Origin of the sequence: Pseudoalteromonas sp. NZS37 (assembly GCF_015864265.1) — a bacterium.
Lineage (GTDB): Bacteria > Pseudomonadota > Gammaproteobacteria > Enterobacterales > Alteromonadaceae > Pseudoalteromonas > Pseudoalteromonas arctica.
The window spans coordinates 519,045-576,715 of the sequence record NZ_JADYXL010000002.1 but is presented as its reverse complement, the minus strand read 5'-3'; the positions used below and the strand labels follow the sequence as shown (position 1 = coordinate 576,715).

The following is a 57,671-nucleotide window of genomic DNA, read 5'->3' as shown; positions in this document are numbered from 1 at the left end:
TTTACACTGACTGACGATCAGATAGGGTTACCAATTACAGTTCAAGGGCTTTATACCGATGATGGCGGTATCAATGAATCGCATATTACAGATCCAACCGCAGATGTTGCCGCAATCGAATTCCCTGCAAGTTTAACTATTACGGGCGACGCTCTAGTTGGTTCGCAACTAACAGCCAATGTAGCTGACGAAAATGGCTTTGATGGCGATACAGTAACTTATAAATGGTTTGCTGATGACATAGAGATTGCAGATGAAGCACTTTCAACGCTTACGTTAACAGACGCACAGTTTGGTACAGTTATAACAGTTAGTGCATCTTTTGAAGATAGCCGTGGGTTTAACGAGTCTGTGACTTCAACGGGTACAGAGGTTGTAGCACGAACAAACTCAGAAGGCGAAGTTACAATTAGTGGCACGCCAACCGTTGGTAATATATTAACAGCAGAAGTTGCTGATACCGACGGGGCAACAGGAGATATTACTTACCAATGGCTTGCTGACGCACAAGAGATAGATGGCGCAACACAAAGCACCTTTACAGTTGATGCATCACTTTTAGGTCAAAAGATAAGTGTTCAAGTTGCTTACACAGATGATAATGGATTTATCGAGGATAATACATCAGAGGAAACAATTGCTGTTTCTGCTGTTGCGGTTGACGAAGCCGGTAGCGTCGCCATTATGGGCGTAGCGCCTTATTTGACAAGTGGCGAGTTAACCGCTGAGATAACTGATAACAACGGTGTTGAAGAGGCAAACGTTACTTATACTTGGTCTGCTGATGGCGTTGAAGTAGCCGACAGTAATAGTAAAACATTTACACCTTCTGCTTACGCTGGCTCAATAATGTCGGTAAAAGCTACGTATACAGATAACGATGGTTTTGCGAGTGAGGTTACAAACTCACTTGATACATTAGTTTACACACAATTAGTTAGTAACCCTGAAGCACTCCTTGGTGCTTTAAGCGGCGGTTTAGCTGATGGTGATGTTATTGGCTTAAACACCGGTGTTTATGCTGATATGGACGCAGTTTTATTAACCAGTGCAGTAACGCTTCGCGCTGTAGAAGGTCAAACTCCTGTACTTAGCGGTGAAGTATGTGTGCATGTAGCTGCTGGAGTAGATGGCGCTGGATTAACAGGGCTTACCTTTAAGAATATAGATACTAAAGCGGGTGCATTTTGTGAAACCGAAGAAGGTGCTGTTATTTACTCAGAAGGGGATAACTTTACTTTTTCGCAAAACACGATGGATGGAGAAGAAGCTACACTCAATAACTCTGAATACCATTGGCTGATGATAAAAGGTCAAAGCGCGTTGGTTGAGCGAAATACATTCTCTAATCGAAATGTAGCAGAAAAAGGGTCTGTGATAAAAATATCATCATCAAGCTCTGATCACGTTATTCAATATAATTTATTTAGTGACAGTGATAATCCAAACTTTGGTCAATCAAGTTTATATTTAATCAATGCAGGTAGCACAACGGGTAGCGGTGCAGCTGATAACGCAAACTTTACTATTCAGTATAACCGCGTAGAAAACTTTGTAACAGGTCGTCGTTTAATGCGTGTACAAACTTCTGGTGCAACCATCAAAGGCAATACAATCGTAAATCCTAATGGTGGTATTTCACTAGAAGATGGTGGCTTCAACAGTGTTACAGATAACGTTATTATTCGAACTACCGATATTGCAAGCTCTGATGATCGCCCAGCGGGTATATTAATTACACCACTTGGTCACACCGTAAGTAACAACTACATTGCAGGTATTCGTTCTGGTAATAAAGAAGCGGGCGGTATTGTATTTACAGCTAACCCATTTTCGCAAGATGATGGTGGTGTACCAAAGTCAGGTAATCAGGCAGTGCTTGATAGTGCCGGCGACTTTACACTAAATGTAACAAACAATACGGTTTTGAACTCGCAGCAACCTATTGTATTTAGTACAGAAATAGGCTCTAAAGCACCAACAAGTGATTGTGATGAGTTAACCGCAGCGAATGCGCCGGTGCTATACGGCCTAACCAAAAATGCGTTTGTTATCAACTTTAATGGAAATTTAATTGCAAACGGTTTAGGCGATCAAACAGACGAAGATACAATAAACAGCAGTGCTACAACTCAAGGCCTATTTTATCCAAATACACTTGATAGTGACCATGCTTTTGAATATGACTGTGACTTAATTAATCATGATAGCTCGCTGCTAAGTAACAACTTTGGTTATATGGATAGTCGAGTATCAGGCGATGCAAGCGGTGACTGGGTTGAAATTAGAAAACTAAATGGTAATGGCGCATTCGATACTGATGGTGCAATTGACCAAGACCCAGCAACTAATGGCAAAGAAGTACTTGAGTACGTTACAGCAACAAGTACGTTATTAGAAACTGACCCTGCAGGCCTTCAGGCAGAGGCGGGTGCTAAAGGTCTTCATTATATTCAGTCATCTGAAGTCGGTGTTGGATCTACATGGAAAATACAAAACGATTAAATAACCAATTAATCAGTTAACTTTTAAAAGCCCCAAATTTGGGGCTTTTTTATTATTCATTAATAATCACCACACTTTTCTCAACCTACATTACCCATTTATAAACTAGTTTAGAGCGGTTTATATTCTAGTAAAAAACCTGCCTGACCTACTGGTAATGCCGCTAAGTTAAAATTGGTATACCTTATGGTAATATTAAAACGTCAAATTGGTTGATCATCGTGCTGCGTTTAAGTATATTAACGTCAAAGGTCACATAAAATATACATAAGCATAACAAGCTAACACACTAAAATCACACAACAACAACCAGCGGAGAATTCAAATGTCGTTGAAGTCACGAGATAACAATAATTCTACAACAGGGCAGTTTGCAATGCGCCCAGTTGCAAAATGGGTAAGAACAGCGGTCATCGCAGGTATGGCAAGTTCTTGCGTATTTACAGCAAGCGCACAGGAAGATCAGGGAAAAGCGACAGAAGTTGAAGAAGACGTTGAAATAATTAGTGTTACAGGTACACGTAGAACGATTCAAGACCAAATAGCAATTAAACGTGAAGCAACAACGGTAGTTGATGGCCTGTCATCTGAAGATATTGGTGATTTACCAGCACTGTCTATCGGTGAAGCACTGGAATCAATTACAGGTGCTGCATCTCACCGTGAAAACGGTGGTGCAACAGAAATCACTATTCGTGGTCTTGGTCCATTTTTAAGTGCAACGCATATCAATGGTCGTGAAGCGACTAATGGTAGTGGTGACCGCTCAGTTAACTTTTCGCAGTTTCCGTCTGAACTTGTAAAAAAAGTAGCAATTTATAAAACGCAAGATGCGTCAATGATTGAAGGTGGTGTTGCAGGTGTTATTGCACTTGAAACTATAACTCCACTTGATTTTGGCAAGCAACGTGTATCAGCTGAAGTTAAATTAAACTACAACCCTGATGAAGGTAATGTAGATAACTCACTTCAAAGTGACGCGGGTTACCGTGGCACGTTTAGTTATGTAGACCAGTTTGAATTTGATAACGGCCAAGCTGTTGGTGTGTCTTTTGGTGTACAGCGCCAAGATATCAGCCAACCAGAAGCTGAATACAGAAGCTCTAGCCCATCTGGTTCTTCATTGTGGGCCTGTTTAAACGATCCAAATAATACTAATGAAGGTTTTTATCGTAGCAGCGCAGGCGACTGTGAAGACCAAGTTAGTGGCAGTAGCAACCAAGGTTACGATACAGAAATTGATCCTGAAACAGGTAAAGCAGTAAGTGATGGTACTCCTTACGCTTGGACTGGCAGTAGCCGTAGTTACCGCCAAAACGAGACATCAGATGAACGTGATGCAATGTTTTTTGCACTGCAATACCAACCGTCAGCTGATTGGGATGTTAACTTTGATGCACAGATTTCAGATAGAACACAACAAGAAGCACGCCACGATTTAATCTTTTTACAAAAACGTGCAACACCAGGCGTAACCGGTCCAACACTTGTTACTAATGATGTAGGCGGTATTTTGCACTGGGAAGGTGAAGAGCGCATTGAATCAGCGGGTGAGCAATTTTCTCGTGAAGAAAACTACCAAGGTTACGGCATAAATATAGAACATACAGTTACCGATAGATTAACTGTTGACTTAGATTTAGCGTATTCAAAAACTGAACGTGAAGAACTTCAAATATCTAACCGTGGTAGAACATCAGGTCGTAATTTCTTTTCTTGGGATATGGGCGATGAGATCCCTCATTTCACACTGACAGACTTTGACGTAACAGATATTTCAAACTTTACAGATAGCCTAAGAACACGACTTGATCGTGAAAATGTTCGTGAAAACGAAGTTATCTCAGCGCGACTAGATTTTGACTATACCTTAGATGGCAATGTTTTCACCAGTATTCAAGGTGGTATTAGAACATCTGAAATGACCTTCCTACAGTATGGTGGTAGCCAAGGTAACGGTTCAAGAAACGAATTTACACTAGACTCTGGTACTGAAGCGCTTAACGTATTACAAGGTTGTCAAATCGATTTCCCTGAATCAGGCTTTTTATCAAGTGTATCTGATGGCGATATCGTAACAAATGTTGATAGTGACGGTAACGTTGTAGATAGCGGTACAGGTTCATCATGGGCTACATACGACAACGTATGTTTCTCACAAGCTGTAGCGGGTTCTAACGCTGATGGTGTGTTTGCTTACCCAGAAGTTGAATATGAAAATGCAGGTACAATCGATGTAACAGAAAAAACAACATCAGTGTACTTAATGGCTAACTACGATACTGAAATGTTTGGTAAATTCATTCGCGGTAACTTTGGTCTTCGTATTGTAGACACAGAAGTAACTTCGATTGGTTTTAGAAATAGCTTTGACGTAGTAACAAGCGACACCGGTGTACTTTCTCTGGTTGAATCTGATAATGGTTCATTGGATAAAATAAAAAGCGGTGGTGACTACACGAAGTATTTACCAAGTTTTAACCTAGTTATTGACTACAGTGAAGATATTTTATTCCGTGCAGGTATATACCGTGGTATGTCACGCGCAGATCCATCTGATTTAGGTTACAGCCGTACATTCCAAGAAGATACAGAAGGTACAGCAACTTCAATCAGCGATTTATTAGTGGGTGTAAATGGCTCTGGTAACCCGGACACTCAACCGCTTATGTCGTGGAACTACGATGCTGCGTTTGAATGGTACCCTAACGAAGATTCAATCTTAGCGTTAAGCTTATACTACAAACAGTTCAACGGTGGTTTTCAACAACAAACAGTAATTGAAGATTTTACTGTTGCCGGTGAAACTGTTTCATTACCAATTACTAACTCTGTTACATCAGATGAAGACAGTGAAATATTAGGTCTTGAAGCTTCATTTTCTTACCGCTGGGATAACGGCATCGGTATGAAATTTGGTTACAACTATGCAGACACTGATTTTGAGTTCCAAGATAGCTTATACGGCGATACGTTTGAGACTGACGTAGATGGTAATACTACACAGTTAACTGACGGTATTATTGAGTCGGCTTCAGTACCTGGTTTCTCAAAGCATGTATTTAGCAGTCAGCTGTACTACCAAATTGGTGGATTTGATACTGCTGTTATTTACAAATATCGTAGTGAGTATTTCCAACCATATACTACAAATGGTACTCGACTTCGTTATGTTGATGGCGTAGGTGTGTGGGAAATGCGCGCATCATACAAAATTGATGAGCACTTTAGAGTTAAAGCAGAAGCAATTAACTTGTTCAGTGCACCTAAATCACAAGACTTCTTTGTTGAAGGTAACTTAGGTGAAGTGAATGACTACGGCCCACGTTTATTCTTAGGTTTGAGCTACAAGCTATAATAATAGTTAAACATTAGATCACATTAAAAAGGCGGTTTTACCGCCTTTTTTGATCCTCAAATTATTCAATTTTATATTTTCGATAACATCAACAAACAGTACTTAAAAAAACTCACTCCTGAATTACGCTACTTAACTAAAAAACAATTAAATTGGTTAACCAATAATGCTGTTTATTAAGCACGCCCAACATCATCGGTTTCTCCTGCCTAAATTATTTCATTTTTAAAACGATAACTATTCTAACCTTTGTTATTGACAGCCCTATTTCTAATAGAATTTAAAAACCATAAATAACATCAACTTAAAATGTAAGTTTTGCTTTTAACTTGAAATTTAGTTAGTTTTTTCTATTTTGGTAATAACATATTGCATAATATTTGATCTAAATTCATTACCAAAAGGTTGACCTTTGTAGGTGTGGGTGTAAATATAAGGTTAATATTTTGTAATAAGAAAGGGCTTTTAATAAAAACAATAAAGTAGCTGGTTAAACATAGCATTTCACACACACAGGAAAAAAACTATGAGTCACAAGTTATCTAAAATTACACTGGCAGTTATATCGGCAACCGCACTTGGTATATCTTTGTCTACACAGGCGCAAGAAGCTCCAAAAAAAGCTGCAGACGATCTTGAGGTTATCGAGGTTTCAGGTATTCGACAATCGCTTACAAATGCACTTGCACAAAAGCGTTCAGCAGATAGCCTTGTTGAAATTATCGAGGCTGTAGATATTGGTAAGCTACCAGATCAAAACCTCGCAGAAGTACTTGAAAACGTAACAGGGATTCAAATTACTCGTGAAGCAGGGGTAGGTACGGGTGTTCAAATTCGTGGTACCAATGCTAATCGTACAGAAGTGAACGGCGTATCAACAGTTGGCTCAGGGTCTGGACGAAGTGGCATTAGTTTTGAGGATGTATCAGCTGCAATCATCTCTGGTGTAGAAGTAATTAAGTCACCAGAAGCAAAAACAATCGAAGGCTCTGTGGGCGCAACAATAAACCTTAAAACAATTCGCCCGTTACAGTTAAATGAAACTCTAGGCTCAATTAGAGTCCAAGGTGAAGATAGTAGCTTATCAACAGATGGCGTGACTCCTAGGGTATCGGGTGCTTGGGGTGATAACTGGGAGCTTGATTCGGGCGGTAAGTTTGGTGTTGTATTTAGTGGTAGTTACAGTGAGCAAGACGTAACCGCATTTCGTCCTCGCGCAGATAGAGATAATTCGGTAGCCGCTGATAGTGGTGCTGCAAGTGCACAATCGTTTGATTTTCTACCAGTACAATTTTTAATTCAAGATTACGATAATTACGAATACGAGACAAAAAACTTCGCAGGTACATTTGAATATGCACCAAACGATAATATGAAATTCTTTTTTGATGCAGTTGTTAACGATCAAGAGCGCCGCCAAGAAAGCTCAAGAGTACAAGCATCTGGCCTAAGTGATCTTAGAAATGTATCAATACCGAGTGAATTTGAAACAGTTAATTTTGGTTCACTGGACGGACAAAACCTAGGCAGCATACAAGCGGCCGTAAGAGGCGTAATTCCGGTTGAAGACGGTGGTGGCGATCCTAACTTGCGTTTTTCTAGCGATACTAATTCACGCATCACAAAGAGCAAAATATTTAGAATAGGGGGCGAATGGCAAGGCGATAGATTATTTGCAAGTGTTGAAGCCTCAACCTCTCGTTCTGATTCAACTACACCAAGCTTTAATACAACGCTTAATTTTATAAATCCAAATGTTGCTACTAATTCGTCAAATGAAAACGGGACTCCTTTTGAGTATGATCTTACAGGTGATGCACTTACGTTTGGGATTGCAACGGGAGAGGCAAACGCGCCAACAATGGCTCAATTACTCGACCCTGCAAATGTTGTTCTACGTGACGTAAACCAAGGGCAAGATGAGTCAGAAAATACAGAAGATGCGTTTCGTACAGATTTTACATATTACTTAGATGATGTAATAACGTCAGTCGATTTTGGTTACCGCTACAGTAAAACGAGTAGTGTGTCGGATCAAGTTCGCTCTAACGTTGGTTTAAGAAATATGGCTGATAGCCCAACGGGTGATTTATTTGCACAATTATTAACAGCGGGCCCAGATAACTTTAACGATGGTGATGGGCGAGCACTCTATATTCGTGATTTCTTACTTATAAACCCAGAGCTTGCATCCTCTGATCCACAAGCCGTATTAGCAGCGCTTAACCAAGCGATTGAAGCTAATAATGCAATAACGGGTTCTGATCGTGGACCAATAAGTTCACCAACGTCTCAAGTAAATGCATTTTTTGATATTGAAGAAGAAACACATGCCTTATATGCACAAGCAAATTTTGAGTACGGCATGTTTCGCGGTAACTTTGGCCTACGTTATTTAGAGACTGAAGTTACATCGCTAGGTAACTCTGTTACTCAAGATGGAAGTGGCAACGAACTGGTTACTCAGCTAACGTCAAAAGGTGATTACGATTTCTTTTTACCTCGATTCAATTTAGCCGCGAATGTAAGTGAAGATGTGATTGTTCGTTTAGGTTGGTCAAAAGATATTAGACGCCCAGATTTTGATGACCTATCTACATCTGTTACGTTTGGCACAAGCCCTAATAGTGCCGTTTCAATTGGTAATTCAGGCTTAGCACCAGAAGAAGTAACCTCTTTCGATATATCCACAGATTGGTATTTTGCACCCGCTGCTTTGTTAAGTGTGGGGTACTTTCATAAAACACGTAGCGATTTGCACGTTACACAACAAGTTGACCCATTTGAAGACCCAAGCACAGGCTTTCGCGATACAAATGGTCCAGAGTGTGAAGGCGGCGGCATATTTAACCCAATTGCTGACATAAACGTATTTGGCCCAGATGCTGGTGTAGGGTTATGTGTACCAACACAAACTACTATTAATGACTCTGGTGAAACAACACAGCAAGGTATTGAGCTTGCAGCTCAATACGACTTATCAAGTTTTGAAAAAGAGCTAGGTTGGGCATCAGGTTTTGGTGTGGTTGCTAACTATACCTATCAAGAATTTTCTGGTGGTGAATCATTTGACACCGCAACGAGTCGTGCAAATGCTGTTTTTGCATTAACAACCGGTAACCCGGATGCAGACATAAGTGCTAAGCAATCACTCATTGATCTGTCAGAAAACGCATATAATATTACATTTTACTATGAGAAATACGGTCTATCTGCTCGAGCGCGTTACACGTGGCGCGAAGGGTACCGTTCAACTGACTTTGGTAGCACCTCGAGCTTTCCATGGGGTTTCCCTGTTATACAAGAAGACAGAGGGCAGCTTAATGCCAGCATAAGTTATGATGTGAACGATCAGCTAAATATCGGTATTGAAGCCGTTAACTTAACTGAATCAGAAGTTAGCCAGTCTTGTGTTAACGAAGGTGCTTTACTTTGTTTCCAAGGTATTACAGACCGCCGTATTACATTTGGCGCAAGCTATAGATTTTAAAAGTTATAGTTAAATCGAGTCTATGAGTGTGTGTATTTAAAGACGCTAAAAGCAAGCCACCTGGCTTGCTTTTTTTCACCTAAAATTAGTTAATATTTTTAAGAATGATTTATTCCACTTTGTATTTTACTTTTAAATACTGTTAAAGCGGCAATGTCTTGCGACACTGCCACCAGTAATCATTATTGAGATAGTATTAAACCAATACCTTTATTTTTTAACCTTACCCTTAAGAACATAAATTTCACCATCGAAACTGCCTTGTATCGTTAGCCCTTGGCTTGCCAACTCTTGTAAATATTCGATATGGTCATTAGTGATATGCTGGCCTGGGACTAAAAGCGGAATGCCCGGTGGATATGGAGTAACTAAACCTGCACAAATGCGGTTGTTGCTTTTACTGATAGGCACAGATTCGCGGTCGCCATAAAAAGCATCGCTTGGAATACACGCCAAGTCTATGGCAGGTAAATTTTCAGGTAAGCGGGCTCTACGCGTCGATTTCGATAGTTTTACCTTACCGCTGTCTAGCTTTTTCAACGCATTGTACAAACGAATTATTTTTGAGCGCGTGCCGCCAAGCGTAAGTAAAACCAAAATGGTGCTGTGTGTGTATTTTTCTATCTCTAGCCCAATTTCATCCAGTAGATATTTATGAATATCTTTTAATGAGTAAGGTAGCTCACTAATATCAATAAGGATTTTTAATGGGTCGTGGCCCATGTTATCACCACTAAAATGCGGGAATATTTCCATAAAGTCTTGCTTAGCTAATACTTTAATTTGCTTAAGCGAGGCCATCTGTTGTTTAAACTCTTCAACATGATTTAGTAGCGCATTGAGCAGCTTATAGCCTTCCATCTCTAATTGCTTTTGGCACACGTCAAGCGATGCAATAAGCTGATATTTAGGCGATGTACTAGCGTAGATGCTATAAATCTCTCGAAAAAAATCAGCATCAAAATCGGGGTCGTTAATATGAATATAAGATGCTTGAGAAAACGCCGACACCACTTTATGTGCCGAATGTGTAATGTAGTCAGCCCCTGCATGTATCGCAGAATAATGACGAAAGCTAGGATGAAACAAAGAGTATGCAAACCAGGCTTCATCTATAAACACTTTAATACCATATTGATGAGCATAATCTACGACTTGTTTCAGGTCGCTAAGTAGGCCATCGTAAGTACAACCGGTAAGCACTAGTAATTTAGCATCAATATTGTTTTCAATTGCTAATTTGATGTCGGCCAACGACGGTGGCGCGAAAATGCCATATTTTGGATTTAAAATACTCGCCAAATAAATGGGGTAACTGGCTGATTGCAAGATGCCATAGTGTACTGATTTATGGCAATTACGGTCGACAATTACTTTATCTCCCTTGCGCAGGAGTGTCTGCAAAATGATTTTATTTGAGGTAGATGAACCATTTGTAACAAAGTAGGTGTGCTTAACTTCAAACGTCGCCGCAGCTGATTCTTGAGCGCGACCAATGGTATTGGTGCTGTCTGACAATGAACCTAGCGAGTCTACCGAAACCGACAGGTCGCCAACAAATACATTGCGGCCGTAAAACTGATAAAAATCTTTGATGTAAGGTGAGTTTCTAAAGCTGGAGCCACCGCTATGACCCGGTGTGTGCCAAGAGTCGTTTGCTTCACCGACGTAACGACGATATGCCGTCCAAAATGGAGTTTCCGAGCGATCGTCAAAATCGTTGATCATATAACCTAAAATCGCTTCAGGGTCAGAAATTACTTCATCTTTAAAAAAGAAGGATTCAATTTCTTCTGATTCGTTTACGATTTCCAGCCCTTTGGTGTCGTCGCCAATAACATAAACAGGCAGCTCAAGACGAATTGCCTTTAACTCTTCAATAAAGCGGCTATACATCCGCTCACCCACTTTGTTGTGCATATCCCAGCTTAGAACTACGGCTTGAATATCACCATCTTCCTCTACATGTTCCAACGCGCGTTTAAGCTCAAGGCATTCAATAATATCGATATGAATATCATCTCGCTCAAAGTTAGGAATGGTCTTTGACAGATTAGTTGAAAGCCCTTGTAAAGTGGCTGGGTCTTGCTCAATTATCAAGATACGAAGTAGAGGTAGCATAGAGGGTTTCACAATAAAATTTTATAATGCTCACTAGCATAACCAAAGGAGTGAGACTTGTGAAATTAATACTTTGATAATATTCTAATAATTGTACAATTTCACTAACATGCCCTCACGTATAAAAATGTTTTATCTAGATGGATTGATAGGTGCGGTTTTATGTCGCACTTTTGGGGTTTTGGGGTTTGTGCTTTATTGCGCGAGGTAAACTCGCGACTACAGGGTTGGCGTTGTATTTGTAGGCGTGGCTTTCTACCGCGCTTTTTGGATTTTGGGGCTTGTGCTTTATTGCGCGAGGTAAACTCGCGACTACAGGGTTGGCGTTGTATTTGTAGGCGTGGCTTTCTACCGCGCTTTTGGGATTTTGGGCTTGTGCTTTATTGCGCGAGGTAAACTCGCGACTACAGGGTTGGCGTTGTATTTGTAGGCGCGGCTTTATGCCGCGCTTTTGTGGTTTATGCTTTATTGCGCGAGGTAAACTCGCATCTACAGGGGGGTATTATATTTGTAGGCGTGGCTTTCTGCCGCGCTTTTGGGATTTTGAGGCTTGTGCTTCATTGCGCGAGGTAAACTCGCGACTACTTACCGCGCTTTTGGGGCTATTCCGTTTTTTCTTTAAACTCACACAGGTCTTCAATAATACAGCTGCCACATTTAGGTTTACGTGCTACGCAGGTGTAGCGCCCGTGTAGTATTAACCAATGGTGCACGTCTACTTTAAATTCAGCAGGCACTACTTTTTCAAGCTTTTGTTCAACAGCAACTACGTCTTTACCCATGGCAAGCTTAGTACGATTAGATACACGAAATATATGTGTATCTACGGCTATTACAGGCCAGCCAAAGGCTGTGTTGAGTACAACATTAGCGGTTTTACGGCCAACGCCTGGAAGGGCTTCTAGGGCTTCACGATTTTCTGGCACGATGCTGTTGTGTTCATCGACCAAAATTTGGCACATTTTGTACACGTTGGCAGCTTTAGAATTAAATAAGCCAATGGTTTTTATATAATCACGCAGTGTGTCGTGCCCAATATCTAAAATGGCTTGGGGTGTATTAGCAACAGGGAACAACTTTCGAGTGGCTTTATTCACACCTACATCGGTTGCTTGCGCTGAAAGAGTTACTGCTACTAGCAACTCAAACGGGCTTGAATATTCAAGCTCTGTAACTGGGTGCGGATTATCTTCGCGCAGGCGCGACAGTATTTGGTGACGTTTTTCTTTATTCATGCAACTTAAAACGTATTAGTGCTAATTGTTGCTCTAATACGTTTTCCCCTTAAGTTAAGCTGGTAACACGTGCTCGAGGGCCTTTTTCAGCCTCTGGCGGTGCAACTTGTTTTGATTTTATTTGTGCGTCAATTACGTTTTTTGCAGCAATAAGTAGCCCAAGTCCTAAAAAGGCACCCGGTGGTAAAATTGCGAGTAAAAATTGGTTATCAAAGTTAAATACTTCTATGCGCAAGCTCTGTGCCCATGGGCCAAGTAATAAGTCGGCACCGTCAAACAGCGTACCTTGGCCGATTAGTTCGCGCATAGTACCTAATACTAACAGTACAGCCATAAAGCCTAAGCCCATCATTAAGCCGTCAAATGCTGATAAATGAACTGGGTTTTTAGAGGCATATGCTTCGGCGCGGCCAATAATGGCGCAGTTAGTTACAATCAACGGGATAAAAATCCCTAATGATTGATATAAACCAAAGGTATAAGCGTTCATAAGTAATTGAACTATTGTTACAAAGCCCGCGATGATCATTACAAATACAGGTATACGAATATCTTTTGGCACCCAGTTACGCACAATTGATACGGTAACATTAGAGCCTATTAGTACGAGTAAAGTTGCTAAGCCTAAACCTAAGGCATTTGTTACAGTTGAGGTAACGGCAAGCAGTGGACATAAACCTAAAAGCTGTACAAGGGCAGGGTTATTTACCCACACACCTTCTTTGTATAATGTTTTTAACTCACTCATTTAGCTACCTCCATACATTCGGCATTAGGTGCTGCAAAAATATCATCAAAATTAGTTTGTGCGAACAATACGGCATTTTTAACAGAGCCCACAACAGCACGTGGCGTTATGGTCGCGCCTGTAAATTGATCAAACTGGCCGCCATCTTTTTTCACAGCCCAGCGAGCGTCTTCTTCGCCTTCAACCGTTAAGCTTTTAAATGTTGTGATCCAAAGTGATTTTTTAACTTCTACTTTGTCGCCTAAACCAGGGGTTTCTTCGTGTTTAGTCGTACGCACGCCAGCAATAGTGCCGTCGCTCAATACAGCTGTTAATAAGTTAATATCACCACTGTAGCCGTTTGGCGTAACATGCCTAATAACAACAGCGACTGGTTTATTGTTTTTACGAGCACGGTAAATTACTTGGTTTGCGTGTGGGCCTAGTTTTTCGTCAGTAATAATTACGCAATCTTGTGATAATTGATTGTCGTACGATTTTGGGTCGAGCACTTCTTGTAGCTGCGCAGTAAGTTGCAGTTGTTCTTGCTCTGCAATTTTATCGGCAGTAAGCGCGTTGATAGAGGCAACTAAGCCCGTTGTTGCTAAAGCAAACGCAGTTAAAATAGCACCATTTTTAGCCATTGACGAAATGATCATTTTACTGCTCCATGGCCATAAGTACGTGGCTGTGTGTAGTAGTCTATTAGCGGCACTGCAATATTAATCAATAATACGCTAAATGCGATGGCATCAGGAAAACCACCAAAGGTACGAATTAAATAAATTAGTAAGCCAATTAGCGCGCCATAAATTAAGCGCCCTTTGTTAGTTGTTGCTGCAGATACCGGATCGGTTGCTATAAAAAAGGCCCCCATCATAGTGGCACCACTTAATAAGTGAAATAGGGTGCCCGGCTCTGTACCTGGTGATGCGATATAACCAATAGCACTACATACAGCTAAACTTGCGATAAAACTTACAGGAATATGCCAGTTAATTATTTTTGCTTTTAATAAGTATAAACCACCCACTAAAAAGCCTAAGTTAACCCACACCCAACCAAGGCCAGCCCATTCGTTAAATAATGGTTTTTGCATGCTTTCGGTAACGGTTAAACCGTGTGCTATGTCTGTTTTAACAGTATCCAGCGGTGTTGCCATTGTTAGGCCATCAACCCCTGCACGTACTTGATCTAGGCTAAACCCAGAGGCCGTAAAATCGGTGAATATTAGCCTTAGCTGATCAGCAAAGCCTATTGGCGTATTTATTAAATCGGTAACAGGCAACCATGCGGTCATTTGTACCGGAAACGAAACTAAAAGCAGTACATAAGCCGCCATTGCTGGATTGAATAAGTTAAACCCAAGGCCGCCATAAAGCTGTTTAACTATAACAATAGAAAATAAACAGCCAATAACGATTATCCACCAAGGCGCAAGTGGTGGAATACTCAGTGCCAATAACACGGCAGTAAGCCACGCACTGCCATCACTTAATGCAGGCCAAACAGGGCGCTTTCGTATTAGCATTATTGCAGCTTCAAATACGCTTACAGCAACAAGCGCTAGTACCAGTTGAATAAGTACACCTGTTCCAAAAAAGAAAACTTGAGCAATTAGCCCAGGAATACACGCAGCAATAACGCTAAGCATTAATCGCGTTAACGATTTATGGCTGTGATTATGCGGCGAACTGGCCATGGTTAATTTCATGACTGATTATTTCCTTCTTTTTGTAACTTTTTAGCTTTTGCTCTCGCAATTGCAGCAGCCACGGCGGCTTTTTTCTTATCGTCGGCTGATTTAGGTTTATCTGCGTTAATAAGAACTGATGAGTCATCGGTGTTACTTTCTGCACTCTTAGGTGCTGCGCTATCAACTTGTGGCTCTTGGGGCTGAGTTTGTTCGGTATCTTCTAGTGCTTTAGCCGCTTTTTTAGCTTTAGCACGAGCTATGGCCGCCGCTACCGCTGCTTTTTTATCATCAACGGGTGCCGCGCTTTGTGGCTCTTCACTCACGGTTTGCTCGGTTTCTTCTAATGCTTTAGCTGCTTTTTTAGCTTTAGCGCGGGCAATAGCCGCCGCTACCGCTGCCTTTTTGTCATCAACAGGGGCATCGATTTGTGGCTCTTCACTCACGGTTTGCTCAGCTTCTTCTAATGCTTTAGCCGCTTTTTTAGCTTTTGCACGCGCAACAGCCGCCGCTACGGCTGCTTTTTTATCATCGATTGGAGTATCGCTTTGTGGCTCTTCACTCACGGTTTGCTCAGCGCCATCTAATGCTTTAGCCGCTTTTTTAGCTTTAGCACGAGCAATGGCCGCCGCTAGCGCTGCTTTTTTATCATCGATTGGAGTATCGCTTTGTGGCTCTTCACTCACGGTTTGCTCAGCGCCATCTAATGCTTTAGCCGCTTTTTTAGCTTTAGCACGAGCAATGGCCGCCGCTACCGCTGCTTTTTTGTAATCAACAGGGGCATCAGTTTGTGGCTCTTCACTCACTGCTTGTTCAGTATCCTCAAGTGCTTTAGCCGCTTTTTTAGCTTTAGCACGCGCAACAGCCGCCTCTACTGCTGACTTTTTATCATCAACAGGGGCATCGCTTTGTGATTCGTCACTTGCTGCTTGTTCAGCCACTTCACTTGCTTGTGCTGCTTTTTTAGCTTTAGCGCGAGCAATGGCTGCAGAGACTGCTGATTTTTTATCATCAACGGGCGCAGTCTCGGCCGATTCATCTGTTTGCGATTTTTGCTCTTTATATTTACGCGCTTGTTCTTTACGTAGTGCGCGCTCTTTTGCTACTTCGCTATTGTCAGGTTCTAATTCAGCAGATTGATCGCCTAGCTTTTTAGCTTTAGCGCGTGCAATAGCGGCTGCAACAGCTGATTTTTCATCGCCGTTATCTGATTTATTTTTAACGCGGGCTAGTGCCTCTGCTACTTTTTGCTTTTCGTCAGAAGATTTAGCGGCAGGTTTACGTTTATGGCGGTTTTGACGTTCTTCTTGCTCGCGATCTAAACGCTCTTTTCGTGCATCAAAACGCTCTTTTGCTCTGTCGGCTTTAATTTTGTCAGCTTGTTGTTCTTTAATTTCAACTTTGGCTATACGGTAGTACTGCACAAGAGGGATTTCGCTTGGGCATACATAGGCACAAGCACCACATTCAATACAGTCAAATAAATTGTGTTCTTGTAGTTTGTCGTACTCTTTTGATTTAGCAAACCATTGTAATTGCTGTGGCAATAAAGAGGCCGGGCAGGCATCAGCACAGGCGCTACAACGTATACAGGCTTTTTCAGGGCCGGGCTCCGCTAGCTCTTTATGATCAGGCGCTAAAATACAGTTAGTTGTTTTAACTATGCCAATACGCACTGTGGGTAGCGTAAAGCCCATCATTGGGCCGCCCATTACAACACTTTGCTGCGGTACAGGTGAGAAACCTTGGCAATCAAGTAAATGCTTTATTTCAGTGCCAAGTAGTGCCCATACATTCCCAGGCTTATGAATAGTGTTACCTGTTACCGTAACTATACGTTCAATGAGTGGTTTACCTTCATAAACGGCTTGTTGTACGGCAAACAAAGTCCCGGTGTTATGCACTAAAATACCAATATCGGCAGGAATACCAATGCTAGGAACTTCACGGTTAGTAAGTAATTTAATTAATTGCTTTTCACCGCCAGATGGATAAATAGTTGGCACCGTTTGAATAATAATTTTTGAGTTATGCTCAGCTGCTTGCTTCATTGCTGCAATAGCTTCAGGCTTGTTATCTTCTATACCCACAATGCACAGTGTTGGGTTTAAAAGTTGCTGCATTATTTCAATGCCTTGGATAACTTCTTTAGCGTGTTCGCGCATTAAAACGTCATCGGCAGTAATATAAGGTTCGCACTCAACAGCATTTACAATCAAAAATTCGATAGGTTGCTTGGTATCTGCTTTTACATAAGTAGGAAAACCAGCACCACCCATACCGCTAATACCGGCTTGGTGAATAATATTTATCAGCTCATCATGACTAAGCTCAGCAGGATTTTTATTTTTATTTAGAGCTACCCATTCGTCTTTGCCGTCTGGTTCAATAATAACACTTAGTTCAGGTAGGGCCGATGGATGTGCTGATGGCATAGGTGCAATATCAGTAACCACACCAGAGCTCGGTGCATGCACAGGTACCGACCAGTTAGCAGCAGGGGCTGTAAGTGGTTGGCCTTTTAAGACGTGTTGGCCTTTTTCTACCAGTAACTTACCGTTTGCGCCTATGTGTTGCTTAAGCGCAACAATGAGTTTGTCGGGCAAAGGTAGGCGAGTGATACTCGCACTATTAGAGAGTGATTTTTGTTGTGGTGGGTGTATGCCGCCAGGAAATGCCCACACGGTGCCTTTTTTTATTTGTTCAAGTAACTTGTCCACTCAAACCTCTAATCTATTTGTGTAACAGGAATAGCATCTAGCTGCCATTTCCAGTTTTGTTTAGTTTCGGCTACAGGTAGCATATCAATGCAATCTACAGGGCAAGGCTCAACACATAAATCACAGCCAGTACATTCATCAATTAACACAGTGTGCATTTGACGAGTAGCGCCTAAAATAGCGTCAACCGGGCAGGCTTGAATACATTTGGTACAGCCAATACATTCATCTTCGCGAATATAAGCCACTGTTTTTATAGGTTCTGCTTGCTCGCCACCGGCAAGTGGTTTTTCATCAACACCCATTAAGCCGGCAAGCTTTTTCATGGTTGATTCGCCGCCCGGTGGGCATTTATTTATTTCATCGCCATTGGCTATGGCTTCGGCGTAAGGGCGACAACCCGGGTAGCCACATTGTCCGCATTGAGTTTGCGGCAAAATAGTATCAATTTGCTCAACAATAGGATTACCTTCAACGCGAAAGCGAATTGCTGCAAACCCTAAAATAAGTCCAAAAATGAGTGCTAGCGAACCAATCGCTATCAAGGCATAAAACAAGGTCATATTAAAACTTCACTAATCCAGTAAAACCCATAAACGCCATCGACATTAAGCCTGCAGTGATCATTGCAATAGAGGCGCCTTTAAAAGGCGTAGGAACGTCAGCAGCTGCTAAACGTTCTCGTAGTGCTGCAAATAATACAAGCACTAAAGAAAAACCAACCGCAGCACCAAAACCATACACTGCAGATTGTAAAAACGAATGATCTTCTTTGATATTTAATAAAGCCACACCTAATACCGCACAGTTAGTGGTGATCAGCGGTAAAAATATGCCTAATAAACGATATAGAGTAGGGCTTGTTTTACGCACAACCATTTCGGTAAATTGCACTACAACGGCAATCACTAAAATAAAGCTCATGGTGCGTAAAAAGGCGATATCCAGAGGGATTAAAATATATTGATTAACTAAATAGCTAGTTACAGAGGCAAGAGTAAGCACAAACGTGGTTGCCAAAGACATACCAATCGCCGTATCAAGCTTACCTGATACGCCCATAAACGGACATAAGCCTAAAAATTGTACTAATACAAAGTTATTAACCAGAACGGTTCCAATCAATAACAAGACATATTCTGTCATGTGTGCCTCACGCTATAATAAACGTGGGTATTATCCTTTTTTCTTTATCGATTAACAACACATGAGAAGCAAATAAACGACTCAATCAGTAATGATATTAAAGTGACTTAAGATTTCAGGGGTAATTAGAATAGGATCGATATTATATGGCTTTAAAATATCTTTAAATTGATCGTGTTCTTGGTATAAATCTAATAGTGCTTTATTAAATAGGGCAATTTGTTCAGGAGATAATTGAATTTTATTAAAACCAATAAAATAGGGGGATTCGCTTTGTAAAAAGGCCAAATTAACATGATGTAAGTTAAATTGTTTTAGCCTAGCGCGTGCTTGTAAAGTATTGGCAAAGTACCCATCTATACGATTGTTTTCTATCATTTTTACACCCGTACCATTGGCATCGGTGAGTAAAACAATATCAAATTCCCTCAATCCGTCTTTAATCATTTGTTGCTGTATTTTGATTAGTTGAAAAGATGCATTTGAAGGGCCAAAAACAGCAATTTGCATTTTTTGTAGATCATTGAGGCTTTTGATGGTTTTTTTTGCACCCTCAGGTTGAAAAAATCCATATTGCATTTTCATAAGCGGGATCGAAAAATAAAGCCATTCGTTGCGGTCAAGATTCCAGCCCATAGGAAAGTTTCCTTGAGCTTGCAGGTTTTTTAGCATGAGCTTAGAGCGACGATTTGGTACGCTGACAAACTCACATTTATAATTGAGGCGTTTACACGCTAAGGTAAGTATATCAACAAAGGGGCCAGCGGCATTATCGTGTTCATCAACAAATGAAAATGGAGGATAGTTGTGAGTGCTAAAAACTAATTCTTTTTGCGGGGCGTTTGCGTACAAACTCAAAGGCATAATAAAAAGTATAATAAAGGTAATTACTCTTTTCATGATGCCTCCAATAGACTATATGTCTTTAGGTTTTTCTATGTAATAACCTTGAACGCCATCTAAACACAACGTTTCTATAATGTGCTTTTCTTCTTGGCTCTCAACGCCCTCAGCAAATACACTAACACCAATGCGGTGAGCTAAATCGACCATTAAGCGCATAAAGTACTGATTGTTTTTATCGTCTTCGAGGCCGCGAGTATAACTTGCGTCCATTTTAATAAAGTCAGGTTTTAAATCGCGGAAAAACTTAAATGAAGTTAAGCCAACACCAAAACGTTCAACTGTAACGCGTGCGCCAACACGGTGAACCATGTCGATAAAGCGCTTACTAGCCTTGATGTTTTGCTGTAAACCAAACTCACTTACTTCAAATACTAGTTTAGATGCAATATGCGTATCTTTCAATAATCGGCGCTCTAGCCAAATTACAAACTGATCGTTGTGTGCACTAGAAGCTGTCACGTTTAAACCAAAAAACTTTTCAGATAAATTACGGCTTTTAACCTTTTCAAGAGAAGAGTCTATTATCAGGCGATCAATTTCTATTGCCATATCAAGCTTTTCGGCCATCGCTAAAAAAGAAGCGGTAGGCAGTACTTGATTGTCTTCTGTTTTAAATCGAACTTGTACTTCAGCGTAGGCTTTTATGCTTTTACCAAGCGGCATAATGTTTTGCATTACCAAATGCACACGCTTAGATTCAATAACTTCTTTAATAACCTTACGCCAGTTTTGATTACCAAACCCCGCACTTACGTTATTAACTAAATCGGTTTCGCGTTGTACGTGCCATGCGTTTACTTGTTTTGATTGCGCCATACTCATCGCGTTATCAACAACAGAAAGCAATTCGCCTAACGGCTTACCTTTTTCGTAACCTACAATACCCGTATTAGCTACCGAGCTTAACTCTTGGTTTTGTTGGTACTGCGTGAAGCGCGATTGCAGGTTTTCACCAAAGCGCTCAGCTTCTTTTAAAGGAATGTGGGGTAGTACGACAGCAAAGTCAGAGCTGTTTAATCTAAATACTTGGCTGCCAGTGTAAGTGCCGCTTATGTGCTTAATAATATCGGCAACGCCTTTAACGTACTCATCACCTTTTTGATAACCACGGCTTTGGTTTATAGCTTGTAGTTCGCTACAACGAACCATAGCTAAAGAACCAAATGTACTTTGCTCAGTGTTTTCAATATTTTTTTCGTAGTACTCAACAAACATATTACGATTACCAAGCGAGGTAATTACATCTTTGTACGCTTCATGCTTAATAGTCATAGCAGCGCTTTGTATGTCTTCGTTTTTGTTTTTTAAGAAATGTGATAATCGATTAAAGCTAGGTACTAAATCTTTTCCCATTTTTTTCAATCGAGTGCCATCTAGTGCTGTTTCTAAATCATTATCAACTTGGTTTTGATTGATATAAATATCGATAATGTCAGCAACTGTTGTACTTATGTTTTTATTTAAATGGTAAAAAATAGATTTCATTAGAATTATTGGAATAATAACTAAAATGGCAGAAATCAAAATAACAATAAAAAGGGAGGTTTGTAGCTGCGACGCTAAATGCTCAATGTTAAGTACAAATTCAACTTTTATATCTGAGGCGTCATTTACAGCAAATTGAGGGCGCACTGAGTTAAAGTTAGAGAGTACAAAATCAGCAAACATTGGTAATTGGGTAGGGGGGTTAATACTAAATATTTCAGCCCCTTGGTAATCTCTTAGAGTGAAGCTTGAAAACGTTTTACCATCTGCAATTGATTGTTTTAAATTTTGAGCAGAAATATCGTCTAAAGAAAGGTCATTAATATACTTAGTAACAGTAGTTTGCGCACTTTTTTGTGCATCACTTACCGCAGTATCAAAGCTTATAGATATGAAGTAGCTTCCTGCTGCAACACACAATAACCAAGAGATAATTTGTATAAAAATAAGTTTTTTAAATCCAGCCATGTTTTCAGTCTTTTAATAATTCAAAAGGGAAGGAATCAAGTCCTTGATTAATAAACTAAGTACAGCGCATTAAGGAATAAACTAATGCTTTAGTTATATAAGGAAGAGTAGTGGAATTAGCTTGAGATGTCTATGAAATTCTTAGAATTGGCTCCCCCTCCCCGACTCGAACGGGGGACCTGCGGATTAACAGTCCGTCGCTCTAACCAACTGAGCTAAGGGGGAACTAAAGTAGTGATATTATTATGATGATTTGGCTCCCCCTCCCCGACTCGAACGGGGGACCTGCGGATTAACAGTCCGTCGCTCTAACCAACTGAGCTAAGGGGGAACTACATCATAAACATAAACTTGGCTCCCCCTCCCCGACTCGAACGGGGGACCTGCGGATTAACAGTCCGTCGCTCTAACCAACTGAGCTAAGGGGGAATCGTTTATGGTTGAAAAACTTGGCTCCCCCTCCCCGACTCGAACGGGGGACCTGCGGATTAACAGTCCGTCGCTCTAACCAACTGAGCTAAGGGGGAAGCGTCTTGCCTTTCAACGGGGCGAAATATTAATGACCGCGCCGCAAAGTGTCAACATATAAAAGTCATAAATTGAAAAAAGAGGTTTATTCGTTGTTTTTGTGTTCGATCTGCGTGTTTTATAGCTCTATTAAAGTTACTTTTTTAAAAATTTAAGAATAACAATGTGACTTTTATTATTGCTGAGTCTTCAAATTGGTTAAATTAAACACGGTATTAAAGTGGTTTGTTATTAAAAAACAACTCAAAAACATAAAAACTCATTTTTTACTTAGCGATATTTTTCGTATTTAATTCGTTTTTTGTTTTAATTTTCTAAAAATATACCTATGTGTATATTCGCAGAAATATTTTTTGATCTAAATTGTGATCTAATCACTATGTATAAAATGAGTATTTGTTTTATCCGTTCAAAAATAGAGCAATCAATAACTTAACTTTGTATTAAACGTTTTTTTATACCTAACGTACAACTATGTTAAGAAGAAAAATTGGTGAGCTACAGTTTTTAGCGTGAGTTTATAAAAATGCCACAATTAACAAATGGTCAATTGGTTGGATATCACCGAAAATGGAGGCTCTCTCAAAGCCTTTATAAATGCGGGTTTGAATGAGTTATCCACGGTTTCTGTGGATAACTCTGTTTATGAAACTTTAAGAACATCATCGGCACCAATGGTTTAGGGTGCTACAACGATTTCAAGCTTTTAAATCACTATTTTTAATTCAATATAAAACAATGGGTTATGATTTGATGCTGAATGTATGCAACTCGATGAGGGAATTTTTTCGTAACGATAAACCAAGCAGTACCTTTGTGTAAAAAAGCATCATATATCACTGGGTGTTTGTAATAAAAGTTATAAAAATGTGTTTTAATTGGTTTTTGGTGTGTTTAGGCTCTATTTTAACAAAAAGATGCAAAAACTAAGCTTTACTATTTTTTCGAATCTTTACTTCTTTAATTACTTCAATTGTAGTGATAAATCCGTGGCTTGAACTGCCTTGATGCTTTAAAATGATTCGTTCAGTAAAAGAGGCCTATTTATTTCATGCGCGCAATTTCAAAATCCCAGACTCGCCCAGATTTACTAAACGATCCCATCTTGCCCACATTAAAGACGATGACCATCCCGATGATATTCGGCATGATCACGCTAATGATGTTCAATATTGTCGATACATTTTTTATAAGCTTACTAGGCACTGAGCCGCTTGCAGCGGTGAGCTTTACATTTCCGGTTACCTTTACCGTTATTAGCTTAGCAATAGGGCTGGGGATCGGTACATCGGCGGTAATAGCAAAAGCGCTCGGTAGTAATAAAATAGATGAAGCGCGTTTTGACGCCAGTATTTCTTTAATGGTTGGTGTGGTTCTGGTTATTGTGTTGTCATCTGTTGGGTATTTACTGATTGACCCCATATTTACTTTGCTAGGAGCGGGCGCACAAGTATTGCCGTTAATACACGAATACATGAATATATGGTTTATTGGTAGTGTATTTTTAATAACCCCAATGATTGGTAACTCGGTACTGCGCGCCAGTGGCGATACAAAAACGCCAAGTATAGTAATGGGTGGAGCAGGGCTCATAAACGCCGTACTCGACCCTATATTGATATTTGGTTTTGGGCCAGTACCAGCGTTAGGTATTCAAGGCGCGGCCATAGCAAGCGTTATTGCATGGTCTGTTGCTGTGGTTATTATTTTATATATATTAGCGGTTAAAAAACGCTTGTTGAGCCTAAAAGCAGGCAAGCAAACAGTGACGGGCGCTATTCGTAAAATATTAAAAATTGGTTTGCCTGCTGCCGGCGCAAACATGCTTACACCAGTTGCAATGGCGGTAATGACCGCTATGGTTGCGCATCACGGGCCAGAGGCCGTAGCTGCATTTGGAGTGGGAAGTCGAATAGAATCTATTGCAAGTATATTAGTGCTTGCACTATCGATGACATTACCGCCATTTGTTAGCCAAAATTTTGGCGCTGGCAAATTATGCCGCGTTAAAGAAGCGTATACCGGCACACTAAAATTTGTAATGGTATGGCAATTTGCCATTTACGTATTACTCATTGCATTTTCAGGTGTTATAAGCCAATTATTTGGTAAAGAACAAGCCGTAATAGATGTAATTAAACTCTTTATTTATACCATCCCGCTAAGTTATGGCTTACAAGGGGTGATCATATTATCAAATTCATCGTTTAATGCTTTACACAAACCAATGTACGCATTGGTATTAAGTGTCATTCGGTTATTCATATTTTATGTACCATTTGCTTATGTAGGCAACGAAATAGCCGGATTATTAGGGCTATTTATTGGCGCTGCTTTAGGTAACTTATTTACAGCAATAGTGGCATACAAATGGTTTATGAAAAAACTAGAAGCGCTGAGCGGCGAATCGTTACAGGAGTGCAATAATTGAGCGACCATTTTCAGTTAAAATCACATTTTAAACCAGCAGGCGATCAGCCCACAGCGATTAAGCAGCTATGCGAAGGATTAGAAGCAGGCCTTGCACACCAAACTTTATTAGGTGCCACCGGTACAGGTAAAACCTTTACCATGGCTAATATTATTAACGATTTAAACCGTCCGACAATAATAATGGCGCACAATAAAACGCTTGCCGCGCAGCTATACGGGGAAATGAAAGAGTTTTTCCCTAAAAATGCGGTTGAGTATTTTGTATCGTATTACGATTACTACCAGCCAGAAGCCTATGTTGTATCTAGCGACACATTTATTGAAAAAGATGCCTCGATAAACGAGCATATAGAACAAATGCGTTTAAGTGCGACCAAAGCACTGCTTGAGCGTCGCGACACCATTATTGTGGCGTCGGTATCGGCTATTTATGGTTTGGGCGACCCTAAATCATACATGAAAATGATGCTACTTTTAAAAGTGGGCGAAAAAGTAGACCAACGCGACATGCTACGTCGCCTAGCTGAAATACAATACACCCGCAACGATATAGATTTTAGCCGTGGTACATATCGTGTACGTGGTGAAGTGGTTGATATATTTCCTGCAGAATCTAGCACCTTCGCAATTCGCGTAGAAATGTTTGATGACGAAATAGAGCGCTTGAGTATTTTTGACCCGCTTACTGGCGCCGTCGAAAAACATATAATACGTACCACTATCTATCCAAAAACACACTATGTTACCCCGCGTGAAAAAATACTCGGTGCTATCGATAAAATACAAGAAGAACTAAAAGATCGAAGAGCCCAGTTACTCAGTGCTAATAAATTAGTAGAAGAGCAACGCGTAACGCAGCGTACGCAATACGATATAGAAATGATGCGAGAGCTAGGTTATTGCTCTGGTATAGAAAACTACAGCCGCTATTTATCGGGCCGTACGCCGGGCGATCCGCCACCCACATTACTTGATTACCTCCCAGACGATGCATTGATGATTATTGATGAATCGCACGTAACCGTATCGCAAATTGGCGCAATGTATAAAGGCGACAGAAGCCGTAAAGAAAACTTAGTTGAGTATGGCTTCAGAATGCCTTCAGCAATGGACAACAGGCCGCTGCGATTTGAAGAATTTGAAGCTATTTCACCACAAACAATTTATGTATCGGCAACGCCAGGCGACTTTGAGTTAGACCGTTGTGTGGGTGCAATCGCAGAGCAAGTAATTCGCCCAACTGGGCTGCTCGATCCACTTATTGAAGTGCGCCCAGTGGGCGATCAGGTTGATGACTTACTTTCAGAAATTTATAAAAGTGTAGAGAAGGGTGAACGCGTACTTGTAACCACTTTGACCAAACGTATGTCTGAGGATTTAACCGATTACTTAAGTGAGCACGACGTAAAAGTGCGTTACTTACATTCAGACATAGACACGGTTGAACGGGTTGAAATTATTCGTGATTTACGTGCGGGTGTGTTTGATGTGTTAGTGGGCATTAACTTACTTCGAGAAGGCCTGGATATGCCAGAAGTGGCGCTAGTAGCCATACTTGATGCCGATAAAGAAGGCTTTTTACGCTCAGCGCGTTCAATCATTCAAACCATTGGTCGTGCAGCACGTCACTTAGATGGTCGCGCTATTTTGTACGGTGATAAAATTACAAAATCGATGGCTAAGGCCATGGACGAAACAGCGCGCCGACGCGAAATTCAACATGCTTATAATATTGAACACGGTATTGAACCGCATTCACTAGCCAAAAAGATTCTTGATGCGATGGATGTAGGCGAAGAAGCCGGCCCTAAAGATAACCTTAGACTTGTTCGTAAAGACTCTAAAAAGGTACTTAGTGCGAAAGAAATTACAGTGCAAATTAAGCAGCTTGAAACCAAAATGCATGCATACGCAAGCGACCTAGAATTTGAAAAAGCGGGCTCTGTTCGCGATGAAATACATGAACTACAACAACAGTTGATTAATTAAAAATGACAGCAAACTTTACTCATCTTATTACTGCGCTTGAAGATGCGCCAATTTTAAAAAATGAACTGTGCCGTGTTTTTCATGGCCGTGGCCATAGTGTTGAGGCGTTAAGTCATATTAATTTAGACTTTTATCCGCCAAGTTTGTTTTTGGTTTCGTACGACGAAATTGACGAACAAACACTAAGCGAGCTTACCGATGTTGTGTGGCAGTGGGTACAAAAAAGCCAGCCAGAGCTTATTAGCTCACTTGTGTATCAGCAACGCGCTGGCGTACAAAGCCAAAACACTGTGGTTTATGGGCAATTACCTAACCCGCATGTTGTAACTGAAAACGGCATTCGTTTTTTGGTTGATTTACAGAGCCGTCAAAATACCGGAATATTTCCCGATATGCGCAGCGGCCGTGAGTTTGTAATGGCTAATAGTAAGCATGGCAAAGTGCTTAATTTGTTTTCGTATACGTGTGGGTTTTCGCTTGCAGCAATGCAAGGCGGAGCAGATCATGTAATGAACATGGATATGAGCAAAGGCGTACTTAAAGTCGGCAAGCAAAACCATCAACTAAATGGTTTTGAGCGCGGCGTAAGTTTTTTACCTCACGATATTTTAAAGTCGTTTGGAAAACTAAAAAAAGCAGCCCCGTTTGACTTAATAATAGTTGATCCGCCAAGCTTTCAAAAAGGCAGCTTTATATTAACTAAAGACTATCAAAAAGTGCTGCGCAGGTTGCCAGAGCTACTTTGCGATACCACACAATTGTTATTGTGCGCTAATAGCCCAGAGCTTAGCGAAGAGGCGTTTAAAGCGTTAATAAACGAGCACACCCAAGGCGCAATTGAATTTGTTGAGCGCCTAGCCCCTACCGAGCGTTTTATTGAAGTAGACAGCGACAGAAGCTTAAAAGCACTTATCTACAAAACGTCACAATCTGCTGATTAAATGAAGCTCAGCAAACGCCTAACTGCCATTGATACATTAATCTCGCAGCATCACGATATTATTTGGGATTGCTGCTGCGACCATGGTTATTTAGGCATGGCGCTATTAAAACGCGCAGCTGCAAACCAGGTTATTTTTGTAGATATAGTCGCCACTTTAATGAACGACCTAGAAACGCAATTATCATCTATTAATAAATTACAAAAAACCTGTAATAAAAATCCGCAGTGGCAGGTCTTATGTCAGGATGTAGGCAAAATTGAAATTGCTCAAAGTAAAGGTCAAGTAGTTGTAATAGCAGGTGTTGGCGGTGAGCTGTTGTTAAGTTTAATACAACAAATTACTGCTAATAACGCAGTGGAGCATTTAAATAATGTTCTGTTTATTTTATGCCCAGTGCATCACACTTATAAGTTGCGAGTCGGTTTAAAGCAATTAGGTTTAGGGCTTGTAAGTGAGCAAATAGTTTACGACAACAAACGTTTTTATGAAGTGATTGAAGTAGGCTTTAGTAGCAATAATGAGATTAGTCACACCGGTAATGAAATGTGGGACTTTGCTAGTGCAGAACACGCTATGTACCAACGCCAACTCATAAATCATTATAATAAAATGCTCAATAAAGATAAGCCATACTATCAAAAAGTTATAACAGACTATCAAGAACTCACCGATAGTTAAAAAAGCCCGAAAGTAGGGCGTACATGTGATCTAATTACGACATTGACGACGTAATGTGTTCATAGTTTATATCGCACAACGCGAGTTTATTTGGTTTATTTATGTCAGATAACAAGAGTCACATTAATCATTTGCTTAGCAATGAGCAAAAATGGCAACACAGTTACGAGCAACCTATTTCTTATGCACCCCTTGTGCAATTGGCTAATAGTAGCTGGGTGGTGCCACAACATTTTTTACGTTACAAGCACACGCTTGAAAGCGTAAACGAAGTGCTTGAGAGTATTGAGTTTTCGGCTCATTTTAGAGTGCTTGCTGCACAAAAAGGTGAAGAAATTTACCTGCAGGTAGCAGTGCTGAGCCCAGATAACTATCAAAAAAGCGCATCTGCAAATGAAGGCAAAGCCAAAAAGCTATTATTTGGCAGACGCTGGATAGTAGAGGAAAACCTACCTACTTCAGAACTTATTCAAACTGCATTTTTAGCGTTAAAAGTAGCGCGTGAACATGAAGTAAGAGAGCTTTTTCAGTTAATGCAAAGCGGCGCAACAAGTACGCCATTTAATAACCATCACGACTTACCGGTAATGGCTCAAAACCCTGAGCTTGTTAAAAGCGAAACGGTTACAAGTAACGTTGATGAAGTGCTTAAACGCATTGTATTTGCAGGAAAAAGTATTGAGCTTAAAAGTCAGCAGCAAATAGCCGAGCAACATTTATATACTGTTGAGCTGTTGTGTGAAGATTGCCAACTTAGCGAGTTTAATAAAAAAACAATCGCGTTTTTAACCGCAGATCCATCCGCTAATAGCTTTTTACACGCTTTAATTACAGCATTAGTAGCCACAAGCAATGATTACGTAAACGAGCAATTTAAGTACAAAGGTTTTGCCCGCTTTAGTAAGCACGTTGTGGTTGAGCAAATAGGTAACTTAAGTATCGCTATGCGCTCGCCAAGTACCGTAGGGCTTTGCTCTATGGGTAAGCAACACGCTAATCAGTTAAATTTTGAGATAGACAGCGGGCGAGCACCACAGGGCTGCGGGCAAGCTATTGGTGGGTTTTTAGCTGCTCATGGCATTGAGCAGCCAGAAAATGCACATTTATATCCAAATTACTTATAACAATTTAAAGCTTATTAATTTCATCTTTAACGCTAAAGCTTGAATCGGTAACAATAGCCTCAAGTGTTTGTACACGCTCTTTTAATGCAAGCACTTGTGCGTTTGTTTCAGCTAATTGTTTATGGGCATCGCTGTTGTTGTTTTGCATTTTATGCTTAAACTCAAGATGCTTTTTATACATATCGTAAACCACTCCTGAGCCAACCGAAATTAGCACAATAAGTACAATCATCGTAGTTCCAGACATAATCTCATTCCTTATCATTTTATTATTCGTTTATGGTTAAAGTATAACCTTTAAGCGCTTATGATAAAGCTGACAATTGTAACTTAATTTGTATACTTTACTTAAGCTCAGCTTTGAGTGTGTTCATCATTTATACACTTTAGATATTGTTTAATGGATGCATAGCCACCATATAATAAACATACTTTAGCCGATACAGTGAGTTGCCATGTTAAATAATAAAATACCTCCCGTTATTGTTGTGCTGTTTTTTGCAGGCATAATGGCACTTATTGCGCATTACAGTGTTATTGATTTCACCGCATTTATTACCTACTTAGCAGCAAGTTTGGTCATTATAGGGTGTGTTTTTTGTATTGCAGGGGTGGTTAGTTTTAAAATAGCAAACACCACTGTAAACCCTAATAAACCTGAGCAAGCGTCAAAACTTATTACTAGCGGTATTTATCGGATTTCGCGTAACCCAATGTACGTAGGTTTTGCATTTATTTTAGCAGGGTGGGGTATTTGGTTAAGTTCCTTGTGGGCACTTTTATGTATTATAGGGTTTATTGCGTATTTAACGTTTTTTCAAATAATACCCGAGGAGCGTGCGCTCACTAAATTATTTGGCGAAGAGTTTACCGCCTATAAAGCGCGCGTAAAACGCTGGTTGTAATCTTTACGTTAAAATTAAACAAACAAAAAAGGCTATCGATGATAGCCTTTTTTCTTTACAGCAATTGTATTACTAATTAATTGGTGCTTATTCGTATTCTAACGGGTCTGTAATGTTATTTAGTGCAAATGCTTCAAGGCGTTCTTGGCACGCGCCACATTTACCACAGGCCTTTTCACGGCCATTATAACAAGTCCACGTTTGGCTGTAATCTAAACCCATTTCAATACCGTCGGTTAAAATACCAATTTTAGTATTGTTTAAGTATGGGCTAAAAATTTCTACAGCGTCGTAGTTAGCAATACGACACACATCATCCATTTTTTGCACAAATTCAGGACGGCAGTCAGGGTAAATAGCATGATCCCCAGAGTGAGCGCCGTAATAAACTTGGCCAGCTTTAAGTGATACCGCGTAACCAACAGCAAGCGAGAGCAAAATCATATTACGATTAGGTACAATCGTACTTTTCATGCTTTCTTCTTCGTAATGGCCTTCAGGCACATCAATATCATCAGTAAGTGATGAGCCACCAATAAGTTGGTTAATCGCCGAAATATCAACAATTTTGTGTGGAACGTTTAATTTTTCACACACACTTGCCGCCACTTTAAGCTCTTTTACATGACGCTGACCATAGTCAAATGATAGGGCATATACATCATGGCCTTGTTGCAGGGCTTTATTTAATACGGTAAATGAGTCCATACCGCCGGAATAAATAACAACTACTTTTTGCGTCATATCTGTTTTGCTCTTAGTTTTAATAGAGGTTTATATCAGGGCGCGATATACTACACGGCCGCAGCTTAAATAACAATTTTTGCACAGCGCTTTTTGGTTTTTTAATAGTAGCAATTTGGCTGCTAGGTAGTAAGTGAGATCTCTTTTGTACAAAATTAATGAAGTGTTTGAAACCATTCAAGGTGAAGCTAGCTTTACTGGCACACCCTCAATATTTTTACGTCTGCAAGGTTGCCCTGTAGGCTGCTCTTGGTGCGACACCAAGCAAACGTGGGATGTTGATAATGTATATAAAGTATCGCTGGACGAAACCGTAGAAAAAAAAGCCGACTCAGATCATTGGGCTAACGCCAGTGCAGAGCAAATTTTAGCGTTGTTTCAATCACGTAGTTATACCGCAAAGCACGTAGTAATTACAGGCGGCGAGCCATGTATGTTCGACTTAAATCCGGTATGTAACTTATTACACGAACACGGTTTTAGTACACAAATAGAAACCAGCGGCACGTTTGAAATACTCGCCCCAGAGCAAACATGGGTAACGGTATCGCCAAAAATTAATATGCGCGGTGGTTATGAAGTACTTACCAGCACCATGAAGCGTGCAAACGAGATAAAACACCCCGTTGCCATGCAAAAGCATGTAGAAGAGTTAGAAGAGTTATTTGCTAAAACAGGCGTTAATCCTAAGCTTGTTTATTTACAGCCAATTAGCCAAAAAGTATCAGCAACTAAATTAGCAATCGACACCTGTATTGCCAAAAACTGGCGCCTATCAATACAAGTACATAAGTATTTAGGAATTAGTTAAAGCCAGCTTAAAGTTATAGTACGTAGGTTGGGTAGAGCGTAGCGAAACCCAACGAATCTCCAATTTCACACCGCTTTACAACAACGCTCTATGATATTTAAATACGTAGGTCGGATAAGCGAAGCGCCATCCGACAACCCTGTACTTTATAGCCTGTACTTTATAACCTAAAATTTATAGCCTAAAATTACATCTACCCTAAAGCTCATATCTTCTTCGTTAATTGTGCTAATTAGTTTACTATGCGCGACTTAAAAATATTCTACTACTTACGACTAGGCTTATATGTCCGCAAATGCACTCTACACCGACCTTTCTGATTACTACGACTTAATGTGCGCAGATATAGATTATCAAGCCCAAAGCAATTCTATTCACAGGCTGCACCAAATTTTTGGTAATGGCGCAAATACCCATCTCGATTTAGCATGTGGCACCGGCCCGCATGTACGCCACTTTATTGACTACGGCTATAAAAGTAGTGGGCTTGATTTAAACCAGCCAATGCTCGATAAAGCAAAAGTTCGTTGTCCAGAAGCGCAATTTTCGTTGCAAAACATGAGTGAATTTAAAGTAACCGAGCAATTGGATTTAATTACCTGCTTTTTGTATTCAATCCATTACTGCGACGGCATTAATAAGCTAAAAGAATGCCTTGCTAGCGTACACAGCGCATTAAACGTAGGTGGAATATTTTGCTTTAACACGGTTGATAAAAACAAAATCGACAGCGATTCATTTGTAGAGCACACAGCAACAAGCGAAAATAGCTTCTTCACATTTCGCTCTGGTTGGCACTACAGTGGCACTGGCAGCAAACAATTATTAAAACTCAGCATAGAAAAAACCACCGCAGACAAAACACTCGTATGGCACGACGAGCACCCAATGGTTGCTTTTAGTTATACCGAGCTTAAAGAAGCCTTAAAACCGTACTTCGAAATCCACATATTTGAACATGACTACGACAAAATAACCCCATGGGCACAGCGCTCAGGCAACGCCATTTTTGTCTGCGTAAAAATTTAAGACAAACTCGTAGGTTGGGTAGAGCGTAGCGAAACCCAACGAACCTAAAATACCCACGCCCCCAATAACCCTGCATTATATATTTGAAAACGTAGGTCGGATAAGCGAAGCGCCATCCGACGATGCACCGTATTTGAGTTTCGGCGCGTAAAATTCTGTATATTAATTTCAGTTTCATCGACTCAAAAATATATGCTACCTTCAAATAGTGGATTTAATAATGATAAAAGGAATTTAAAATGGAACACTCTGCATCAATTCTCCTCCTAATAATTACCATATTGATTTGTCTTGGTTGGTACAACCATACAAAAAATTTAAAAATACAGTTTAAACAAAATATTAAGGCATTAAATGATTCTTTAGCTTTAGCGCGAGAAGAAGCTAAAAAGCAATCATTGAAAAATAAAGAGCTAACTGAGAAATATAGCCCAATCATTCAAGCCGAAGCTTACTCTCAAGCTTTATTAGATGAAGCGAAACTAAAAGCAAATGCTATAAAGCAAACTGCTGAAAATTTAGCTAATGAAGTAAAAAATGAATCTATTACTGTAAGTGAGTCATTAAAGGAACAAAGAATAGAGGGGAGCCTAAGACTTCGAGAAGCGAAGGAGAAAGCTGAAAAAATTAGGTTGGATGCTAATCAAGAAGCTGACCGTATTACTTTATTCGCAGAGCAAAGGGCTAAAGAGATTGCGGGTGATGCGTATGAAGCAAAAGAAAAAGCTAATACCTACGAGCAAGCAATAAAAGCAATGCGAAATACTATCGAAGGCTATAAGGACGACTATATCATTCCTAATCACTCAGTTTTAGATGACTTAGCTGAGGATTTTGGTCACAAAGAAGCTGGAGCAGAGCTAAAGTCAATACGTCAAAATATTAGGCAAATGATAAAAGAAGGATTTGCTGGGGATTGTGACTATGTTGAACAACATAGAAAAACATATGCAATCCATTTTGTAGTTGATGCATTTAACGGTAAAGTAGATAGTGCATTATCTAAAGTAAAACACGATAATTTTGGGAAAATAAACCAAGAAATATTAGATGCGTTCGCATTAGTTAACCACAATGGCGTTCCTTTTAGAAAAGCTAGAATTAATGAAAAATATCTTAATGCACGTTTAATTGAACTAAAGTGGGCTGTAGCTACAAGTGAATTAAAAAGAATCGAACGTGAAGAGCAAGCAGAAATTAAGGCTCAAATTAGGGAAGAAGAAAAGGCTTTAAGAGATATTGAGAAAGCAAAGAAAGAAGCCGAAAAAGAAGAACGCTTACTTCAGAAAGCTTTGAAAAAAGCACGAGAAGAACTTTCTACTGCAAATGATGAGCAGCGAGCCGACTATGAAGCGAAATTACTTGATCTAGAAAAGCAATTAAAAGAAGCAGAAGATAAAGGTCAAAGAGCTATGTCGATGGCACAACAAACCCGAAGAGGGCATGTATACGTAATAAGCAATGTAGGCAGTTTTGGTGAAGAGGTATTCAAAATTGGTATGACCCGAAGACTTGAGCCTATGGATCGTGTCAAAGAACTAGGCGATGCATCTGTTCCTTTTTCCTTTGATGTTCATGCGATGATATTTAGTGAAGATGCGCCATCTTTAGAAAAAGAACTTCATCGCCGTTTTGATATTTACTCAGTGAATAAAATAAATTCAAGGAAAGAATTTTTCAAAACTACAATATCAGAAGTTAAGAAAGCTGTAGAGGGCAATGGGATTAAAGATGTTCATTGGACTTTAAAAGCTGAAGCTTCTGAGTATCGTGAGAGTTTAGCAATAGAGAAAAACTTACAATGTAATGCGGTTGCTTAACTCTTTCTTATTTAGTTTCATGTATTAAGACAAAGTAGGTGAATTAGTTTTTCTCATCAATTTCTTTCCCGCAATTATAACAATCGTTAGTGGGAAGCTTATAACTAGAAATAGAGCGCATTACTTGGTTTTTCTTACAGGCAGGGCAGGCGTAATTAATTACAGAGATTATAAGCGCAATAGCAAAAACGAAACTACCGATATAAAACGGGTTTGAGTAAAATTGCATACTTGGTTCTGAAAAGTTAAAACCAATAATACAGATGATTAATGCAGTTAAATAAAGTTTAAATTTTAGGCTTTTATTCAAGGTTTAAATATCCAATTGGCAAGGTGCTAATAATAAGTGCTTTGGCAGTTTTAACAAATTATTTACTCAATTACTATTTAAGTTTTATATAGCGCAAATGTATAGGCATAAAAAAAGCGTTGCCCTTGAGCAACGCTTTTCTGTATTTTCTAATAGCTGGTAGCTAACTTACTCAGCCACAAACTTATTCTGCAGCTAAATAATCCAACACTACTTGATGATGATCTTTAGTTTTAAACTTATCAAATAGGTGTTTAATTTTACCGTCTTGGCCTACTAAAAACGTTAGGCGATGAATACCATCGTACTCTTTACCCATAAACTTTTTGTAGCCCCATACACCAAATGCTTCAGCAATGGCGTGGTCTTCATCGGCTAATAGGTCAAAATTAAGCTCTTTTTTAGTTTCAAAGTTTTTAAGGCGCTTAATTGGATCTGGGCTAATACCTACAACGCGGGTGTTAAATTTAGCAAGCTGTGCTTGCTCATCGCGTAGATTTTCGGCTTGTACAGTACAGCCCGGCGTTGACGCTTTAGGGTAAAAGTACACAAGCACTTGTTGCTCTTTTAACAGCTCGCTTAATGTTACTGTTTCGTCGTTTTGGTTTTGTAGGCTAAAAGCGGGTGCAGTATCGCCAGCTTGTAATGGACTAATTGTGTTCATGTTTAGCATCCTTAACGAATTCGTTTAAAAATATAATCTACGTTTAGTGTGTGAGAAAGGCTCTCAAAACTAATTTTAAATTGATCTATATCTACATCAACAGGTATGTTGAATTCAAGTTCACAACGCATTTTAATGTTGTCTTCTTGGGAATAAGTGTCTGACTTAAGTGAGCAAATACTAATATTATTGTCGGCAAAAAAGCGCGTTACTTTGCTCAATGTGCCAGGGGTGTCTATGCCTGTGTATTCTAGGGTGTAACCTGCACAAAACTCGCTAGGAGTATGACTTGCTGTACGCTTCATCATGGTTAGCAGGCCAAGTTCCATGGCTTTAGTTGGCAGTACGTGCTCTATGCGGCTTATTGCCGACATGTCGCCGCTAAGTAGCATTATGAAGGTAAATTCGCAGCCTAAAATAGCAATACGGCTGTCAATAATGTTGCAGTGGCAATCGCTAACCAGTTGGGTTAGTTCACTTACAATACCGGGTCTGTCTTCGCCAATCGCTGTTAAAACAATTTGATGATTTGAAAATGCAGTCATGAGTTCAAATACCTTGTTACTTGGATTATATCAACCGAGTTGGCAACACCAAAAATACACACGAGAAGTTGCACGGCGGCGAAGTTTAACACAAAAAGGGCTCTAAACTACAGCACACGCTAATTAAGCGCTTTTAAAGTGCGGTGTTTCTTGTTTTTACTGGCACGGGAAAGTACCATAGCTAAAATTTGCTTATTTGCGCTTAGTTTTATTGCTAAGTTGAAGTGCTGAACTTTATTGCATTTAGGCAGCCAAATAATAAATGTAAAGTTAATATTGATTTTACACTGAACCAAATCGGCATTACCCACTCATATATTTGTTAAAACAATTAAAGGGTATGCTAAGGAGAAATATCTGTGCAGTATTGGATCCCAAAAGCACTTGCAGTAAGTGTATTGGTAAGTTTATCAGGGTGTAGTGTATTTATTAATAAGGCACATGACGAACGTAACTATCGTACGCATGAGCCTGTAAAAGCACCAACGTCGTTATCTCAACCAGCTCAAGACCCAGTTTATAAAATGGATGTAGGTCAATACGACAACAATCCTGAAGCTACAAATTACCGCCCACCGGCACAAGTATTAACAATTGCTAAAGGCAGTTGGGTAGAAGAGACAGATAAACAAGCGCGTATTTATTTTGATAAAAACGATGGCATTGCTGATTTAGATGAATTTCTTTGGGATACGATTCAATCGGTACTTGCTGATAATAACGCGGGCACAACTAAAGAAGATAAGCTACTTGGTATTATTGAAACTGATTGGTACTCAATCATCAAAACAGAAGAAAGCTTTTGGTGGTGGGGCGATGAAGTTAACGATGACTTAGAAAAGTTTAGATTCACTATTGAAGAAAAGTCACATCAGCGTACTGCGTCTTTACGTGTAGAGCTGATAGACTTTAAAGGCGACCATACACTTACTGATTTGTTAAAGCAGCAGTTAGAAGTACGTGCGCTTAACCAAGTAGTGAGCGAGTTTGATTACCGTTACCGTCAACTTGAAGTTGATATGCGTAAGCGCCAAGGTATTATTTCTCTTGAAATGGGCTTTGATAACAAAGGTAATGCAGCACTTGTAACTGAGCAATCTTACGAAGCTGTGTTTGATCGTTTCTCTGGCTTTTTAGAGCGCTTGTCGTTCACTATTGTTGAAATTAACCCAGATACGGGCTTAATTACTGCTGATTATACTAAACCGGAAACAAGCGTTTGGGATTCAATTTGGGGTGATGACGTAGCTCAACTACCTATTGATGAAGGCCAATACCAAATTTTAGTAAGTAAAACTAAAGAAGGCGGTACTAGCTTAACGTGGATGGATGACAAAGGCGAAACGCTTGAGCCAGGTACTATGAATGGTTTACAACAAGCATTAGAAGCAGCACTCATTCAGCGCGGCATTAAAATTTAAATAATAATAAGTTTTACCACAAAAAGAGCGCTATGCTCTTTTTGTGGTTTTTATAGGTTAATAAATATGTCTCAGCTACCTGAACGTTCACACTACACGTGGCGCACTTGGTTTACTTTTTTGGTTCCTTCGTTAATTGGTGTGTTTTTATTTATGACACCCATTAGTACCTCGCAAGGGATGACCATTCCTATTGCCGTTATGGCAAAAGCGGTCCAAGCAATGATGCTTGGCTCTGCTCAAGCAATTATTACTCTCATTATTTGTATTACAGGGGTTATTTCTGTAATTACTAAAGTGTTTAAACCCGCCGCTATATGTAACTCACCTTTGTTAAAGCATTTATTTGACGTGAGCTGGACATGGCTGGTGGTGCGCTTATTTGGAATGGCGTTTGGTTTAATGACGTACTTAAGCCTAGGCAGCGAGATGATTACCTCGGCCAATACTGGCGCGCTGGTATTAAATGACTTATTGCCAGTGTTGTTTTCGGTATTTATTTTAGCGGGCTTATTACTGCCGCTATTAATTAACTTTGGTCTACTAGAGCTTGCTGGTACGTTAATGACTAAAGTAATGCGCCCTGTATTTGGTGTACCTGGTAGAAGCGCGGTTGACTGTACTGCATCGTGGTTAGGTGATGGTAGTGTGGGTATTTTGATGACTGCAAGGCAGTACGATCAAAAGCACTATACACAACGCGAAGCGGCTATTATTGGTACTACGTTTTCAGCGGTTTCAATTACGTTTAGTTTAGTGGTGCTTGGGCAAGTTAAACTTGAATACCTATTTGCACCGTTTTACGCAACGGTATGTTTAGCCGGTATTGTTGCCGCTATTATTGTGCCGCGATTACCGCCACTGCGCTTTAAAAAAGACTTATTGATTGATGGTACTGAGCCAGATAGAGACGCTGAAACAATTCCGGGTCATAAAACCTTATTTGGTCATTCGTTAGATGTTGCATTAGCTAAAGCAGATAACTCAACGGGTGTTAAAGGTACTATAAAAGAGGGCTTACATAACGCGCTTGATATGGTGTTTGGTGTATTGCCTGTAGTTATGGCGGTAGGTACATTTGCACTGATTATTGCTGAGCATACGCCTATATTTCAGTATTTAGGTATGCCGTTTGTGCCATTTTTAGAGTTATTACAAGTACCCGAAGCGGCAGCAGCGTCGCAGACTATTATGGTTGGTTTTGCTGATATGTTTATTCCGTCAATATTAGCAGCAGGTACAATTGAAAGTGATGTAACGCGCTTTATTATTGCCGCAATGAGTGTAACTCAGCTTATTTATATGTCTGAGGTGGGCGCACTTTTACTTGGCAGTAAAATACCGGTAAATATTTTAGAGTTGTTTATTATATTTATTTTGCGAACGCTAATTACTTTACCTGTTATTGCGCTAATGGCGCATTGGTTAGTAGGCTAAATTTACGAAAATATAATTAAGTGAATTGGTATTATTAAAAAAGCCCTGATTAATCAGGGCTTTTTTGTGTCTGTTGTATTTTTAATATTGGCGTTGGGCTTTTTAAACTCCGTTTTTGCAGAGAGTCTAATCAGCGCAATATTACCAATGACAATAGCAAAAACAACGGCGACAATAATTACAATATGCCAAGTTTGCATCGCAGTATCACTTAATATTTAGTACGTTTAAGTGTGACCGTTTTACGCTATAACAGCAATTAAATTACTCAAAACATAATCAATAACTTTAAACACAATCAATAACGTTAAACACAATCAATAACCTTAAAAACGTCTAGCTACCGAAAGCGTTAAAAAGTTAAGCCCTGGGTTTGGCTCTTTAAAGCCTGCGTTTGAATAGTGAATAACTCTAAGGGCAACATTAGTATGACCAAAGTCGGCAACAAGGCCTATGCGGTCTTCAAATTGGTAGTGAGTACTTATGTTTTTACCGGCAAACTGCGTTTCATCAATCAGTGATACACCAATCCCTGCTTCTACATAAAATGGGGTGTTGTTAAAACTAAAGGCAGGAAATTGCAGCACAGGTGACATAGCAAGTACTAGGTTTGATTGTGTTTCATCGCCGTGGCGGTATTCCCACATATTTACGCTGGTTTCAAAGTAAAAGCGTGCATCACCAATTATATTTTGCATGCTAGGTGCATGATACTGATACGCAAGCTTAACGCCGTTTACGTTACCTTCGCCTTTGAGAAAATCAACAGCATAACCATGGTTCGATTGAGCAAAAGCAAGTTTGCCAAAAAGTGAAACTACTAATGCAAAAGAGATAATAAGTGTTTTAAGTGACGTTTTCATAGGTGCCAAATGTTTGTCTGATTCAAGTGATAACTAAATGATAAGGGCGACCTATTAACAATTACAATGAGGACAAAATGCCGGTTGTATATGAGCTGTTAATGGAGGTTTCTAACTGCTTGAATTTATTTTAGTTATTTTATTGGTGCGATTTGGGCATTAATAAGTTGCTTATTTGTGCCTTTTTTATTGCGTATAGTTCGCGTAAATTACAGCCATCTTAATCACACAGACATATACAATTATGAAACTCTTTAAACTATTCGTTTTAGCCACTGCTTTTTTTAGTAGTTCGTTATTTGCACAAACTCAGCAATCGCCAGATCAGTTACTTGAATCAGTAGCCGATAAGCTATTTGCAGACATTGGCCAAGTAAATTCAAAAGGCACAGCAAGCAAAGAAGCGATGGCTGCCATTGTTGAAAAACGTTTAATGCCACATATTGATGTTAAGTTTGTGTCGTTTAAATTATTAGGTAAACACATTAAAGGCATTGAGCGCGAGCAGGCTGTTCAATTTATAGATGCAGTAGAGCATTACTTAACAGGCACATACGCTGGTGCACTAATGAAGTACACAGGTCAAAAAGTAGTATTTGAGCGTAATAACGCAAAAAGTGACTCTGAGTACGCAACAGTTAATACACAAATTATTGAGCCAAATGCGCCTACAATCGACTTAAGTTTTAAGCTTCGTTTAGGTAAACATGATGAGTGGAAAGTATACGATATTGTTGCCGAAGGTATTTCACTATTAAGTGCTAAGCAAAAAGAGATTATTCAACGTATTTCTGAAGTGGGTTTAGATCAAGTTATTAGCGAGTTAAAAAGTAAATAGACTATTTGTCTGGCTCTGATTAAGCCCAACTCCAACCTCAAAAACGGCCAATTACTTATGTACTTGGCCGTTTTTATATTTGTAAGTAAAGGATTGTTGTTATTGCGTAATTTTGCGCTAGCAGCAAAACAAAGGTGTGCTAGAATATCGACACTTTGATTAAGCGTGGTGTCAGCTAAAAACTGATATAACTTACCACCCCCAAGCCACACTGGAGTTGTGTTGTTTTAATGGAAAATGTACTGATTTGGCCAAAGGAATACCCATTACTTATTAAAGGACTGGTAGAACAAAACGGTGCCTTTATTTTAGATGCTTTGGAAGCTTGGCCTGCTTGTCGTTCTACAAATGAAGACGATGGTGTATGCACCACCGTGTTACCGCCTATTTATTATTTGGCATGGCTAACCCCGCTAGAACCATTTGAAGAATGTTACTTTCAACATATCTCTGAATATGACGAAGACGCACAAGCGTATATTAGTGCGGTTAAAAGCCATTACTACGATAATGAATACACCCCTGAAAGCTTAGTGCTTATGCTATGCCAGCGCCTTGAAAAATACGCAAGTGTGGCTGCACAAAATACCATAGATACGCCACTGTCTTTAGTCGATTTGTTTTTTAGTAAACGCTATTTCACGTTAATTGAGCATGCGCTAAATAATAAAAGTAAACTTTCGGCAAAAGATACATTAGCCCTTTGGAAAGAAGTTGATTTTAGAGAGCGCTTAAGTGCGTTTATTCCAGAGTCTATTGCTGATTTAGATACTCTTTCTGAACTTGCCAGCGAAAAAGTAGCAGCGGGTAAAGACTATTTTACGTTGCTTACACAGGTTTCTCCTGATGTTGACTCTGTTGTACTGCTAGAAAAAGCATTATTAACGCACCTGCGTAAAAAAACAGCCAAGCAAACAATGGCAATGCGTTTTATTGAGCAAGGCGCTACAGGTGTTCTTGCTGATGAAAGCAATAAAACAGCTTTTATGTGGGCCGCCGAAAAAGGCTTTGTAAATGTGGTTGAAACGCTACTTGCAAAGCAAGACAAAAAAGCGGTTGATAATTTAGGTAACACAGCACTTCATTATGCTGTATTTGCTAAAAATGAATCGTTAATGGTGCTGCTTATTAAAGCGGGCTATAACTTTAGAGCGCGCAATAAAGAAGGTTTAAGTTGTTACCGTTTGGCGGTTAGTATTAAAGCTAATAACTTGGTTAAATGTTTAGAGCGTGACTTTGGTATTAAAGAGCTTTCGCCAGAAGGGCAGTTTGATCGCATTAAAAAAGTACATGTGCTGCACGCTATTGTCACTATATTGCTGCCTTTGCAGTTGTTCTTCTTTTTTGATGAAACACTCTCTATTAAAAGTGAGCTGACGCTGAGTTTAACTATGGCGGCAGTGATTTGTTTTTTCTTTGCGACCACTTTAAAACGCTGTGCGTTATATCCACATATTAAACACCCTTGGGGTTTATTTGTGCTTAGAGGCTTTTCGTTTATTAGCTTAATTGCTCAAATAGGGTTGGCGAGTATTGTGGTGCTAGCTGCCTTAAGTGATTTAGTTTAGTCACTTTTAAACAGCTAATAAAAAACGCGCTTAAAGCAATTTAAGCGCGTTTTTTGTATTTATAACCGTTTATGGTTAAGCCTTATTTACCGTGCTCATTTGCTGCTTTTTCTTCAGCTAGTTCTTCTTTAAGCTTACGGATTTTTAAACCTTGTTCTTGTCCGCGGTGTCTTGCGTAGTAAGTACAGCCAATAAACATTGAAGAGGCAAACACAAGCTCTAGCAATACCCAAATTAATTCATCAGGAGCGGCCCACAGCATGGTAAGCCCGTGAATAAAATACAGCATTACAACAAAGTTAGCCCACGCATAAGTGTATGTATTATCTTTAATTATGCCTCTTAGCGGCAGTAGTAACGGAATAATAGGCAAAAATAAAGACACTAAACTCGCATTACCATTTAGAGGTGGCACAAAATACATCCACAGTGGAATAAGAACAAGTAAACCTACATAGCCAAATAGTGCGGCACGCTGAAACTTTACTGTAATCGGCTTTTTAGCTGGGTTGTCAGCTGTATTCATTTAAGTTTTCTCGCAATGTGAGTAAGGCGTTTACCAACGCTTTGGCATATTTTAATTTCGTCTTTGCTTAGTTGTGCACTGTTAGCACTTCCGGCAACGTGAGTTGCACCGTATGGTGTTCCACCTGTTTGTGTTGCAAGTAATTCTGGCACATCGTAAGGCACGCCTAGTAGCATCATACCGTGGTGTAATAGTGGCAGAGATAAGTTAAGTAAGGTTGCTTCATTACCACCATGCATACTGCTTGATGACGAAAACACACACGCTGGCTTATCTATTAACTGACCTTTTAACCATAAGTCGCTGGTGGTTTCCCAAAAGCTTTTAGCTTGAGAGGCCATCATGCCAAATCGGGTTGGAGTACCAAATGCTAAACCATCGCAATTTATTAAATCATCTTTAGTGATCACAATGTCGTGCGCATTTTTAGCCACAAAGGTGCGAAGCAGTGCTGTAGCGCCTTGTTGCTCTATCGACTCTGCTATTTCGTGAGCCATTGCTTCAACTGAGCCATGGCTTGAGTGATAAAGCACCACTATGGTTGCACTCATTATAAAACGCTTAGTACGTTTTCTGGTGGACGACCAATCGCTGCTTTATTGTTATTCACTACAATAGGGCGTTCAATTAGTTTTGGATTTTGTACCATGACATCTATTAATGCTGATTCACTGCTTTCATCTTTTAAATTAAGCGCTTTGTAGTCATCTTCTTTTGTGCGCATTAATTCACGTACGGATGAAAAACCAAGTTGGATTACAAGCGTTGAAATTTGCTCGTGTGTAAGAGGCGTTTTTAAATACTCTACAACACTTGGCTCTATTGCTTTACTTTGCAGTAGTGCTAGCGTTTCGCGTGATTTAGAACAACGTGGGTTGTGGTAAATAGTAACAGACATAAAATGATTCCAAAGTGTGAATTGCGTCTATTTTAGGGTAAGCGCTTGCAGACTTAAAGTCTTGCAAGCTCTTTTTGTAAAAGTCGATACTGGGTAAGTAGTGCTTTTAAACGTTGTTGCTTTACAAGTTGAGTAGGCTCTACAAAGTTTAGTGCTTTTTGTACTTCGTCTGCGGCTTTTAAATAAGCACCATATTGCGCTAATACATCGGCGTTAGCTTCGTGATAAGAGGCTAATTTATCTTGTTTTTTATACGCGTCTGCAAGGAGTTGTTTGCCTAAGTTATGATCTGGCTTTTCGAGTAAAAAACTCTTTAAAATATTTTCAGCAAGCTCATATTGCTCAGCTTCAAGTGCTGAGTTGGCATAGTTAAGTGTAATTACCTGATTATTAGGGCGATACTGATTTAAATCCGCTAAAAACTTAACGGCTTCATCTGCCTTTTTTTGTGCAATAAGTAAATCGGTATGGGTATCTATATAAAATAAGTTTTTAGGATCGTTTTTTAAAAGCTCGTCTAATATTGGCGCTGCTTCATCAAGCTTTTTTTGATCAAGCAAGCTTATGGCTAAGCCATACTTTAATGCAGTGTTGTTGTAGGTATTTTCGCGCAGTAGCTTTCTAAATAGATCTTCTGCGTTTTCTGGTTTGTTGTCATAGCGGGCAAGCACTCGACTTTTTGCTAAATTAAACTCAAGGCTCGCATTCATAAGGCGCACAGGAAATTGCTCTGCACGCAAACGTACATCTGATACACGACTCTCTGGTAATGGGTGAGTTAGCAAAAATGCAGGTGGTTTGTATTTATAGCGAATTTGCGCTGCAAGTTTAGTTAAAAACTCACTCGATGCACGGGGATCAAATCCTGCATTATTAAGTGTTTGCATGCCTATGCGGTCAGCTTCTTGCTCAGCTGAGCGGCTATGCGTTAACTGACTAAAAGCTGATTGTGTTTGGCTGGCAGATATAATGGCAATACCCGCGTCGGGTGCAACAACGGTTGCTAATATACCTGCAATCATGCCGGCAATGGTCAGCGCGCTGTTATCTTGTTGTTGCTGTATTCTACGTGCTAAGTGGCGCTGTGTTACGTGAGCAATTTCGTGACCAAGTACCGAAGCAAACTGGCTCTCGTTATCGGCTTGAGCTATTAACCCGGTGTGTACACCTACATGCCCGCCATAAAATGCAAACGCATTTATTTCTGAGTTATTTATCCAAAAAAACGAAAACGGAAAACGTACATCGTTAGCATTAGCAACAAGTTTACGGCCAATAGTCGTGAGGTATTCATCTAGCACAGGATCGTTTATAACTGGCGATGAACCTCGTATTTGCATCATCATTACTTCGCCAATAGCTTGTTCTTTTTCAAGTGGCAGTGCTTGTAATGCAGATGTTCCTAAATCAGGAAGTGTAAAGTTGGTTTGCGCTTTTAAAGGTTCGCTTACTAATAAGCTAAACGTAAGCGCGGCACTGCATAAAGTGATAAATGCTGATTTTAGCTGCATTTTATTCCTTGTTAATTTGTTCGCCAATTGCAATTTTGGCTATGTCTATTTCGTCACTGCTTGCACGGCTGTCTTTTTCGCACAATTGGTATAGTTCTTTTATTGTGACTCCATCAAGCTTTACAACGTTCAATTCTCGCTGCAAAAAAGTAATAATTTTATGTACTACTTTATGTGCATGTAAAATAATGGCTTTATCTGCTTTGTCGCCCCGTTCAAAATAAAAGCCAATAAACTTATGTAACTGACTTATTCTGATCAGGTTTTTCATTGAATGTGGATCCCACACTCTAAACTCCATAAAGCGATTATTTTTTATGTATTGGTCAACAATAACATCTTTAGCATAAGGCTGTGCCCATAGCTCAAAGCCTCTGTCGGTAAAAACTTGGTGCAGCGCAATACGTGGCTTATGTTTAGTGTGTATTACACCAAGGCTGTCTTCATGGCCTTCTAATAAATCTAAGTTCCAATTGCGTTTATCTATAAGTTGTTTAACTGCATTATCGAATCCATGATCTAAAATCCCTTCTGATTCGCTTATTGATGAGGCAACAAGGTGATAAAAAGGAGGTAGTTCGCCCCAATTAATTTGCTTTTTAAACCAATTAATCTCTTTGAGTGTTGGATTACTGGGTAGTTGCGCTTTATTATGCGTGCCAGGCATTAACTTATCCTTACTGCTAGTTATGTTATAAGGATAAACTATTGCAGGTATTGTTTTAACAAAAAGTTACAACGGTTTGGGTATATAAGTATATTGACCGTAAATATGCGACTTATTATTCATTTACTATACGGATAAAGTAGTTATGGTAGAGCGCGATTTAAAAGAGTTTAAATGCCCTCAGCAATTTGTGCAGTTTAAACTTGCGCTACGAAGTGCGCAATCTTCAAAACAACGTATCACTTTTAGTCTTAATAAAGGTGAAAGTGCGAACGATATTGAACGTTTTTTGCAAAAAAATGCTTATAGTTACAATTTTGATAAACAACGTGGGTTGTTATTAGTGGAGCCATTACATGTTTGAATACGTAAAAACATGGTACGAAAGGAAGTTCTCGGATCCTCATTCGTCTACCTTATTATTTTTATTATTAGCCTCAGTGGCCTTACTTTACTTTTTTGGCTCGTTAATTGTTCCTGTGCTTGTAGCATTGGTTATTGCTTATTTACTTGATTGGCCGGTTGTTCATTTAGAGCGCGTTGGCTTAAAACGTTTTACTGCAACGATTATTGTAATGTTGATATTTATTAGCATTATGCTCACCCTTATTTTGGTTATTGGCCCAGTGCTTTGGAAGCAAACCAGTAACTTAGTGCAAGAAACCCCGCATATGTTAGAACAAGGGAAGTCTTATTTAATGGCTTTACCTGAACAATACCCAAGTTTAATTAACATAGATCAAGTACAAGCTATTGTTGCAACGGTAGAAGCTAAAATCATTGAATTTGGTCAAACTGTATTGTCGTTTTCACTTACGTCATTAAAAGATGTTGTTGCGTGGCTTATATATTTAGTACTTGTGCCGTTACTGGTGTTTTTTATGCTTAAAGATAAGCTGGAGCTAACGGGGAGTATTGCTAAACTGATCCCGCAGCAACGACGCTTAATTTTGCAAGTGTGGCACGAAATGAATCAACAAATTATGAATTACATTCGCGGTAAAGTGTTTGAAATTTTAATTGTTGGTGGTGTGTCTTTTATTGCATTTACTGTTTTAGATTTACGCTACGCCGCATTACTTGGAGTGCTTGTTGGCTTGTCGGTATTAATTCCATTTATTGGCGCGGCACTCGTCACTATTCCGGTAGCGGCTGTTGCGCTGTTTCAGTTTGGATTAGAAACACAGTTTTGGACCATTCTAATTATTTACGGAATTATTCAGGCGCTTGATGGCAACGTGCTTGTGCCACTGTTGTTTTCTGAGGCGGTTGATTTAAATCCGGTATTTATAATTGTCGCGGTATTATTTTTTGGTGGCTTGTGGGGATTTTGGGGCGTATTTTTTGCCATCCCGTTGGCTTCATTAGTAAAAGCGCTAATAACAGCTTGGTCGTCAACGCATGAAGAGATAAGTAAAGAGGTCAGTGAATAATTAAGTAAACAGACTTTTAGTCTAAAAAAGAATAGTAAACGCACCTCTAGTGCTAATTGATTATTACTCATTACCTGTAAATTTATGTACTATTGGTAATAAGATATATTTTTTAGTAATAAGGTGCGTTTTTTAATGTCTGAGTTTTTATTGCACGATGAGCCAGTAAAACAAGTTTACCTTGATGCAAACGCAACGACCCCTGTGTTGCCTTGTATTGCTGATGTTGTTTCTCATACCATGCAAATATGTTTTGGTAATCCTTCAAGTCCGCACATTACAGGTATACAAGCCAAGCATTTATTAGAACAAACACGTCAAAAAGCACACACGGTTATTGGCGCAAGTAATGGCGATATTTTATTTACCTCTGGCGCAACAGAAGGCATTCAAACTGCGGTGGTTTCTACGTTAATTGATGCTAAAAAACACCCGATTAAAAACCCCGTATTGTTATATGGCGCTACTGAGCACAAAGCGGTGCCAAATACACTTAAGCACTGGAATAGCGTACTTGACGTTAATGCTGAAGTGCTTGCTATTCCGGTTGATAGTAACGGTATTTTAGATTTAGATTTTATAGCTAAACATATAGATAACGCTTTGATGATTTGCACCATGGCCGTTAATAACGAAACCGGTGTATATCAAGATTTACCCGCTATTGAGCAGGTGATTCGTAGCCGTAATAAAAATGTATCGTGGATGGTGGATTGCGTGCAGGCGCTCGGTAAACAAGCGCTCGCACTAAGTGACACAACAATAGATTACGCACCTTTTTCGGGGCATAAGCTTTATGCACCTAAAGGTATTGGTTTTTTATATATTCGTAGTGGCAGTGCGTACACACCTTTTATAGCGGGTGGCGGTCAAGAAAGTGGGATGCGCTCAGGCACGGAAAATCTACCCGGTATTGCAGGGTTAAATAAGCTATTTAGTATGTTGCTTGATAAATCAGACAACACGTTTAAGTCTGTTAGCGTACTTAATTCTTATCGAAGCCAGTTACAAAGCGCGATAAAAGACACCTTTGGCGATATTACATTCAATCATGATTTTGCTTATAGCGTGCCTACCACACTTAACTTTGCTGTTAACGATTTAACGAGCAAAGAAGTGATTGATTTATTTGACGCTGCGGGCATTCGCGTAAGTGGAGGCTCGGCTTGTAGTACAGGCGCATCAACAAGTTTTGTTTTAGATGCAATGGGTGCAAGTAAGTGGCAAAGCGAAAACGCGATTAGGCTATCGTTTGGACCTGCTGCAACACAACACGATATTGATGATGCTTGTGTGCGTATTCGCGCTCTTAAAGCAATACTACAGGCAAACTGTTTAATCGTATCTGACAGCACCACACCACAACAAGAAGTATGCGCACTGGGCCTTACTCAATTTAGGCACCAAGGTGCATGTAGTTGGCTTTATGTAAGCGATGATAAATACGCTGTAATTATTGATCCTATTATTGAGCTTATTCCGCGCTTTGAAAAAATAGCTAATACACAAAACTTAACTATATCGGCGGTGCTTAATACTCATCTGCATCAAGAGCGAGAGTCAGCGACTAATTTACTAACCAGCGTTCTTGCATCAAGAGTTATAAAAGGTGAGGTTGATTCGCTAGGTTGGCCGCTAAATACAGCAAGTATTAACTTGGCAAACGACGTACTTGAAAAAGTAGTTACACCTGGGCACAGCAAAGACAGTGTAAGTTATTTATTAAAAAACAGTAATGGCGAAACGCGTTACTGTTTTTGTGGTGATTTAATACTGCCTGCAGGGCTTGGCAATACATCGCTTATAGGTGGGGATGCAAAAGCAATGGCACGCTCTATTTTAGCAATGAGCGAGCAACTTAATAGCACCAGCATTATTTGCTCAGGGCACGACTACCAACAATGTTTTGCCATGAACTGGGCTGTACAGCAAAACCAAACGCCACTTCTTGATGCGTTAGTGAGCAGCAGTATTTCAGTTGATGAATTTGCAATACAAAAACAGCAGTACGACGCTTCAAAACAAGTAGATAACACGCAATTGTGTGGTTATGTAAATGCGTTACCTGAGGTTGATACACAGCAATTAAATTTTGATGACGCTAAAGTAATGTTAAACACCAGCGATACATATTTAATAGATACTCGGGAGCCGTATGAGCATGGAGCAAATAATGTTGCTCAGTTATTTAATACGCTAGATGAAAAAACATTAAATATACCACTTAGCAGAATGGCAAATGCGGTATTTGAAGGGCAATTAAACAAAAATAACAAGTACATTTTATTATGCCGTAGTGGTAACCGCTCAAAAATTGCTGCAACTAATTTAATGCAACTAGGATACAAAACGGTTTATAACCTAAGTGGCGGGTTAGCGCTTAGTAATTAAACAAAGATTGTAATTTATACAAAATCGGCTTTAGGGCCGATTTTTTTGTTTTTAAGGTTTATTTGCTCGCAAGGTAAACAAGCCCTAGGGCCTGTTGACCTTTCAGGATTAAAATTTGTTCAATCTAGGGGCTATTTAATCGCGGCGTGAGGTTTGTAACCTAGTGGGCTAAGTAAAAACCGAGTAACAAAGAGTAAATTGCCCCTAGGCAGAACCCTTCGGGCAGCGCATGTTTGGCATTTATTCCACGTTATCGCCTATTTATGGGGAATAACCACACTACATAGGCTCTGCCTTGCCTAAATGCCAAACACACTGCTGCAAATTTAACTTCGAAAGATAAACAGGCCCTAATAATTAGTGAATAACTATAAAAAGTAATTATTGTGCTGATAAAAATTCATTAATATTTCATTTTGATTGATTAAGCTATCCCGTTGCCTTTAAAATTGCGGGTAAATTAATTTATAAAATTTTTATGATACCGGTGTCAAAAGCTAAAAATTGCGTTATCATCGGCATCTAAAATTATAAAAACAGCACTTTTTTTGCATTTTTAGTTATACTATCGGCGCTTAATTTTAGTGTAAATAAGCAGTGTTAAGAGTTTTGCTTTTATAAAAAACATTTTTAAATCAATTGATTGAAAAAACTAGAGGATATTTCCATGTCTAACCGAACGCAACTAGCAAGTTGGCAAGCACTAGAACTAAGTGCAGCTAAGATGAAACAAACACATCTGAAAACGTTATTTGCACAAGATGACACGCGCTTTTCTCAGTTTTCGACTCAAGTACCTGGCGTATTATTCGACTATTCTAAGCAACTTATTGATAACGATGTTTTTGCAAACTTAATGTCGCTTGCTAAAGAATGCAATATTGCATCGTGGCGCGATAAAATGTTTAGCGGTGAAAAAATCAATATCACCGAGGATCGCTCAGTACTACATACGGCACTTCGTAATCGTGCTCACACTCCATTAATAGTGGATGGCGAAAACGTAACACAAGCCGTAGACAACGAATTAGCTAAAATTAAAGTGTTTGTAGAAAAAGTTCGTAGCGGTAAATGGTTAGGCTATACCGGTAAAGCGGTAAAAGATGTTGTAAGTATTGGCGTAGGTGGTTCTAACCTTGGCCCACAAATGGCAACCGAGGCATTAAAAGCACTTGCTGATGATACGTTAAATGTTCATTACGTATCTAATGCTGACGGTGTACAGATTTCGTCTATATTGAAAGCCATTGACCCTGAAACAACATTATTTGTTATTTCGTCAAAAACATTTACTACGTCAGAAACTATGACAAACGCTAAAACAGCGGTTGACTGGTTTTTACAAACAACAAAAGATGAAAGTACAATTGCAAAACACTTTGTTGCAGTAAGTACAAATTTAGAAAAAACGGCAGCCTTTGGTATCAGCGACGAAAACGTATTCACTATGTGGGATTGGGTTGGCGGTCGCTTTTCACTTTGGAGTGCGATAGGCTTACCAATTGCTTTATATTTAGGCTACGACGCCTTTGAAGCAATTTTAGAAGGCGCGTTTGAAATAGACGAGCACTTTAAATCTGCGCCGTTTGAGCAAAATATACCATTAATTATGGCATTGCTTAGTGTATGGAATACGAGCTTTTTGGGCTACACAGCGCAAGCTATATTACCGTACGACCAAGCACTGCATATGTTGCCTGCTTATTTACAGCAAGGCGAAATGGAAAGTAACGGTAAACACGTTAACTTTGCCGGCGAAACGGTACCTTATACTACAGTTCCAATTATTTGGGGTATGACGGGTATTAATGGTCAGCACGCGTTTTATCAGTGTTTACACCAAGGTAATGTAATTGTACCTGCAGATTTTATTGCATCAGTTAAACCACAAGTGAATGTTGATAAGCATCACGATATTTTATTATCAAACTTCTTTGCACAAACAGAAGCGATGATGAGTGGTGTAGATGCAGCGCAAGTTACTGCTGATTTAACCGCTAAGGGTAAATCGCAAGCAGAGATTGATGAGTTATTAAATCATAAAATTCATCAAGGCAATCGTCCTACAACGTCTATGCTATTAGATACAGTAGATGCTAAAACAGTGGGCCGTTTAATTGCACTGTATGAGCATAAGATATTTTGCCAAGGCATTATTTTAGAAATATGTTCGTTTGACCAATGGGGTGTAGAACTGGGTAAAGGTTTAGCATCTAAAATTGAGAGTGAACTCACTGATGAAAGCGTTAAACATGCTCATGATAGTTCTACAAACGGCTTAATGGCGTACTACAAACAAAACCGTACGCAGTAAAAAATTCGCTTACGCAAGTAAGTAAACCGAGTACCTTTGAACGGGTAGCGCTGGAGTGCTTAGGGTCTGTATTTTTGTGAGAGGAGATACAGGGCCCCTAAGGCTCATTTAATAAGCGCAATGATAAAAATAATAATAAATCATCGATACAGAACAATTCAGCAGGCTTTTATTTAAATACAGCTATAAAAGCCATCTAATCTAGCAATAAATAGGCATACCCGCGCATTTATAAAGTGTACTGGGTATCACAACGTAGAGAGTAACTATGCTTAATCCTTTTGATATTATAATTTTTGGGGGCGGTGGTGATCTTGCGTTACGCAAATTGCTACCTGCAATGTACAGAGCATATCAAGAAGGTAACTTACCTGAAGGCTCACGTATCCTACCAACAGTGCGCGAAGAATCGAAACGTGCTGAATACATAGAAACAGCGCATAAAGCATTACAAGAATTTTTAAGCAAAGGTGAGTTTAACGCTAAAGATTGGAAAGCATTTTCTACTTTTTTAGTGCCAGTGGTAAGTAATGTTACAGAAGCAGATGACAACTGGGATGTGCTAAAAGGCATTTTAGATGAGCACGAAAGCACTAAGTCTCGCGTGTTTTATTTATCGCTTCCACCTGCTGTTTACGGCACATGTTGTGAAATATTATCGACTAAAGGTTTAATTACACCTACATCACGCGTTGTTGTTGAAAAGCCTATTGGTTATTGCGGTGATTCTGCTGAAGCAATTAATGGAAAAATTGCGGAATTTTTTAATGAAGAGCAAATTTTCCGTATTGACCATTACTTAGGTAAAGAAACAGTACAAAACTTAATGGCGCTGCGTTTTTCAAACTCATTGTTTGAAAATATGTGGGATGCTAAATCTATTGATAACATCCAAATTAGCTTATCAGAAACTGTTGGTCTTGAAAGCCGTGCTGGTTTTTACGATAAAGCCGGTGCACTTCGTGACATGGTTCAAAACCATTTATTACAACTACTTTGTTTAGTTGCAATGGAGTCGCCTAATAAGCTTAACGCTAACAGTATTCGTAACGAAAAATTAAAAGTATTAGAAGCACTTCGCCCACTAGTAGGTGGTGATGTTGATGAAAATATTGTTCGTGGTCAATACGTACCAGGTGACTTAAACGGTAAAATTGTACCGGGTTACTTAGAAGAGCTAAATGAAGGTTCTAGTAAAACAGAAACGTTTGTAGCTATTCGTGCACATATTGATAACTGGCGCTGGGCGGGTGTTCCATTTTACCTTCGTACGGGTAAACGTATGGCTAAGCGCTGTGCAGAAATTGTGGTTGAATACAAAAAAGTATCTCACAATATCTACGAAGATAACGTGGGTAATATCGAGCCAAATCGTCTTGTTATTCGTTTGCAGCCAGAGGAAACAATTCAACTAACGCTTATGTCTAAGCGTCTTGATAACCTTCAAATGCAACTTGAACCAGTAACAATGAATATTGAGCTTTCACAAGCTTACAGCAATGGTTTTCACTCAGATGCGTACAAGCGTTTAATGCTTGATGCCGCTGCAAATAACCCATCATTATTTATTCACCGTGATGAAGTTCGTCAAGCGTGGAAATGGATTGATCCAATCATTGACCGTTGGCAAGACAAAGGCAAGCCTGCACTTTACCGTGCTGGTAGCTGGGGTCCTGAGGATGCTGATGAACTATTGGCAGAAAAAAGCCACGTGTGGTTTAACACAGGCGATAAGGTATAAGCATGGCAACACTAGTTGAAAAATTTTTTGACGATAAAGACGCGTTAACAGCCGAGCTTTCTGCAACGCTTGAGCAATCACTACGTGATGGCATTAAAAACGATGGCCGTGCTGTATTAATGGTGTCGGGTGGCTCGTCTCCTGCGCCAGCTTATAAGCATTTATCAACGCTTGATTTAGATTGGCAACATGTTGATGTTGCTATGGTTGATGAACGCTGGGTAGACCCAAGCCATGAAAAAAGTAACGAAGCTTTTATTAAAAGCACGTTATTACAAAATTTTGGCAGTGCTGCAAACTTTATAACCATGAAAAACGATGCTGCAACCGCGCAGCAAGGCAGTGAAGTGTGTGAAGCCGCTTACAGTGCTTTAAAAGCGCCATACGATGTAACTATTCTAGGCATGGGCCCAGATGGCCATACAGCGTCGTTGTTCCCAAATGCAGAAGGTTTAGACCACGGTTTAACAACTGAGCAAACAGTATGTGCAATTAATGCGATACAAAGTGATGTGACGGGTAGTATTACTGAGCGAATGACACTTACGTTAAATGCTATTGCGCAATCTAAAGTGGTTAAGCTTTTAATTAGCGGTGAAGAAAAACTCGCTGTTTATAAGCAAGCAAAAGCGGGAGGCGATGTGAATGACATGCCACTACGCGCTGTGCTTAATCACCCAAGTATAAATATTGAAGTATATTGGGCGCCTTAATTTAGGTGCTAATTTAACTTTTAAAGGCCGCTTATATAAGCGGCCTTTTTTATTTGCTCAAATTTAAGCCTAAACACTGCAAAAAAACAGTCCTGAACTGTTAACCAATGTTAATGAATAACTTTGGTTTGTATTAAAATCAACCACGAAGTGTGTTGTTTTTGAACAAAAATTATGAGTTTGAGCTGTATGTTTTTTAGCAACGTTCAGATTTAGTTAAATTTTATTTTTTCATGGTCGTTGTCATAAAAGTTTCCCTTCCTTTTTTAGCTCAAAAGCATTAGCCTAAAGGTATTAACAATGAAACATATAAATTAAAATAAACGGAGCAGTAACATGGCGGAGCAACAAGTACAGCCTTTACACAACGAAAAACATGCCAACACTAAAATTCAAAACGGCATCAATGTAGAATTCATGAAAACTCAACATTTAGTGCCAGTAGTTGCACATGAGTTTGCACGCGTAGCAAACGAGTTTCCAATGTCATTCGTTAAAAACAACGAAAGCGGCACTTTTCAAGCTGTTGCTATGTTTGGCTTAGAGCCAGGCGAAAACCTTTTTGTAGAAGATGGTAAATGGACTGCAGCATTTGCACCTATGGCATCTACTCGTTACCCACTGGGCTTAGTTAAACACCCAGATCAAGATCAATACGGTATCGTAATTGACGAAGCAAGTGCGCTTGTTGGTGAAGACGAAGGTAATGCATTATTTGAAAACGGCGAAGAAACAGATTACCTAAAACGTCGTAAAGAAGCGCTTGTATCTTTTATTGAGTTTTCTCAAGTAACTGAAGCGTTCACTAAATTCCTTGCTGATAAAGAGCTACTAATTGCGCAAACGCTTACAGTAGACATTAAAGGCGAGAAAAAAGACATCAACGGTATTTACCTTATCGATGAGAAAAAGCTAAACGAGTTAAGCGATGCTGATTTCTTAGAGCTTCGTAAACGTGGTTACTTAGCACCAATTTATTCTTTCTTAACGTCTACTCATCAAGTAGCACGTTTAGCGCGTTTAAAAGCTAAACAAGCTTAATTATACCAATTGCATTAAATTAGTGATCTATTATAGCGATAAGAAAATGGCTCAATAACAAGGCTAAAATTATGATACATAGTTGTTCTATATAAATAATTTTCAACGTAGTTAGTGAGCTATTTAATACGCTAGAATGACCATGTTTTTAATAAAATTGGTATTACAAACACGTAAAATGTTAAAAGCGCCTTAAGGCGCTTTTTTTATGCCATTAAACTCACTTTAGTTGAAATTAAGCCCGCAACCATTCACATTAGTTTATAACTTTCCCATAAAAGAACTCATTATGAAAACACCCTTATTAGCAATTTTTGCGAGCAGCCTTTTTGCTTTAAGTAATAGCGTATTCGCTGCAGAGACTCCTTTTGCCATTGCGATTCATGGTGGGGCAGGGACAATAGAAAAAGCACGATTTACACCCGCCCAAGAAAAGCAGTACCGCGCTAAATTAACAGAGGCTGTAGAGACAGGTTATAAAGTATTGCACCAAGGCGGTGAAAGTTTAGATGCGGTAACTGCGGCAATTACAGTATTAGAGCAATCGCCTTATTTTAATGCAGGGCGTGGAGCGGTATACACTTACGATGGCGGGCATGAGCTTGATGCATCCATAATGGATGGTCGAAACCGTGAAGCAGGTGCCGTTGCGGGTGTAAAGCATATTGAGAGCCCGATTAAATTAGCGCGTTTGGTCATGAACAACTCTGTACACGTAATGCTTAGTGGGCAAGGCGCTGAGGAGTTTGCTAAAGAGCAAGGTGTTGAACTTGTCGAAAATAACTTATTTGATACCGAGCCTCGTTACAAAGCGCTTTTAAAAGCAAAACAAAAATTAGATAAAGCCAAAGCAACCAGTAAAGAGTACCAAGCCGCGCACAAAGCATTGCCTAACTCTTACAAAATGGGCACGGTTGGCGCAGTGGCGCTTGATAAAAACGGTAATTTAGCGGCAGGTACATCCACAGGTGGTATGACGGCAAAACGTTATGGCCGTGTAGGTGACGCGCCGGTAATTGGTGCTGGGACATTTGCTGAAAACGAATCGTGCGCAGTATCGGCAACAGGGCACGGTGAATATTTTATTCGCTATAACGTAGCGAGCGATATATGTGCGCGTGTTAAGTATCAAGGTAAAACCATAGCTGAAGCTGGAGATGAAGTTATAAACGGTGTGCTTAAGCCAATTGGTGGCACTGGTGGCGTTATTATTATTGATACTAAGGGGAATATTAGCTTGCCGTTTAATACCTCTGGCATGTATCGGGCAAGTAAATCGAATACGCAAGCGACCTACGTGGGCATTTTTAACGACGAATAAGCCAAAGTAATTTAATTAACCTCAACTCTGGTTAAGAGATTTACTAACATATTGAACCACAATGATATTTTAATTCATTTATTGCTAGCCAGTTATTTTCAGTGCAGTTAGCGCTGAAAATAACTGCTTGAGATAGATTTATTATTCGCAGTTTAGGTGAATCGCAGCGTTTATATAACAAACAACCCCGTGTTATGCATTTTGTAGGATTAACCCCGGCCGTTTAATTTGATACAATTATGGCTCTTTAACTAATTTTATAAGGTATGCGGGTGGTAAACCTAGGTCAGTTGTTTGGCGAGCTAAAAACGTGCTTGAAAAAAGATCAATTCATTTTCAAAAAACGCTTACATGGCGTAAAAAAAATAACAGATGAAAACAAGCATGCCAACGCGCTTGAAAAAATAGCGGCTGATATAACCCGTAGCCAAGAATTACGTGATAAACGCTTAGCGGGCCTTCCTAAAGTGACTTACCCTGAGCAATTGCCAGTAAGTCAAAAAAAGGAAACAATTAAAGACGCCATTGCAAATAACCAAGTGGTTATTATTGCAGGTGAGACGGGCTCAGGTAAAACAACTCAAATACCTAAAATGTGTTTAGAGCTTGG

46 protein-coding genes and 4 tRNA genes (2 of these 50 cut by a window edge) are annotated in these 57,671 nt (G+C 39.6%); 25 read left to right on the top strand and 25 right to left on the bottom strand.

Features of this window, described 5'->3' with window-relative positions:
* The 3 genes from I6F47_RS05855 to I6F47_RS05845 all read left to right on the top strand — a co-directional run.
* A protein-coding gene (locus I6F47_RS05855; protein ID WP_197183507.1) for a poly(beta-D-mannuronate) lyase crosses the window boundary here: on the top strand, positions 1–2,505 show its 3' portion. The gene continues 228 nt to the left of window position 1, outside the view; only the last 2,505 of its 2,733 coding nucleotides appear in the window; the start codon falls outside the window, past its left edge; the stop codon is at positions 2,503–2,505.
* Between the two features lie 325 nt (positions 2,506–2,830).
* The gene (locus I6F47_RS05850; RefSeq protein WP_197183506.1) at positions 2,831–5,863 is read left to right on the top strand and encodes a TonB-dependent receptor; all 3,033 of its coding nucleotides are present in this window, start codon (positions 2,831–2,833) and stop codon (positions 5,861–5,863) included.
* A gap of 526 nt (positions 5,864–6,389) precedes the next feature.
* Positions 6,390–9,353 carry a TonB-dependent receptor gene (locus I6F47_RS05845; RefSeq protein WP_197183505.1) on the top strand — a complete coding sequence of 988 codons (2,964 nt, stop codon included), beginning with the start codon at positions 6,390–6,392 and terminating at the stop codon, positions 9,351–9,353.
* A gap of 210 nt (positions 9,354–9,563) precedes the next feature.
* On the opposite strand, the gene I6F47_RS05840 is transcribed toward I6F47_RS05845, so the two are convergent.
* From I6F47_RS05840 to I6F47_RS05775, 14 genes are all read right to left on the bottom strand, one after another.
* Complete coding sequence (locus tag I6F47_RS05840) at positions 9,564–11,474, bottom strand: aminotransferase class V-fold PLP-dependent enzyme (RefSeq protein WP_197183504.1); 1,911 nt, start codon at positions 11,472–11,474, stop codon at positions 9,564–9,566.
* 602 nt (positions 11,475–12,076) lie between these two features.
* Positions 12,077–12,709 carry an endonuclease III gene (gene nth / locus I6F47_RS05835; RefSeq protein ID WP_197183503.1) on the bottom strand — a complete coding sequence of 211 codons (633 nt, stop codon included), beginning with the start codon at positions 12,707–12,709 and terminating at the stop codon, positions 12,077–12,079.
* Positions 12,710–12,758: 49 nt separating this feature from the next.
* On the bottom strand, positions 12,759–13,457 hold the full coding sequence (locus tag I6F47_RS05830) for an electron transport complex subunit E (RefSeq protein ID WP_002962263.1): 699 nt from the start codon (positions 13,455–13,457) through the stop codon (positions 12,759–12,761).
* Positions 13,454–14,095 carry an electron transport complex subunit RsxG gene (gene rsxG, locus I6F47_RS05825; protein ID WP_002962266.1) on the bottom strand — a complete coding sequence of 214 codons (642 nt, stop codon included), beginning with the start codon at positions 14,093–14,095 and terminating at the stop codon, positions 13,454–13,456. The genes I6F47_RS05830 and rsxG overlap by 4 nt, the downstream gene beginning before the upstream one ends.
* Positions 14,092–15,150 carry an electron transport complex subunit RsxD gene (gene rsxD, locus I6F47_RS05820; RefSeq protein ID WP_002962268.1) on the bottom strand — a complete coding sequence of 353 codons (1,059 nt, stop codon included), beginning with the start codon at positions 15,148–15,150 and terminating at the stop codon, positions 14,092–14,094. Before rsxD ends, rsxG begins: the two co-directional genes overlap by 4 nt.
* Positions 15,147–17,849, bottom strand: a complete 2,703-nt coding sequence (gene rsxC / locus I6F47_RS05815) for an electron transport complex subunit RsxC (protein WP_197183502.1) — start codon at positions 17,847–17,849, stop codon at positions 15,147–15,149. Before rsxC ends, rsxD begins: the two co-directional genes overlap by 4 nt.
* Positions 17,850–17,857: 8 nt before the next feature.
* Positions 17,858–18,412 (bottom strand): electron transport complex subunit RsxB, encoded by a 555-nt coding sequence (gene rsxB / locus I6F47_RS05810; protein WP_007585357.1) that lies wholly within the window; start codon positions 18,410–18,412, stop codon positions 17,858–17,860.
* Position 18,413: 1 nt separating this feature from the next.
* Positions 18,414–18,995, bottom strand: a complete 582-nt coding sequence (gene rsxA / locus I6F47_RS05805) for an electron transport complex subunit RsxA (protein WP_008172491.1) — start codon at positions 18,993–18,995, stop codon at positions 18,414–18,416.
* An 81-nt stretch (positions 18,996–19,076) separates the two neighbouring features.
* Positions 19,077–19,895 (bottom strand): substrate-binding periplasmic protein, encoded by an 819-nt coding sequence (locus I6F47_RS05800; protein WP_165721426.1) that lies wholly within the window; start codon positions 19,893–19,895, stop codon positions 19,077–19,079.
* Between the two features lie 15 nt (positions 19,896–19,910).
* On the bottom strand, positions 19,911–21,854 hold the full coding sequence (locus tag I6F47_RS05795) for an EAL domain-containing protein (RefSeq protein WP_007585367.1): 1,944 nt from the start codon (positions 21,852–21,854) through the stop codon (positions 19,911–19,913).
* A 148-nt stretch (positions 21,855–22,002) separates the two neighbouring features.
* Positions 22,003–22,079: transfer RNA gene (locus tag I6F47_RS05790), tRNA-Asn, on the bottom strand.
* Between the two features lie 29 nt (positions 22,080–22,108).
* Positions 22,109–22,185, bottom strand: a tRNA-Asn gene (locus I6F47_RS05785).
* 21 nt (positions 22,186–22,206) lie between these two features.
* A tRNA-Asn gene (locus I6F47_RS05780) sits at positions 22,207–22,283 on the bottom strand.
* A gap of 21 nt (positions 22,284–22,304) precedes the next feature.
* Positions 22,305–22,381, bottom strand: a tRNA-Asn gene (locus I6F47_RS05775).
* Between the two features lie 1,052 nt (positions 22,382–23,433).
* Here I6F47_RS05775 and I6F47_RS05770 point away from each other — a divergent pair.
* The 5 genes from I6F47_RS05770 to I6F47_RS05750 all read left to right on the top strand — a co-directional run bounded on the left by I6F47_RS05770 (position 23,434) and on the right by I6F47_RS05750 (position 29,550).
* The gene (locus I6F47_RS05770) at positions 23,434–24,813 is read left to right on the top strand and encodes an MATE family efflux transporter (RefSeq protein WP_024591018.1); all 1,380 of its coding nucleotides are present in this window, start codon (positions 23,434–23,436) and stop codon (positions 24,811–24,813) included.
* Positions 24,810–26,804 (top strand): excinuclease ABC subunit UvrB, encoded by a 1,995-nt coding sequence (gene uvrB, locus I6F47_RS05765; protein WP_007583893.1) that lies wholly within the window; start codon positions 24,810–24,812, stop codon positions 26,802–26,804. The genes I6F47_RS05770 and uvrB overlap by 4 nt, the downstream gene beginning before the upstream one ends.
* Before the next feature lie 2 nt (positions 26,805–26,806).
* On the top strand, positions 26,807–27,745 hold the full coding sequence (locus I6F47_RS05760) for a class I SAM-dependent methyltransferase (protein ID WP_197183501.1): 939 nt from the start codon (positions 26,807–26,809) through the stop codon (positions 27,743–27,745).
* A complete protein-coding gene (locus I6F47_RS05755; RefSeq protein ID WP_197183500.1) occupies positions 27,746–28,426 on the top strand; it encodes a tRNA (adenine(22)-N(1))-methyltransferase TrmK in 681 nt (226 codons plus the stop codon).
* 101 nt (positions 28,427–28,527) lie between these two features.
* Positions 28,528–29,550: a hypothetical protein gene (locus I6F47_RS05750; RefSeq protein WP_197103108.1), complete on the top strand. Its 1,023-nt coding sequence runs from the start codon at positions 28,528–28,530 to the stop codon at positions 29,548–29,550.
* Between the two features lie 4 nt (positions 29,551–29,554).
* Here I6F47_RS05750 and I6F47_RS05745 read toward each other — a convergent pair whose 3' ends face one another.
* On the bottom strand, positions 29,555–29,797 hold the full coding sequence (locus I6F47_RS05745) for a hypothetical protein (protein ID WP_007583900.1): 243 nt from the start codon (positions 29,795–29,797) through the stop codon (positions 29,555–29,557).
* A gap of 208 nt (positions 29,798–30,005) precedes the next feature.
* Here I6F47_RS05745 and I6F47_RS05740 point away from each other — a divergent pair, with 208 nt between their 5' ends.
* Positions 30,006–30,455: a methyltransferase family protein gene (locus tag I6F47_RS05740; protein ID WP_007583901.1), complete on the top strand. Its 450-nt coding sequence runs from the start codon at positions 30,006–30,008 to the stop codon at positions 30,453–30,455.
* Positions 30,456–30,542: 87 nt separating this feature from the next.
* On the opposite strand, the gene queC is transcribed toward I6F47_RS05740, so the two are convergent.
* Positions 30,543–31,199 carry a 7-cyano-7-deazaguanine synthase QueC gene (queC, locus tag I6F47_RS05735; RefSeq protein ID WP_007583902.1) on the bottom strand — a complete coding sequence of 219 codons (657 nt, stop codon included), beginning with the start codon at positions 31,197–31,199 and terminating at the stop codon, positions 30,543–30,545.
* Between the two features lie 145 nt (positions 31,200–31,344).
* On the opposite strand from queC, the gene queE reads away from it, so the two are divergent.
* The 3 genes from queE (at position 31,345) to I6F47_RS05720 (ending at position 34,859) form a co-directional block, all read left to right on the top strand.
* Complete coding sequence (gene queE / locus I6F47_RS05730; protein WP_197183516.1) at positions 31,345–32,010, top strand: 7-carboxy-7-deazaguanine synthase QueE; 666 nt, start codon at positions 31,345–31,347, stop codon at positions 32,008–32,010.
* Between the two features lie 285 nt (positions 32,011–32,295).
* A complete protein-coding gene (locus I6F47_RS05725) occupies positions 32,296–33,039 on the top strand; it encodes a class I SAM-dependent DNA methyltransferase (RefSeq protein ID WP_197183499.1) in 744 nt (247 codons plus the stop codon).
* Between the two features lie 239 nt (positions 33,040–33,278).
* On the top strand, positions 33,279–34,859 hold the full coding sequence (locus I6F47_RS05720; RefSeq protein ID WP_197183498.1) for a DUF4041 domain-containing protein: 1,581 nt from the start codon (positions 33,279–33,281) through the stop codon (positions 34,857–34,859).
* 494 nt (positions 34,860–35,353) lie between these two features.
* Here the strand turns inward: I6F47_RS05720 and bcp are convergent, their stop codons facing one another.
* On the bottom strand, positions 35,354–35,833 hold the full coding sequence (gene bcp / locus I6F47_RS05715; RefSeq protein WP_002963124.1) for a thioredoxin-dependent thiol peroxidase: 480 nt from the start codon (positions 35,831–35,833) through the stop codon (positions 35,354–35,356).
* Positions 35,834–35,844: 11 nt separating this feature from the next.
* Entirely contained in the window at positions 35,845–36,378 is a 534-nt protein-coding gene (locus I6F47_RS05710) for a glycine cleavage system protein R (protein ID WP_007583906.1), read from the bottom strand.
* A gap of 359 nt (positions 36,379–36,737) precedes the next feature.
* On the opposite strand from I6F47_RS05710, the gene bamC reads away from it, so the two are divergent.
* Positions 36,738–37,799: an outer membrane protein assembly factor BamC gene (gene bamC / locus I6F47_RS05705; RefSeq protein WP_002963120.1), complete on the top strand. Its 1,062-nt coding sequence runs from the start codon at positions 36,738–36,740 to the stop codon at positions 37,797–37,799.
* Positions 37,800–37,865: 66 nt separating this feature from the next.
* Positions 37,866–39,236 (top strand): YjiH family protein, encoded by a 1,371-nt coding sequence (locus I6F47_RS05700; protein WP_197183497.1) that lies wholly within the window; start codon positions 37,866–37,868, stop codon positions 39,234–39,236.
* Between the two features lie 53 nt (positions 39,237–39,289).
* Here I6F47_RS05700 and I6F47_RS05695 read toward each other — a convergent pair whose 3' ends face one another.
* Entirely contained in the window at positions 39,290–39,436 is a 147-nt protein-coding gene (locus tag I6F47_RS05695) for a DUF2897 family protein (RefSeq protein ID WP_007583912.1), read from the bottom strand.
* Between the two features lie 126 nt (positions 39,437–39,562).
* Entirely contained in the window at positions 39,563–40,099 is a 537-nt protein-coding gene (locus I6F47_RS05690; protein ID WP_197183496.1) for an acyloxyacyl hydrolase, read from the bottom strand.
* 244 nt (positions 40,100–40,343) lie between these two features.
* Between I6F47_RS05690 and I6F47_RS05685 the strand changes: the two genes are divergently transcribed.
* Both I6F47_RS05685 and I6F47_RS05680 read left to right on the top strand, forming a co-directional pair.
* Positions 40,344–40,937: an MlaC/ttg2D family ABC transporter substrate-binding protein gene (locus I6F47_RS05685; RefSeq protein WP_197183495.1), complete on the top strand. Its 594-nt coding sequence runs from the start codon at positions 40,344–40,346 to the stop codon at positions 40,935–40,937.
* 230 nt (positions 40,938–41,167) lie between these two features.
* Positions 41,168–42,505 carry an ankyrin repeat domain-containing protein gene (locus tag I6F47_RS05680; RefSeq protein WP_197183494.1) on the top strand — a complete coding sequence of 446 codons (1,338 nt, stop codon included), beginning with the start codon at positions 41,168–41,170 and terminating at the stop codon, positions 42,503–42,505.
* Positions 42,506–42,587: 82 nt separating this feature from the next.
* On the opposite strand, the gene I6F47_RS05675 is transcribed toward I6F47_RS05680, so the two are convergent.
* The 5 genes from I6F47_RS05675 to I6F47_RS05655 are packed head-to-tail and all read right to left on the bottom strand — an operon-like array spanning position 42,588 to position 46,107.
* Positions 42,588–43,031: a DUF2069 domain-containing protein gene (locus I6F47_RS05675; protein ID WP_007581036.1), complete on the bottom strand. Its 444-nt coding sequence runs from the start codon at positions 43,029–43,031 to the stop codon at positions 42,588–42,590.
* On the bottom strand, positions 43,028–43,582 hold the full coding sequence (gene wrbA / locus I6F47_RS05670; RefSeq protein WP_007581039.1) for an NAD(P)H:quinone oxidoreductase: 555 nt from the start codon (positions 43,580–43,582) through the stop codon (positions 43,028–43,030). Before wrbA ends, I6F47_RS05675 begins: the two co-directional genes overlap by 4 nt.
* Complete coding sequence (arsC, locus tag I6F47_RS05665; protein WP_197183493.1) at positions 43,582–43,929, bottom strand: arsenate reductase (glutaredoxin); 348 nt, start codon at positions 43,927–43,929, stop codon at positions 43,582–43,584. Before arsC ends, wrbA begins: the two co-directional genes overlap by 1 nt.
* Before the next feature lie 53 nt (positions 43,930–43,982).
* A complete protein-coding gene (locus tag I6F47_RS05660) occupies positions 43,983–45,440 on the bottom strand; it encodes a M48 family metalloprotease (protein ID WP_007581042.1) in 1,458 nt (485 codons plus the stop codon).
* A 1-nt stretch (position 45,441) separates the two neighbouring features.
* Positions 45,442–46,107 carry a hypothetical protein gene (locus I6F47_RS05655; RefSeq protein WP_007581045.1) on the bottom strand — a complete coding sequence of 222 codons (666 nt, stop codon included), beginning with the start codon at positions 46,105–46,107 and terminating at the stop codon, positions 45,442–45,444.
* A gap of 145 nt (positions 46,108–46,252) precedes the next feature.
* On the opposite strand from I6F47_RS05655, the gene I6F47_RS05650 reads away from it, so the two are divergent.
* From I6F47_RS05650 to hrpA, 9 genes are all read left to right on the top strand, one after another.
* Positions 46,253–46,471, top strand: coding sequence for a sulfurtransferase TusA family protein (locus I6F47_RS05650; RefSeq protein WP_002961455.1), 219 nt, complete (start codon positions 46,253–46,255; stop codon positions 46,469–46,471).
* Positions 46,464–47,540 carry an AI-2E family transporter gene (locus I6F47_RS05645; RefSeq protein ID WP_007581049.1) on the top strand — a complete coding sequence of 359 codons (1,077 nt, stop codon included), beginning with the start codon at positions 46,464–46,466 and terminating at the stop codon, positions 47,538–47,540. The genes I6F47_RS05650 and I6F47_RS05645 overlap by 8 nt, the downstream gene beginning before the upstream one ends.
* Positions 47,541–47,675: 135 nt before the next feature.
* Entirely contained in the window at positions 47,676–49,931 is a 2,256-nt protein-coding gene (locus tag I6F47_RS05640) for an aminotransferase class V-fold PLP-dependent enzyme (RefSeq protein ID WP_197183492.1), read from the top strand.
* Between the two features lie 667 nt (positions 49,932–50,598).
* Positions 50,599–52,245 (top strand): glucose-6-phosphate isomerase, encoded by a 1,647-nt coding sequence (pgi, locus tag I6F47_RS05635; protein WP_197183491.1) that lies wholly within the window; start codon positions 50,599–50,601, stop codon positions 52,243–52,245.
* A 268-nt stretch (positions 52,246–52,513) separates the two neighbouring features.
* The gene (gene zwf, locus I6F47_RS05630; RefSeq protein ID WP_101163306.1) at positions 52,514–53,986 is read left to right on the top strand and encodes a glucose-6-phosphate dehydrogenase; all 1,473 of its coding nucleotides are present in this window, start codon (positions 52,514–52,516) and stop codon (positions 53,984–53,986) included.
* A gap of 2 nt (positions 53,987–53,988) precedes the next feature.
* The gene (gene pgl, locus I6F47_RS05625) at positions 53,989–54,699 is read left to right on the top strand and encodes a 6-phosphogluconolactonase (protein ID WP_024591001.1); all 711 of its coding nucleotides are present in this window, start codon (positions 53,989–53,991) and stop codon (positions 54,697–54,699) included.
* 336 nt (positions 54,700–55,035) lie between these two features.
* Positions 55,036–55,740, top strand: a complete 705-nt coding sequence (locus I6F47_RS05620) for a SapC family protein (RefSeq protein WP_002961447.1) — start codon at positions 55,036–55,038, stop codon at positions 55,738–55,740.
* A 289-nt stretch (positions 55,741–56,029) separates the two neighbouring features.
* Positions 56,030–57,061 (top strand): isoaspartyl peptidase/L-asparaginase family protein, encoded by a 1,032-nt coding sequence (locus I6F47_RS05615; RefSeq protein ID WP_121954328.1) that lies wholly within the window; start codon positions 56,030–56,032, stop codon positions 57,059–57,061.
* 272 nt (positions 57,062–57,333) lie between these two features.
* Positions 57,334–57,671: the 5' portion of an ATP-dependent RNA helicase HrpA gene (gene hrpA / locus I6F47_RS05610; RefSeq protein WP_197183490.1), read on the top strand. It continues 3,550 nt past the right edge of the window; 338 of the gene's 3,888 nt are visible here — the first part of the coding sequence; its start codon is at positions 57,334–57,336; the stop codon falls past the right edge of the window.

Excerpts from the sequence above, each read along its gene's own strand:
- I6F47_RS05850 (WP_197183506.1), top strand. The coding sequence starts at position 2,831 with ATGTCGTTGAAGTCACGAGATAACAATAATTCTACAACAGGGCAGTTT.
- I6F47_RS05845 (WP_197183505.1), top strand. The coding sequence starts at position 6,390 with ATGAGTCACAAGTTATCTAAAATTACACTGGCAGTTATATCGGCAACC.
- I6F47_RS05840 (WP_197183504.1), bottom strand. The coding sequence starts at position 11,474 with ATGCTACCTCTACTTCGTATCTTGATAATTGAGCAAGACCCAGCCACT.
- nth (WP_197183503.1), bottom strand. The coding sequence starts at position 12,709 with ATGAATAAAGAAAAACGTCACCAAATACTGTCGCGCCTGCGCGAAGAT.
- I6F47_RS05830 (WP_002962263.1), bottom strand. The coding sequence starts at position 13,457 with ATGAGTGAGTTAAAAACATTATACAAAGAAGGTGTGTGGGTAAATAAC.
- rsxG (WP_002962266.1), bottom strand. The coding sequence starts at position 14,095 with ATGATCATTTCGTCAATGGCTAAAAATGGTGCTATTTTAACTGCGTTT.
- rsxD (WP_002962268.1), bottom strand. The coding sequence starts at position 15,150 with ATGAAATTAACCATGGCCAGTTCGCCGCATAATCACAGCCATAAATCG.
- rsxB (WP_007585357.1), bottom strand. The coding sequence starts at position 18,412 with ATGACCTTGTTTTATGCCTTGATAGCGATTGGTTCGCTAGCACTCATT.
- rsxA (WP_008172491.1), bottom strand. The coding sequence starts at position 18,995 with ATGACAGAATATGTCTTGTTATTGATTGGAACCGTTCTGGTTAATAAC.
- I6F47_RS05800 (WP_165721426.1), bottom strand. The coding sequence starts at position 19,895 with ATGAAAAGAGTAATTACCTTTATTATACTTTTTATTATGCCTTTGAGT.
- I6F47_RS05795 (WP_007585367.1), bottom strand. The coding sequence starts at position 21,854 with ATGGCTGGATTTAAAAAACTTATTTTTATACAAATTATCTCTTGGTTA.
- I6F47_RS05770 (WP_024591018.1), top strand. The coding sequence starts at position 23,434 with ATGCGCGCAATTTCAAAATCCCAGACTCGCCCAGATTTACTAAACGAT.
- I6F47_RS05760 (WP_197183501.1), top strand. The coding sequence starts at position 26,807 with ATGACAGCAAACTTTACTCATCTTATTACTGCGCTTGAAGATGCGCCA.
- I6F47_RS05755 (WP_197183500.1), top strand. The coding sequence starts at position 27,746 with ATGAAGCTCAGCAAACGCCTAACTGCCATTGATACATTAATCTCGCAG.
- I6F47_RS05750 (WP_197103108.1), top strand. The coding sequence starts at position 28,528 with ATGTCAGATAACAAGAGTCACATTAATCATTTGCTTAGCAATGAGCAA.
- I6F47_RS05745 (WP_007583900.1), bottom strand. The coding sequence starts at position 29,797 with ATGTCTGGAACTACGATGATTGTACTTATTGTGCTAATTTCGGTTGGC.
- I6F47_RS05740 (WP_007583901.1), top strand. The coding sequence starts at position 30,006 with ATGTTAAATAATAAAATACCTCCCGTTATTGTTGTGCTGTTTTTTGCA.
- queC (WP_007583902.1), bottom strand. The coding sequence starts at position 31,199 with ATGACGCAAAAAGTAGTTGTTATTTATTCCGGCGGTATGGACTCATTT.
- I6F47_RS05725 (WP_197183499.1), top strand. The coding sequence starts at position 32,296 with ATGTCCGCAAATGCACTCTACACCGACCTTTCTGATTACTACGACTTA.
- I6F47_RS05720 (WP_197183498.1), top strand. The coding sequence starts at position 33,279 with ATGGAACACTCTGCATCAATTCTCCTCCTAATAATTACCATATTGATT.
- bcp (WP_002963124.1), bottom strand. The coding sequence starts at position 35,833 with ATGAACACAATTAGTCCATTACAAGCTGGCGATACTGCACCCGCTTTT.
- I6F47_RS05710 (WP_007583906.1), bottom strand. The coding sequence starts at position 36,378 with ATGACTGCATTTTCAAATCATCAAATTGTTTTAACAGCGATTGGCGAA.
- I6F47_RS05700 (WP_197183497.1), top strand. The coding sequence starts at position 37,866 with ATGTCTCAGCTACCTGAACGTTCACACTACACGTGGCGCACTTGGTTT.
- I6F47_RS05695 (WP_007583912.1), bottom strand. The coding sequence starts at position 39,436 with ATGCAAACTTGGCATATTGTAATTATTGTCGCCGTTGTTTTTGCTATT.
- I6F47_RS05690 (WP_197183496.1), bottom strand. The coding sequence starts at position 40,099 with ATGAAAACGTCACTTAAAACACTTATTATCTCTTTTGCATTAGTAGTT.
- I6F47_RS05685 (WP_197183495.1), top strand. The coding sequence starts at position 40,344 with ATGAAACTCTTTAAACTATTCGTTTTAGCCACTGCTTTTTTTAGTAGT.
- I6F47_RS05680 (WP_197183494.1), top strand. The coding sequence starts at position 41,168 with ATGGAAAATGTACTGATTTGGCCAAAGGAATACCCATTACTTATTAAA.
- I6F47_RS05675 (WP_007581036.1), bottom strand. The coding sequence starts at position 43,031 with ATGAATACAGCTGACAACCCAGCTAAAAAGCCGATTACAGTAAAGTTT.
- wrbA (WP_007581039.1), bottom strand. The coding sequence starts at position 43,582 with ATGAGTGCAACCATAGTGGTGCTTTATCACTCAAGCCATGGCTCAGTT.
- arsC (WP_197183493.1), bottom strand. The coding sequence starts at position 43,929 with ATGTCTGTTACTATTTACCACAACCCACGTTGTTCTAAATCACGCGAA.
- I6F47_RS05660 (WP_007581042.1), bottom strand. The coding sequence starts at position 45,440 with ATGCAGCTAAAATCAGCATTTATCACTTTATGCAGTGCCGCGCTTACG.
- I6F47_RS05655 (WP_007581045.1), bottom strand. The coding sequence starts at position 46,107 with ATGCCTGGCACGCATAATAAAGCGCAACTACCCAGTAATCCAACACTC.
- I6F47_RS05650 (WP_002961455.1), top strand. The coding sequence starts at position 46,253 with ATGGTAGAGCGCGATTTAAAAGAGTTTAAATGCCCTCAGCAATTTGTG.
- I6F47_RS05645 (WP_007581049.1), top strand. The coding sequence starts at position 46,464 with ATGTTTGAATACGTAAAAACATGGTACGAAAGGAAGTTCTCGGATCCT.
- I6F47_RS05640 (WP_197183492.1), top strand. The coding sequence starts at position 47,676 with ATGTCTGAGTTTTTATTGCACGATGAGCCAGTAAAACAAGTTTACCTT.
- pgi (WP_197183491.1), top strand. The coding sequence starts at position 50,599 with ATGTCTAACCGAACGCAACTAGCAAGTTGGCAAGCACTAGAACTAAGT.
- zwf (WP_101163306.1), top strand. The coding sequence starts at position 52,514 with ATGCTTAATCCTTTTGATATTATAATTTTTGGGGGCGGTGGTGATCTT.
- pgl (WP_024591001.1), top strand. The coding sequence starts at position 53,989 with ATGGCAACACTAGTTGAAAAATTTTTTGACGATAAAGACGCGTTAACA.
- I6F47_RS05620 (WP_002961447.1), top strand. The coding sequence starts at position 55,036 with ATGGCGGAGCAACAAGTACAGCCTTTACACAACGAAAAACATGCCAAC.
- I6F47_RS05615 (WP_121954328.1), top strand. The coding sequence starts at position 56,030 with ATGAAAACACCCTTATTAGCAATTTTTGCGAGCAGCCTTTTTGCTTTA.